The 53,892-nt window shown below is 71.5% G+C and carries 58 protein-coding genes and 3 pseudogenes (2 of these 61 cut by a window edge); 25 read left to right on the top strand and 36 right to left on the bottom strand.

Annotated features, from left to right (window positions below; all coding sequences use genetic code 11):
* From PV796_RS38365 to PV796_RS38345, 5 genes are all read right to left on the bottom strand, one after another.
* Positions 1-154 carry the start of an LPXTG cell wall anchor domain-containing protein gene (locus PV796_RS38365; RefSeq protein ID WP_274918419.1) on the bottom strand. Its footprint begins 287 nt before the window's first position, so only the first 154 of its 441 coding nucleotides appear in the window; the start codon lies at positions 152-154; its stop codon lies off the left edge, out of view.
* Positions 151-507, bottom strand: a complete 357-nt coding sequence (locus PV796_RS38360) for a hypothetical protein (RefSeq protein ID WP_274918417.1) — start codon at positions 505-507, stop codon at positions 151-153. The genes PV796_RS38365 and PV796_RS38360 overlap by 4 nt, the downstream gene beginning before the upstream one ends.
* An 848-nt stretch (positions 508-1,355) precedes the next feature.
* Positions 1,356-1,805: a hypothetical protein gene (locus PV796_RS38355; RefSeq protein ID WP_274918415.1), complete on the bottom strand. Its 450-nt coding sequence runs from the start codon at positions 1,803-1,805 to the stop codon at positions 1,356-1,358.
* A gap of 285 nt (positions 1,806-2,090) precedes the next feature.
* Positions 2,091-2,909, bottom strand: coding sequence for a hypothetical protein (locus PV796_RS38350; RefSeq protein ID WP_274918414.1), 819 nt, complete (start codon positions 2,907-2,909; stop codon positions 2,091-2,093).
* A 381-nt stretch (positions 2,910-3,290) separates the two neighbouring features.
* Positions 3,291-5,348 (bottom strand): DUF2264 domain-containing protein, encoded by a 2,058-nt coding sequence (locus tag PV796_RS38345; protein ID WP_274918413.1) that lies wholly within the window; start codon positions 5,346-5,348, stop codon positions 3,291-3,293.
* Between the two features lie 154 nt (positions 5,349-5,502).
* Here PV796_RS38345 and PV796_RS38340 point away from each other — a divergent pair, with 154 nt between their 5' ends.
* The 3 genes from PV796_RS38340 to PV796_RS38330 all read left to right on the top strand — a co-directional run bounded on the left by PV796_RS38340 (position 5,503) and on the right by PV796_RS38330 (position 8,681).
* Complete coding sequence (locus PV796_RS38340) at positions 5,503-6,717, top strand: Gfo/Idh/MocA family protein (RefSeq protein ID WP_274918412.1); 1,215 nt, start codon at positions 5,503-5,505, stop codon at positions 6,715-6,717.
* A 284-nt stretch (positions 6,718-7,001) separates the two neighbouring features.
* Positions 7,002-7,598 (top strand): HAD family acid phosphatase, encoded by a 597-nt coding sequence (locus tag PV796_RS38335; protein WP_274918410.1) that lies wholly within the window; start codon positions 7,002-7,004, stop codon positions 7,596-7,598.
* A gap of 99 nt (positions 7,599-7,697) precedes the next feature.
* On the top strand, positions 7,698-8,681 hold the full coding sequence (locus tag PV796_RS38330) for a helix-turn-helix domain-containing protein (protein WP_274918409.1): 984 nt from the start codon (positions 7,698-7,700) through the stop codon (positions 8,679-8,681).
* A gap of 152 nt (positions 8,682-8,833) precedes the next feature.
* Here the strand turns inward: PV796_RS38330 and PV796_RS38325 are convergent, their stop codons facing one another.
* Both PV796_RS38325 and PV796_RS38320 read right to left on the bottom strand, forming a co-directional pair.
* Positions 8,834-9,037 (bottom strand): ferredoxin, encoded by a 204-nt coding sequence (locus tag PV796_RS38325; RefSeq protein WP_274919382.1) that lies wholly within the window; start codon positions 9,035-9,037, stop codon positions 8,834-8,836.
* Positions 9,038-9,106: 69 nt separating this feature from the next.
* Positions 9,107-10,327, bottom strand: a complete 1,221-nt coding sequence (locus tag PV796_RS38320; RefSeq protein WP_274918407.1) for a cytochrome P450 — start codon at positions 10,325-10,327, stop codon at positions 9,107-9,109.
* 211 nt (positions 10,328-10,538) lie between these two features.
* On the opposite strand from PV796_RS38320, the gene PV796_RS38315 reads away from it, so the two are divergent.
* The 3 genes from PV796_RS38315 (at position 10,539) to PV796_RS38305 (ending at position 13,177) form a co-directional block, all read left to right on the top strand.
* Positions 10,539-11,075, top strand: a complete 537-nt coding sequence (locus PV796_RS38315; protein WP_274918406.1) for a TetR/AcrR family transcriptional regulator — start codon at positions 10,539-10,541, stop codon at positions 11,073-11,075.
* A 321-nt stretch (positions 11,076-11,396) separates the two neighbouring features.
* A complete protein-coding gene (locus PV796_RS38310) occupies positions 11,397-12,197 on the top strand; it encodes an SDR family oxidoreductase (protein WP_274918404.1) in 801 nt (266 codons plus the stop codon).
* A 155-nt stretch (positions 12,198-12,352) separates the two neighbouring features.
* The gene (locus tag PV796_RS38305) at positions 12,353-13,177 is read left to right on the top strand and encodes a lipase family protein (RefSeq protein ID WP_274918403.1); all 825 of its coding nucleotides are present in this window, start codon (positions 12,353-12,355) and stop codon (positions 13,175-13,177) included.
* A gap of 80 nt (positions 13,178-13,257) precedes the next feature.
* Here PV796_RS38305 and PV796_RS38300 read toward each other — a convergent pair whose 3' ends face one another.
* From PV796_RS38300 to PV796_RS38280, 5 genes are all read right to left on the bottom strand, one after another.
* On the bottom strand, positions 13,258-13,989 hold the full coding sequence (locus PV796_RS38300) for a hypothetical protein (RefSeq protein WP_274918401.1): 732 nt from the start codon (positions 13,987-13,989) through the stop codon (positions 13,258-13,260).
* Positions 13,986-15,128, bottom strand: coding sequence for an NAD(P)/FAD-dependent oxidoreductase (locus PV796_RS38295; protein ID WP_274918400.1), 1,143 nt, complete (start codon positions 15,126-15,128; stop codon positions 13,986-13,988). The genes PV796_RS38300 and PV796_RS38295 overlap by 4 nt, the downstream gene beginning before the upstream one ends.
* Positions 15,125-17,143, bottom strand: coding sequence for a LodA/GoxA family CTQ-dependent oxidase (locus PV796_RS38290; protein ID WP_274918399.1), 2,019 nt, complete (start codon positions 17,141-17,143; stop codon positions 15,125-15,127). Before PV796_RS38290 ends, PV796_RS38295 begins: the two co-directional genes overlap by 4 nt.
* Before the next feature lie 257 nt (positions 17,144-17,400).
* On the bottom strand, positions 17,401-18,039 hold the full coding sequence (locus tag PV796_RS38285) for a TetR/AcrR family transcriptional regulator (protein WP_274918398.1): 639 nt from the start codon (positions 18,037-18,039) through the stop codon (positions 17,401-17,403).
* A gap of 2 nt (positions 18,040-18,041) precedes the next feature.
* A complete protein-coding gene (locus PV796_RS38280; RefSeq protein ID WP_274918397.1) occupies positions 18,042-19,256 on the bottom strand; it encodes a cytochrome P450 in 1,215 nt (404 codons plus the stop codon).
* Between the two features lie 211 nt (positions 19,257-19,467).
* Between PV796_RS38280 and PV796_RS38275 the strand changes: the two genes are divergently transcribed.
* Together PV796_RS38275 and PV796_RS38270 are read left to right on the top strand one after the other, a co-directional pair.
* Positions 19,468-19,731: a hypothetical protein gene (locus PV796_RS38275; RefSeq protein ID WP_274918396.1), complete on the top strand. Its 264-nt coding sequence runs from the start codon at positions 19,468-19,470 to the stop codon at positions 19,729-19,731.
* Positions 19,718-20,068 carry a hypothetical protein gene (locus PV796_RS38270; protein ID WP_274918395.1) on the top strand — a complete coding sequence of 117 codons (351 nt, stop codon included), beginning with the start codon at positions 19,718-19,720 and terminating at the stop codon, positions 20,066-20,068. The genes PV796_RS38275 and PV796_RS38270 overlap by 14 nt, the downstream gene beginning before the upstream one ends.
* Positions 20,069-20,092: 24 nt before the next feature.
* Here the strand turns inward: PV796_RS38270 and PV796_RS38265 are convergent, their stop codons facing one another.
* Complete coding sequence (locus tag PV796_RS38265) at positions 20,093-21,511, bottom strand: alpha/beta hydrolase family protein (RefSeq protein ID WP_446750655.1); 1,419 nt, start codon at positions 21,509-21,511, stop codon at positions 20,093-20,095.
* Between the two features lie 82 nt (positions 21,512-21,593).
* On the bottom strand, positions 21,594-22,019 hold the full coding sequence (locus PV796_RS38260; RefSeq protein WP_274919380.1) for a MarR family winged helix-turn-helix transcriptional regulator: 426 nt from the start codon (positions 22,017-22,019) through the stop codon (positions 21,594-21,596).
* A 266-nt stretch (positions 22,020-22,285) separates the two neighbouring features.
* Here PV796_RS38260 and PV796_RS38255 point away from each other — a divergent pair, with 266 nt between their 5' ends.
* From PV796_RS38255 to PV796_RS38240, 4 genes are read left to right on the top strand one after another with little or no spacing between them, the layout of a single operon-like run.
* Positions 22,286-23,215, top strand: a complete 930-nt coding sequence (locus PV796_RS38255; protein WP_274918394.1) for an SDR family NAD(P)-dependent oxidoreductase — start codon at positions 22,286-22,288, stop codon at positions 23,213-23,215.
* A complete protein-coding gene (locus tag PV796_RS38250) occupies positions 23,212-24,099 on the top strand; it encodes an amidohydrolase family protein (protein ID WP_446750654.1) in 888 nt (295 codons plus the stop codon). The genes PV796_RS38255 and PV796_RS38250 overlap by 4 nt, the downstream gene beginning before the upstream one ends.
* A gap of 11 nt (positions 24,100-24,110) precedes the next feature.
* Positions 24,111-25,631 (top strand): o-succinylbenzoate--CoA ligase, encoded by a 1,521-nt coding sequence (menE, locus tag PV796_RS38245; RefSeq protein WP_274918392.1) that lies wholly within the window; start codon positions 24,111-24,113, stop codon positions 25,629-25,631.
* Between the two features lie 26 nt (positions 25,632-25,657).
* Positions 25,658-26,131 (top strand): MaoC family dehydratase, encoded by a 474-nt coding sequence (locus PV796_RS38240; protein WP_274918391.1) that lies wholly within the window; start codon positions 25,658-25,660, stop codon positions 26,129-26,131.
* 40 nt (positions 26,132-26,171) lie between these two features.
* Here PV796_RS38240 and PV796_RS38235 read toward each other — a convergent pair whose 3' ends face one another.
* Positions 26,172-26,813 carry a LysE family translocator gene (locus tag PV796_RS38235; RefSeq protein ID WP_274918390.1) on the bottom strand — a complete coding sequence of 214 codons (642 nt, stop codon included), beginning with the start codon at positions 26,811-26,813 and terminating at the stop codon, positions 26,172-26,174.
* 96 nt (positions 26,814-26,909) lie between these two features.
* Here PV796_RS38235 and PV796_RS38230 point away from each other — a divergent pair, with 96 nt between their 5' ends.
* Positions 26,910-27,461: a DUF3995 domain-containing protein gene (locus PV796_RS38230; RefSeq protein ID WP_342456944.1), complete on the top strand. Its 552-nt coding sequence runs from the start codon at positions 26,910-26,912 to the stop codon at positions 27,459-27,461.
* Here the strand turns inward: PV796_RS38230 and pcaB are convergent.
* The 5 genes from pcaB to PV796_RS38205 all read right to left on the bottom strand — a co-directional run bounded on the left by pcaB (position 27,433) and on the right by PV796_RS38205 (position 31,693).
* Entirely contained in the window at positions 27,433-28,806 is a 1,374-nt protein-coding gene (pcaB, locus tag PV796_RS38225; protein ID WP_274918389.1) for a 3-carboxy-cis,cis-muconate cycloisomerase, read from the bottom strand. The genes PV796_RS38230 and pcaB overlap by 29 nt on opposite strands.
* Positions 28,803-29,393: a protocatechuate 3,4-dioxygenase subunit alpha gene (pcaG, locus tag PV796_RS38220; protein ID WP_274918387.1), complete on the bottom strand. Its 591-nt coding sequence runs from the start codon at positions 29,391-29,393 to the stop codon at positions 28,803-28,805. The genes pcaB and pcaG overlap by 4 nt, the downstream gene beginning before the upstream one ends.
* Position 29,394: 1 nt before the next feature.
* Positions 29,395-30,168 carry a protocatechuate 3,4-dioxygenase subunit beta gene (pcaH, locus tag PV796_RS38215; RefSeq protein ID WP_274918385.1) on the bottom strand — a complete coding sequence of 258 codons (774 nt, stop codon included), beginning with the start codon at positions 30,166-30,168 and terminating at the stop codon, positions 29,395-29,397.
* Positions 30,169-30,236: 68 nt separating this feature from the next.
* On the bottom strand, positions 30,237-30,911 hold the full coding sequence (locus tag PV796_RS38210; protein WP_274918383.1) for a CoA transferase subunit B: 675 nt from the start codon (positions 30,909-30,911) through the stop codon (positions 30,237-30,239).
* Positions 30,911-31,693 (bottom strand): CoA transferase subunit A, encoded by a 783-nt coding sequence (locus PV796_RS38205; protein WP_274918381.1) that lies wholly within the window; start codon positions 31,691-31,693, stop codon positions 30,911-30,913. The genes PV796_RS38210 and PV796_RS38205 overlap by 1 nt, the downstream gene beginning before the upstream one ends.
* Before the next feature lie 159 nt (positions 31,694-31,852).
* Here PV796_RS38205 and PV796_RS38200 point away from each other — a divergent pair, with 159 nt between their 5' ends.
* Positions 31,853-32,323: a MarR family winged helix-turn-helix transcriptional regulator gene (locus PV796_RS38200; protein ID WP_274918379.1), complete on the top strand. Its 471-nt coding sequence runs from the start codon at positions 31,853-31,855 to the stop codon at positions 32,321-32,323.
* A gap of 108 nt (positions 32,324-32,431) precedes the next feature.
* Here the strand turns inward: PV796_RS38200 and PV796_RS38195 are convergent, their stop codons facing one another.
* Together PV796_RS38195 and PV796_RS38190 are read right to left on the bottom strand one after the other, a co-directional pair.
* The gene (locus tag PV796_RS38195) at positions 32,432-32,842 is read right to left on the bottom strand and encodes a chaplin (RefSeq protein WP_376564018.1); all 411 of its coding nucleotides are present in this window, start codon (positions 32,840-32,842) and stop codon (positions 32,432-32,434) included.
* 37 nt (positions 32,843-32,879) lie between these two features.
* Positions 32,880-33,110: a hypothetical protein gene (locus tag PV796_RS38190; protein ID WP_274918377.1), complete on the bottom strand. Its 231-nt coding sequence runs from the start codon at positions 33,108-33,110 to the stop codon at positions 32,880-32,882.
* 201 nt (positions 33,111-33,311) lie between these two features.
* Between PV796_RS38190 and PV796_RS38185 the strand changes: the two genes are divergently transcribed.
* Positions 33,312-34,118, top strand: a complete 807-nt coding sequence (locus PV796_RS38185; protein ID WP_274918376.1) for a HipA family kinase — start codon at positions 33,312-33,314, stop codon at positions 34,116-34,118.
* 41 nt (positions 34,119-34,159) lie between these two features.
* Here the strand turns inward: PV796_RS38185 and PV796_RS38180 are convergent, their stop codons facing one another.
* The 8 genes from PV796_RS38180 to PV796_RS38145 all read right to left on the bottom strand — a co-directional run bounded on the left by PV796_RS38180 (position 34,160) and on the right by PV796_RS38145 (position 42,419).
* The gene (locus PV796_RS38180; protein ID WP_274918375.1) at positions 34,160-36,034 is read right to left on the bottom strand and encodes a glycoside hydrolase family 15 protein; all 1,875 of its coding nucleotides are present in this window, start codon (positions 36,032-36,034) and stop codon (positions 34,160-34,162) included.
* Positions 36,035-36,039: 5 nt separating this feature from the next.
* Complete coding sequence (locus PV796_RS38175) at positions 36,040-36,303, bottom strand: hypothetical protein (RefSeq protein ID WP_274918374.1); 264 nt, start codon at positions 36,301-36,303, stop codon at positions 36,040-36,042.
* Positions 36,304-36,351: 48 nt separating this feature from the next.
* The gene (locus tag PV796_RS38170) at positions 36,352-37,278 is read right to left on the bottom strand and encodes a LysR family transcriptional regulator (RefSeq protein WP_274918373.1); all 927 of its coding nucleotides are present in this window, start codon (positions 37,276-37,278) and stop codon (positions 36,352-36,354) included.
* A gap of 90 nt (positions 37,279-37,368) precedes the next feature.
* The gene (locus PV796_RS38165) at positions 37,369-38,724 is read right to left on the bottom strand and encodes an MFS transporter (protein ID WP_274918371.1); all 1,356 of its coding nucleotides are present in this window, start codon (positions 38,722-38,724) and stop codon (positions 37,369-37,371) included.
* Positions 38,725-38,826: 102 nt separating this feature from the next.
* Positions 38,827-39,975: a M20 family metallopeptidase gene (locus PV796_RS38160; RefSeq protein WP_274918370.1), complete on the bottom strand. Its 1,149-nt coding sequence runs from the start codon at positions 39,973-39,975 to the stop codon at positions 38,827-38,829.
* Positions 39,972-40,646 (bottom strand): DUF1028 domain-containing protein, encoded by a 675-nt coding sequence (locus tag PV796_RS38155; RefSeq protein ID WP_274918368.1) that lies wholly within the window; start codon positions 40,644-40,646, stop codon positions 39,972-39,974. Before PV796_RS38155 ends, PV796_RS38160 begins: the two co-directional genes overlap by 4 nt.
* Positions 40,643-41,122 (bottom strand): RidA family protein, encoded by a 480-nt coding sequence (locus PV796_RS38150; protein ID WP_274918366.1) that lies wholly within the window; start codon positions 41,120-41,122, stop codon positions 40,643-40,645. Before PV796_RS38150 ends, PV796_RS38155 begins: the two co-directional genes overlap by 4 nt.
* A 10-nt stretch (positions 41,123-41,132) precedes the next feature.
* A complete protein-coding gene (locus PV796_RS38145) occupies positions 41,133-42,419 on the bottom strand; it encodes a flavin-containing monooxygenase (protein WP_274918365.1) in 1,287 nt (428 codons plus the stop codon).
* A gap of 336 nt (positions 42,420-42,755) precedes the next feature.
* On the opposite strand from PV796_RS38145, the gene PV796_RS38140 reads away from it, so the two are divergent.
* A complete protein-coding gene (locus PV796_RS38140) occupies positions 42,756-43,421 on the top strand; it encodes a TetR/AcrR family transcriptional regulator (protein WP_274918363.1) in 666 nt (221 codons plus the stop codon).
* A 69-nt stretch (positions 43,422-43,490) separates the two neighbouring features.
* On the opposite strand, the gene PV796_RS38135 is transcribed toward PV796_RS38140, so the two are convergent.
* The gene (locus tag PV796_RS38135) at positions 43,491-44,048 is read right to left on the bottom strand and encodes a GlcG/HbpS family heme-binding protein (protein ID WP_274918362.1); all 558 of its coding nucleotides are present in this window, start codon (positions 44,046-44,048) and stop codon (positions 43,491-43,493) included.
* A gap of 191 nt (positions 44,049-44,239) precedes the next feature.
* Here PV796_RS38135 and PV796_RS38130 point away from each other — a divergent pair, with 191 nt between their 5' ends.
* The 4 genes and pseudogenes from PV796_RS38130 to PV796_RS38115 form a co-directional block, all read left to right on the top strand.
* Entirely contained in the window at positions 44,240-45,526 is a 1,287-nt protein-coding gene (locus PV796_RS38130; RefSeq protein WP_274918360.1) for a sensor histidine kinase, read from the top strand.
* Positions 45,527-45,530: 4 nt separating this feature from the next.
* Positions 45,531-46,196 (top strand): response regulator, encoded by a 666-nt coding sequence (locus PV796_RS38125; RefSeq protein WP_274918359.1) that lies wholly within the window; start codon positions 45,531-45,533, stop codon positions 46,194-46,196.
* Between the two features lie 126 nt (positions 46,197-46,322).
* Positions 46,323-46,709: pseudogene (locus PV796_RS38120) on the top strand (tautomerase family protein); the annotation flags it as partial.
* A 97-nt stretch (positions 46,710-46,806) separates the two neighbouring features.
* Positions 46,807-46,962: pseudogene (locus PV796_RS38115) on the top strand (short-chain dehydrogenase/reductase); the annotation flags it as partial.
* A gap of 147 nt (positions 46,963-47,109) precedes the next feature.
* Here the strand turns inward: PV796_RS38115 and PV796_RS38110 are convergent.
* The 3 genes from PV796_RS38110 to PV796_RS38100 all read right to left on the bottom strand — a co-directional run bounded on the left by PV796_RS38110 (position 47,110) and on the right by PV796_RS38100 (position 48,777).
* Positions 47,110-47,595, bottom strand: coding sequence for a nucleoside deaminase (locus tag PV796_RS38110; protein ID WP_274918358.1), 486 nt, complete (start codon positions 47,593-47,595; stop codon positions 47,110-47,112).
* Positions 47,596-47,640: 45 nt separating this feature from the next.
* Entirely contained in the window at positions 47,641-48,123 is a 483-nt protein-coding gene (gene cynS, locus PV796_RS38105; RefSeq protein ID WP_274918357.1) for a cyanase, read from the bottom strand.
* Positions 48,124-48,195: 72 nt separating this feature from the next.
* Complete coding sequence (locus tag PV796_RS38100) at positions 48,196-48,777, bottom strand: carbonic anhydrase (protein WP_274918356.1); 582 nt, start codon at positions 48,775-48,777, stop codon at positions 48,196-48,198.
* 142 nt (positions 48,778-48,919) lie between these two features.
* Here PV796_RS38100 and cynR point away from each other — a divergent pair, with 142 nt between their 5' ends.
* The 3 genes and pseudogenes from cynR (at position 48,920) to PV796_RS38085 (ending at position 50,642) form a co-directional block, all read left to right on the top strand.
* The gene (cynR, locus tag PV796_RS38095) at positions 48,920-49,825 is read left to right on the top strand and encodes a transcriptional regulator CynR (RefSeq protein WP_274918354.1); all 906 of its coding nucleotides are present in this window, start codon (positions 48,920-48,922) and stop codon (positions 49,823-49,825) included.
* A 143-nt stretch (positions 49,826-49,968) separates the two neighbouring features.
* Positions 49,969-50,115: pseudogene (locus tag PV796_RS38090) on the top strand (GNAT family N-acetyltransferase); the annotation flags it as partial.
* A gap of 83 nt (positions 50,116-50,198) precedes the next feature.
* The gene (locus tag PV796_RS38085; RefSeq protein WP_274918352.1) at positions 50,199-50,642 is read left to right on the top strand and encodes an SRPBCC family protein; all 444 of its coding nucleotides are present in this window, start codon (positions 50,199-50,201) and stop codon (positions 50,640-50,642) included.
* Between the two features lie 22 nt (positions 50,643-50,664).
* Here the strand turns inward: PV796_RS38085 and PV796_RS38080 are convergent, their stop codons facing one another.
* On the bottom strand, positions 50,665-51,510 hold the full coding sequence (locus PV796_RS38080) for an alpha/beta fold hydrolase (protein WP_274918351.1): 846 nt from the start codon (positions 51,508-51,510) through the stop codon (positions 50,665-50,667).
* Between the two features lie 236 nt (positions 51,511-51,746).
* On the opposite strand from PV796_RS38080, the gene PV796_RS38075 reads away from it, so the two are divergent.
* Positions 51,747-52,499: a GNAT family N-acetyltransferase gene (locus PV796_RS38075; RefSeq protein ID WP_274919376.1), complete on the top strand. Its 753-nt coding sequence runs from the start codon at positions 51,747-51,749 to the stop codon at positions 52,497-52,499.
* Here PV796_RS38075 and PV796_RS38070 read toward each other — a convergent pair.
* Positions 52,488-53,504, bottom strand: coding sequence for a GlxA family transcriptional regulator (locus PV796_RS38070; protein ID WP_274918349.1), 1,017 nt, complete (start codon positions 53,502-53,504; stop codon positions 52,488-52,490). The two genes, PV796_RS38075 and PV796_RS38070, sit on opposite strands and share 12 nt — an antisense overlap.
* Before the next feature lie 190 nt (positions 53,505-53,694).
* Here PV796_RS38070 and PV796_RS38065 point away from each other — a divergent pair, with 190 nt between their 5' ends.
* A protein-coding gene (locus PV796_RS38065; RefSeq protein ID WP_274918348.1) for a DJ-1/PfpI family protein crosses the window boundary here: on the top strand, positions 53,695-53,892 show its start. It continues 480 nt past the right edge of the window; only the first 198 of its 678 coding nucleotides appear in the window; it begins with the start codon at positions 53,695-53,697; the stop codon falls past the right edge of the window.

The following is a 53,892-nucleotide window of genomic DNA, read 5'->3' as shown; positions in this document are numbered from 1 at the left end:
GCACCTCGAAGTCGTAGCGCTTCATCGGCCCGAGCACACAGGGGTTGTACTGATCGGAGGCATCACCCGCGAGAAGGGCCAGAGCTTTCTTCGCCGGGGCCTGCGCCTCGATCGCCATCCGCAACTTCACATCGGTACGGGCACCGGGCTTCATCGACTTGATGGGCGCGATGTGGTCCGTGCCGTGGCCGCGTCCAGCGTGGCCTGGGCCTCCGTGACGGCCTGGTCCGCGGCCGTCTTGGCGGCGTCGGCCGCCTTGGCCACCTTCCGCGCGGCGAGCCGGGCCGCCTTGAGCGGGTGGGTGTCCTGGTTCAGCGCGGCCATAGTGGCCTTCAGCTTCTCCAGCCCGGCCGCCTTGGCGGCCACCGCCTCGTCGTACGCCTGCCGCGCCGCTTCGGCAGACTTCGTCAACTCCGCGTGGGTCGGCCTGTGTTGCTCCTGCGGGGACGGTGACTTGGCGTCGGCGAGGGCGGTGCCCGTGGCAAGCAGAACGCTGGGCGCGGTCACCGCGGCAACGACAACGGCGGACGCGGCGGTACGGCGAAGAAACACTGGAGCCTTTCCTGGTCAGAGAGAAGGACGCCCGCAGCCTGGCACAACGCCGGGGCGTACGGGGCGCCTTGATCGTAAGACCGAAATAAGCCCCAATGAGAGGAAGTTTTGACTTGGGTGAGCGCCCCTTCCCTCAGTCCGGAATGGCAAAGCATGACAATCTCGAACAGTTGCCCCCGTTGTTGCGGTTTCCTCTGTGATCTACCCGACGGGTCGATGGGCCTGTCCGGACTGCGGCGCCGCCTGGTGCAGGCATCAAGGACCGCTCGACGCCTGCACCGTCCGACTAGCGGCGGCGAACACGAGGTGCGACCCGTCAGGAGTCTGGTGCGGGATGGCCTTCGGCGACGCGGCTCTCAGCGGGATCGGTTCGGCGCCGCCTTCTGACGGCGCCGACGAGGGCCCGCAACGCCCGCAGGGCGCCCAGCAATCGGCGCTTGCGCGTTCGCCGGGGGCGGGGGCGCCATACGGCCTGGACTGGGGCGGGAACCGGAGAGGTCGGCACGGGTGCCGACGGGGCGTGCTGGTTGGCAGGCACGGGAGTGGCCTCGGGGTGCGGTGGCGCGGATCTGCCATCGCCTGGTGGCGTAGCGGGGGTTGGGGTTGAGGTACGGGGCTCGGGTCGGGCTGCGGTGCGGGCGGCCTCGGCGCGCACGAGGGCGCCGAGGGCCGCGAAGATGTCGGCGGGCATGCCGGAACTCCTGCGGTGCTGATGTCTTGGAGGCTGAAGTGGCAGGCCGCGACGCCCCGTTGGCCCCTGCCGTGGGCAGGGCGGGATGGAGGTCGTACGCGGCCGGGTCCGCTCAGCAGCGCAGAACGGTCACGCCGGAGGGCGCTCCGGTGACGGCCGGGAGAACGGCCCAGGAAGCAGCGTGTTCGGGCGCGGTCAGGGAACCCAACACCCGGGATTCCCGAACCGCCTTGTCGTTCGGCCCGGTCGGGACGTGGGGGCGCAGATGGCCGGCCGTCGCGTGGGACAGTCGCCGGAAGCCGTTGCCGTGATGGTGCGCCTCGCCTCGCGAGCGAGTCAGCACGTCCGTCGAGGGGTCGCAGGTCCGGTCCGCGGGACCGTTGACGACGCCGGCGGCGGCCTCGGCGGGAGCGGCGCACTTCCCGGCGCCGGGCCACAGCGCGTCGGAGTAGGGGGCGGCCAACGCCGTGAAGAGCAGGGCCAACAGGGCCACGAACACCAGCATGCGGCCGCGGTCGCACCCGGTCGCCGCGGAGCGGCCGGTGCCGGCGGTGTGACGCATGCGGATCTCCCAACGCTCTTCCGCGGAAGGCATGCCCTGAGAGAGAACTGGACATTCGGGAGTCAGATGAACAAGTCGGTTATTCCACTCGTTCCGGCTATGGGTCGTATGCGTGATCCAGCGCGCCCTGGGCGCAGTTCGGGAGGTGGGGGCGCGGGAACCGGGTGGCGGGAAGCCCGTTTCCGCGACCCGCACCCCTGGTGGGCGCGGGCGCTACCGCAGGCGCAGTACCCACCGGGGACACAACGATCCCCGCCAGTCGGCCGGGAGGGATGCAACGCCCCCTCAGTCCTCCGCGCGGGCGCGACCGTAGTGATGCGCGAAGCGCTCCAGCGGCTCACCCTCCGCGTTCCACGGCCAGGGCGTCGCCACGCCGCCGGTGGCGCGCAACGTGTTCGCGGCCTCACCCGGCCGCGCGGCCTTGATCAGCGCGTAGGCCAGCAGGTTCAGGTCGGCGAGCGCCCGCGCGTGGTGGAGGAAGCCGGGGCTCAACCAGTAGTGCGCAGCGTGGTCGAGCACGGTGACGGCGTCATGGCGCCGCCAGAACTCCCCCGCGCCGAGGGCGGTCACTCCGCCGGGAGCCATGGCCCGCTGGTGACTGCGGACGAGCGCGGTGAGTTCCAGGCCGGCCGCGGGGGCGTTCGGCGGCATGGCGCGGACGCTGTCGAGCAGGTCCAGTACCTGACCGCTGGAGCCGCACTCGTCCGGCGAGAGGTACCCCAGGGCCTGGAGGTGGGCCTCCCGGTTCCACGGGTCACGGGCCTTGATCTCCCGCCAGACCGCGGACAGTTCGGTGGACGGCCACCGTTCCAGGCGGAGCGTCGCCAGGTACACCGCCCAGGGCGTGGGGTCGGCGGGCACCAGCTCGGCCGCGAGCCGACAGCTCTCCCGGGTCGCGTTGAGATCGATGTTGGAGCCCTCTTGGCCCGCCTGAAGCAGCTCCGACCAGGCATGCAGCAGCACGGCGGACTGTTTGCGAGGGTTGTGCTCCCGCCATATGCCCGGCAGCGCCCGCCCCGCGGATCCGGCCAGGACGCGGAGGCGGTGTGCCTTGCGGTCCCAGTCCTCGCCGGCGTCGTCCAGGATGTCCGACATCAGGGCCATGACAGCCGTATCGAGCGAACCGCGGTCCCAACAGGTCTCGACGCGTCGCCGGACTCGCCCGAGGGCGACGTCGTCGAGTTCGGGGAGCAAGCGGGGACGGCTGCCTTTGCGGCGTCTGAAGACGGGCATTCCGCGATGGCCTTCCGGAGGAGATGTGAACGGATCGGATTTCCGGGCATCGTACGGGCGAAGGGGCGCCACGCGATCCGCATCCCGCACTCCGAGACGCACCCGATATTCAGGCGCGTAGGTGGTGTCATGTAATGGCATGGGATGGGCGGTTTGCGAGGGGTGTCGCTCCTTCTCCCCGATTGACCTTTGGTTGAGGGTGGGGGCGGGGGTGAGGTTGGGCCGCACGCGGTCGACGCACTCGGGGAAGCCCTACACCGCCCCCGGAACGACCACCGGCCGCTCCCCCGGGGACAGTCGGGCGTACCGCACCGGTCCGGCCAGCCGTTCGCCTCCCACCAACGGCGACCGGGCGGCCTCCTCGCCGAGGGCGAGGAAGACCCAAGTTCCGTCGGGGAAGCGGGCGTTGATCGTCGTCCCGTTGACGTTGCAGCGCACGGCAGGAGGGGCCGGGTCCGCACCGCGGCCGGTGAGGCCGACGAGGGCGACGTGCACGGAGCGGGCCGCGGTGCGGCGGCCGGTGGCGTGCGGAACGGCGGTGTGCCGGCCGAAGGCACTGGTACCTTCGGCGGTCGCCACCGCGAGGTCGGTGTGGCCGGCGAGGGAGACGAACGAGCTGGTGAGGCCGTCGTCCGTGACGGCGGTGGCCCGGCCGTCGGCGGACCGGACGCGAGGGGGCCGCTCCCCCGCGATCTGCCAGCCGCTGTCGTACAGCGGCAGGTGCGGGGGCGCGTCGACCAGGTGGGCGCGCAACTCCCACGCGCCCCAGACCACGCTCGCGGTCTCGATGCGGGCCTCGGCATCCGCACGGCCGCCCCAGGTCGGGCGGTGCCAGGACGCGGCGTAGCGGTCCTGGACGTGCCGGCGGTGGATGCGTGCGCGGCCGGACAGGCCGAGTTCCGGGTGGATGAGCGCCACGTGGTTGTCCGGCTGGGGCCTGTGGTGGGTGACTTGGGTGTGAGCGTTGGCGTGGTACGGGCCGGTGGTCGTGGAGTAGGCGAACCGCGAGTAGTGCGGATCCCCGGCCGTGCCCCCCTGACTGGCGCCGCCATAGCGGTAGCTGCCGTGGTTGTCGCTGCCGTGGTTGATCAGGCGGACGATGCCGTCGGCCCGGGTCGCCGAGAGGAGGAAGCCGGGCGCCGGTAGTGCCTGGACGCGGTCCTCGCGTTCGATGGGCAGCGGTTCCTCGGGGGCGGTCCAGCACGGGTGGTCCGCCGGCAGCAGCAGGCCGAGGAAGGCTTTGGAGAGCCAGTAGGGCGAGCCCGGACCCGAATAGCGCTGCACCATGGGCGGATACGGCCCGTACCAGCCGAGGGTGGCGATCCCCTTCCGGTCGCGGAACCCGTGGTCGGTGAAGTGTCGCAACGCACCGCTGGCCAGGCGCCTGGTCTGGCCCGGGCTGAGCGGCGTCGCGTCGACGAGCGCGCCCAACCAGGGGGCGGTGGCCGCCGCGAAGCGGTAGATGAGCGAGCGGCCCTGGTGCACGGGGGCTCCGTCCGCGCCGAAGAACAGCGCGAAGTCCGCGAGGAACCGTCGCAGGCGCGCCGTGAACAGCGGCAGGCGCTCTGCCCGGTCCGTCGTGTGCGGGTCGGCCATCAGGGCCCACAGGAGCGGGTAGGTGTGCAGGGCCCAGCCGTTGTAGTGGTCGAAGTTGTCCGCGGTGTGGGGATGACCGCCGTCGCGGTACCAGCCGTCGCCGACGTAGAACTCTTCGATCCGCGCGAGGTCGGCGGCCATCTCGACGCGGTCGTGGGGGCCGCCGACGCTCGCCAGGAACTCGCCGACGATCACCCGGAACATATGCCAGTTGTTGTCGGGTATCGCCAGCCCCCACACGCCCTGGAACCATTCAACAGTCCGTTCCTGCACGGAACTTGACAGCTGGTCCCACAGCCACGGTCGCGTCAGATGGAGCCCGAGCGCGAGCGAGCACGCCTCGACGAGCGTCTGGCGGCATGCCCGGTCGAGTGACGGCCACGCTTCGGGGTGTCCCGGATCGGCGCCGGCGCCGATACCCTCGCCGTACGACTGGAGCAGCCCGGCCGGCGCCTCCCCACCGCAGCCGGCGGTGCGGAAGGCCAACAGCAGGAACGTGCGGGCGAAGCCTTCGAGTTGGTCGGAGTCCGTGCCCGACACCGAGGGCCGGCCGGGCAGCACGATGCGCGCGCCGGAGGGAGAGGCGAACCGATGTACGTCCGTGAGGAGTTGGTCGGCGAGGGCCAACCAGTGGGCACGGCCGTATCCCGTGAAGGGCGACAGCGTGCGGTCTTCGGGCGGCAGTTGTGAACCGGCCCGCTGCATGCGCGGCATTCGACTCCTTGGGACGGCGGACCCCCTCTCGTCAGCATGGCCGCCGCGCCGCGAGGGTGACAACCACGCGTGCCTGCCGAGGCGGACCGTCGGGACCCGGCATCACGGCGCACGCCCCGCTTCGTACCGACATCCCCCCGCACAGGAAAGGCAGTTGACGTTGTCGAGCCCCCTGGAAGACCCCCCACCACACACCCACGGTGACCTCCGACTGGCCGTAGTCGGTCTCGGCCTGCGCGGCAGGCTCGGCAGGCATGTCGCGGAGCGGGGCCTGCCGGCGCGGGTGGTGGCGGTGTGTGACCCGCTCGCGGCCCGTCGGGAGCGCAGTCGGGAGCTGTATCCGGAGGCGGCACACCATGCCGACCACCGTCCCCTGCTCGACCGGGCCGCGAACGGGGACTTGGACGGCGTCCTGCTGACCACGCCGGACGACACCCACGAGGAGCTGGCCGTCTCCTTCCTGGAGGCCGGCGTGGCGGTGTTCGTCGACAAGCCCCTGGCCATCACGACGGCGGGTTGCGACCGGGTGTTGGACGCGGCCCGGCGCACCGGCACCAGGCTCTACGTCGGGCACAACATGCGGCACATGCCGGTCGTCCGAACCCTGCGGGAGCTGATCGCCAAGGGCGCCATCGGCGAGGTCAAGGCGATCTGGTGCCGCCATTTCGTCGGCCACGGCGGCGACTTCTACTTCAAGGACTGGCATGCGGACCGGCGGCGGACCACCGGTCTCCTGCTCCAGAAGGGCGCGCACGACCTCGACGTGATCCACTGGTTGGCCGGCGGCTACACCGTGCGGACCCAGGCGATGGGCGGGCTGACCGTCTACGGCGACATCGCGGCGCGGGGCGGTCAGGGCGAGCGGACCATGACCGAGTGGTACGACCCGGGCGCCAACTGGCCGCCCACCTCGCTGACCGGCCTCCATGACGTGGTGGACGTCGAGGACCTCTCGATGATGAACATGCGACTGGACAACGGCGTGTTCGCCGCGTACCAGCAGTGTCACTTCACCCCCGACTACTGGCGCAACTACACCGTCATCGGTACCCACGGCCGGATGGAGAACTTCGGCGACACCGAAGGTGCGGTGGTGAAGGTCTGGAACAGCCGGCGCAGCGGCTACCGCGTGGACGCCGATCTCGTCGTCGAGGTGCCCTCCGAAGACGGCGGTCACGGTGGTGCCGACCCGCAACTGGTGGCCGAATTCGTGGACTTCGTCCGCGCCGGAATTCCCACGCTCACCTCACCGATCGCGGCACGGCAGGCGGTGGCCGCCGGCTGCGCCGCCACGGAATCACTACGCGCCGACGGCATTCCCGTCGATATCCCCCCATTGGCACCGGAGTTGCTCGCCCATTTCGCTTGACGGCCGGACGGAAAGGGGCGGAACGCGACGGAACGCGAGAGGCGGGGCCGAAGGCTCGGAGAACCGAGAATCGTGCGCGAATGGCGGAGAAACCCCAGAAGAACGACAGTGGACCGGCGAAGGAAACGGGGCGCAGAGCGTGTGCCCATCGCGGCCAATGGCGTGATCTGGACACTATGCGACGGCCGATTCAGGTACCACTGTCCTGGACGATCACGCACAGGAGACAAGAGCTACCTGAGCGTTCACGGAAGAGACCGCAGGCAAAAGGAGTGATGGACGAAATGGTCAAGGACATCGTCAGGGGCAAGAGGCGCGCCCTTGTGCTGTTGGGCCCGGCGGTGGGCATGATGATGGCCCTCCCCGCCACGGCGCAGGCGGCGCCCCACCCCGCCGAGTTGCCGAGCGAGAGTCAATGGCTGCGCGATATCGCACCGATCGCCGCATCTTTGCAGGACTACCTGAAAGGCCGCCTTTCCGGTGGAAAGAGCGGCGAAAAGCCCGCCGTCGTCCTGGACATCGACAACACCTCGCTGGCGACGCACTACGACCGGGGAAAGCCGATCGAGGCGATTCTCAAGGCGACCGAATACGCGCACGAGCACGGTGCCGCCGTGCTGTTCGCCTCGTACCGCAGCCCGAGCAAGCGGGACGCCACGACCCGTGAACTCACCTCGGCCGGCTACACCGTGGACGGCCTCTGCCTCAAGCCCGACGGTGACAGCCCGGGCAAGGCCAAGGTCAAGCTCGGCTGCCGGAAGAAGTACGAGTCCGAGGGATACACCCTCATCGCCAACGTCGGAAACCGCAGCACCGACTTCGAGGGCGGACACTACGAGAAGGGCTTCAAACTGCCTGACTACGACGGCCAATTGAGCTGAGACGGCCCGTTGAGCTGACTCAGCCTCCCGGCGCCCCTCCCCCTCTCCCTCTCCCCCACACTCGCGCACTGTCGGAGCTCCCCCACCCATGAGCCACCCATGAGCGATGACGACCGGTCGGCCCCTCTCCTGCGGCTCGGCCTGTCCGAGGCCGAAGCCGCCGCCTATCTGGCCATGTTGGACGCCGGCCCCACCACGGCGAAGGCACTGGCCCGGCGGCTCGGCCAGGCACTCGCCGTCACGGAACGCACCCTCACCCGGCTCATCCATCTGGGCCTGGCGTCCAGTCACGGTCCCGACGGTTCCGGGGTCGCCCCGATCGAGCCGTCACTCGGCCTGGGCCACCTCGCCAACGCCCGCGCCGCGGAGCTACAACAGGCCCACCTGGCGGCGATGGACGCCTACCGCACCTACCGCCGCCAGGTACACCCGCAGGCCACCGACCACCTCGTCGAAGTGGTCACCGGGCAGCAGATCGTCGAACGCATCATGCAGGTGGAGGACGCGGCCTCCACCGAGGTGTTGCGTTTCGACACGCCCCCATGGCACACCGGCGGCACTCCCAACCCGATCGAGATCCGGAACCTGGAACGCGGCGTCGCCTACCGCGTCGTCTACTCCAAGTCCGCGGTGGAGAACGGCGATTACTACGCCTGCAACATCAGGCCCTGCATCGCGGCCGGCGAACAGGCGCGGGTCCTGCAGTCCCTGCCGGTCAAGCTGGCCGTCTTCGACCAACGCCTCGCCATCGTCTCGCTGGCGTTCGGCGACGCCGAGGTGAACGACTCGATGCTGCTGGTCCGTCCCTCCAGCCTGCTGCGCGCGCTGACCGGCCTGTTCGAGACCTCATGGCGCTCCGCCTACCCGCTCCACTTCGGCGAACGGGTACCGACCGCGCTGCGCCCGGTCCAACGCCGGATCCTGGAACTGCTCGGCAGCGGCATCACCGACGAATCCCTCGCCGAACTCCTCGGCATCAGCCGCCGCACCCTGTCCCGACAACTGGAACAGCTCAACCGCGCCGCCGGCGCCACCACCCGCTTCCAACTCGCCTTGTACGCGGCACGGAAGGGGTGGATCTGACCCCTCGGTCTGCGGCCCGCCGACCGACCTGAATCTCGCGTGCCTGCCCCGGAACCCCCAAACCACCTCCGCGCACGGGGACCGGGGCAGGCACCCAACCACCACAACCCACAAGAGCCGGCTCCACACGCCTCACCGCGGAAGCCAAGTCCTTACTCGGCCTCCTCCTCAACGACACGCACGGCGCCCGAAGGGCAGAGCAACCCGGCCTCGCGCGCCGCGGGCCGATCGCCCTCGGCGGGCTCGGCCGTCAATACCGTGACGATCCCGTCGTCATCCTGGTCGAAGACCCCGGGGGCGGTCAGCGCGCACAATCCGGCACCGACGCAGACCCCCCTCTCCGCACTCACCTTCATGGCCATGGCCATTCCTTCCCTTCGCTCCCCCACCAGACTCCCGGTTCGCCCTCCGCTGTCTCGTCGTCTTCACCACGTGACCGGGAGCTCGTTGACCCCTTGGATCGTGGTCCCCGGACGTAGCGTCAACTCCGTTGTGGGGACGGCCAGTTTGAGCGTCGGTACGCGGTCCAGCAGCGCGGTGAGGATGACCTCCAGCTCCAGCCGGGCGAGGTTCTGGCCCAGGCACTGGTGCACGCCGAAGCCGAACGAGAGGTGGTGGCGGGCGGATCGGTGCACGTCGAGGGTGTCCGGGTCCTCGTAGACCGAGGCGTCGCGGTTGGCGATGGAGTTGGTGACGATCACGCCCTCGCCGGCCTTGATGACCTGGCCCTCGATCTCGATGTCGGCCAGGGCGACGCGGCCGCCCGCGGTGTCGGCGATGGCGAGATAGCGGAGCAACTCCTCGACGGCGCCGGGGATGAGACTGTGGTCGTCCCGCAACGCGGCGTACTGGTCGGGGTGTTCCAACAGGGTGATCACGCTGAGGGAGGTCATCGAGGCCGTGGTCTCGTGACCGGCGATCAGCAGCAGCATCGCGGTGGAGGCCAACTCCTCGCGGTCGATCTCACCCTTGGCCAACTGCTCGGCCACCAGGCTGCCGATGAGCCCCGGGCCGGGCTCTGCCTGGAACTTGGTGATCAGCCCGTCGAAGTAGCCCGCGAGGTCGTCGCGCGCGGCGGCCGCGACCTGCGCGTTCTCGCCCTGCACCAGGCGCCTGCTGGCGTCCTGGAAGAAGTTGTGGTCGGCGTAGGGCACGCCGAGCAGCCGGCAGATGACCATGGACGGGACCGGCAGCGCGAACTGGCTGACCAGGTCGGCGGGCGCGCCCGAGGCCAGCATCTCGTCGAGGAAGCCGTGCACGATCTCCTCGACCTCGGGCCGCATGGCCTTGATCCGCTTGACGGTGAACTCGCTGATCGTCATCCGGCGCTTGGGGCCGTGCTCGGGCGGGTCCATGCCGATGAATGCCTGGCGGTTCTCCCGGATCGCCTCGATGCGGGGCGAGGTGGCGGGGAAGCTGGCGTGGGTGCGGTTGGAGGACAAGCGCGGGTCGGCGAGCAGCTGGCGCGCGGCCTCGTGCTTGGTCACCACCCATGCCTGGCGGCCGTTGTAGAGGGTCACCCGGTGCAGCGGACCGGGGGTGTCCCGCAGCTTGGCGTAGCCATCCGGTAGCCGGTAGGGACAGGTCCGGTCGTTCGGGAAGGCGGGGGCGTCTGCTGCCTGGGGCGTTGCGGTGGTCTCGGTCATCGGTCCACTCCGAATCGAAATCTCTCACCGTTAAAGAACGCCTAGTTCTCTAATTCGGAGCATAGACTGCCCCCATAGGGAACGCAATGGCCTCTACCGGAGATCTTCAGGAGTCACGCTGTCACCCAACGCCGACCCCACCACCGCACCCGCCGCCGACCACCGCAAGGGCCCCCGCCGCCGCGGCGCGGAGCTGGAGAACGCCATCCTCATGGCGACGCTGGAAGAGCTCAGCGAGACCGGCTACGCCGCACTGACCATGGAGCGGGTGGCCACCCGCGCCCGCACCGGCAAGGCCGCCCTCTACCGACGCTGGTCCAATCGGGCCGAACTCGTCGTGGACGCCTGCGCGTTGGCCGGCTTCTCGCAGATCGAGATGCCCAACACCGGCGCCCTGCGGGAGGATGTGATCGCCCTGATGCGGCAGATCGCCGCCAAGATGACCAGCCCGCTCGGCGGCATCCTGCGCGGCCTGCTGGCCGAGATGACCCGCGACCCCGAGTTCGCCGCCCTCATCCGCAAACGGCTCCACACCGCCGGCCCGGCGTCCCTCCGCAACATCCTGGAACGCGCGGTCGAACGCGGCGAGATCGAAGCCTGGATCCTGGACTCGCGCCGCGCCACGGTCGCCACCGACCTCCTGCGCAACGAGTTCCTCATCTTCGGCACCCCCGTCACCGACGACGCCATCACCGACATCGTCGACAACGTCTACCTGCCCCTGGTCCGCCGCCCGGCACCGAGGTGAGCGGCGAGGACCGCAGCGACAACAAGCACTGCCAGGGCCACCCGGGCAGCGCTTGTTGGGCAATCAGGCCGCCGCAGGGAGCAGTCGATCGCGCGACCCGATTTCGTCAACGCGCAGCAAACCAGCGGGCGTTGGGCTACCGCCTCGCACCTGCGAGGCGCGTTCTCGGTGCGGAGCCACACTCAGGCTGACCGCCCCGGCTTGACCCTCACACCCATGTGAGCCCGTACCTTCCTGGCCATCGGAGCGCCCCGGCGGATGCCGGGCCTGCGCCCCGCGGCAATGCCCAGGAAGACGACGAAGCCGAGGATGTCAACTGCCATGACGGACAACGGAAATAGCGCGAACAGCAAGCCGCTCGCTGGCAAGGTTGCGCTGGTTACCGGCGGCAGCCGGGGTATCGGGCGCGCCATCGCCGAGCGCCTCGGTCGCGACGGGGCCGTGGTCGCGCTGTCCTACGCCCGCGATGCGGCGGCCGCGGACGAGGTGGTCGCCCACCTCCGCAAGGACGGTGGTCAGGCCGTCGCGCTGCACGCCCCGTTGGGCCACCGCGGCGATGCCGCCGCCCTGTGGTCGGCCTTCGACGAACGGATCGGGGAGCACGCGCCCGGGACGGGCACGGCCGTCGACATCATCGTCAACAACGCCGGTATCGGGATGCTCGCGAGCCTCCCCGAGCTCAGTGCGGACCAGTTCGACGAGGTCTTCGCGGTGAACGTCCGGGCCCCGTTCTTCGTCGTGCAGGAGGGGCTCAAGCGGCTGCGCGACGGTGGCCGGATCATCAACGTCTCCAGCGCCGCCAGCCGGCTCGCCATGCCCCAGGCCATCGCCTACGGCGCCACCAAGGGCGCCCTCGACAACTTCACCCTCAATCTGGCCCAGGACCTCGGCGCCCGGGGCATCACCGCCAACGCGGTCGCACCCGGGGTCATCGACACCGACGTCAACGCCGAGTGGCTGCGCGGCAATCCGCAGGCCGAGGCGGACGCCGCGGCGCGGGCCGCCATGAACCGGGTCGGCCAGCCGGACGACGTCGCCGACATCGTCGCCTTCCTCGCCTCGCACGACGCGCGGTGGGTCACCGGGCGGGTCATCGACGCCACGGGCGGCGTCAGGCTGTGAACGGGCGGTGAGCGCGGTCTCCCGGCCCGTCGTTCGGGGGAACACCGGGCGCGGCGACGGCGGCGGGCCAGGCACCCGCCGCTACGAAGGGACCGGTCCCGTACCGGAGCGCGCTGCCCCGGTACGAGCGTGACCGCCCAGCGAAAGGAGCCCGCATGTCCGCACCGACCGCGATCGACCACCACGCGTCCGCCGGGTACAGCCTCCCCCTGGCGTACTGGCTGGCCCAGGCGTCCGATCTGGCCTACAAGGACGAGGCCACGATCGAATCCCGGGCCCGCGACTGGGGTTTCGACGAGGTGCGCCACCACCAGACACGGTTCACCCCGCCGTTCCCGCTTGAGGACACCCAGGCGTACACCGCGGCCAGCGACCACATGATCATCACCGCCTTCCGCGGCACGGAGCCGGCGGAGATCCGTGACTGGTTGTCGGACGCCAGTACGCCGCCGTGGCCGGGGCCGGCCAAGACGGGCTACGTCCACTACGGCTTCGCCGAGGCCCTCCAGTCGATCTTCCCGAGCCTCAAGGACGCCCTGACCGAACTGCGCACCAACAACCAGACGGTGTGGTTCACCGGCCACAGTCTCGGTGGCGCGCTCGCCATGCTCGCCGGTGCGCGGATGTACCTGGAGGACCCGCGGCTCCAGGCGGACGGGGTCTACACCTACGGTCAGCCCCGCACCTGTGACCGCATCCTGGCGGAGGCGTACAACAAGGGCTTCAGCAACCGCATGTACCGCTTCGTCAACAACGAGGACATCGTGCCGCAGTTGCCGCCCGAGCCCGTCTTCACCCATGTCGACGCGCTCCGGTACATCGACTCCGGGGGCAAACTGCACGAGTCCATGGGCCTGTTGGGCGGTCTGACGGACCGGGCCAAGGGGTTGACCGCGGATGCCTTCGCACCCGCCACGGCCGGGATCCGGGACCACTCGATCAAGCGCTACCTCTCCGCGATCGAGAAGAACCTGCCCTGAGGGTCGGTCAGATAGCCACCGGCTCGGGCCGCGAGGGGTCCGCAGGCCCGAGCCGGGGCGACCGGGGGTGGCGGCGTCCGTCAGGCGGTGTTGAGGCTGGTGTGGTTCCACCAACCCTGGCGACCGACGATGAAGTCCACCGTCAGGTTGCTACCGCCGATCTTGCCCTGGTACTGCTGGCCCTTCTTCAGCAGGCTCTCCTCGATCACGCCCTTGGGGTCGTTGATCGACTCGATGACGACGGGCGGGACCTTCTTCAGGGTCTCGTCATTGATGGTCTGCTTGGTCGTCACGGTGATGACCTCGTCCCAGTTCGGGCGCTCGGCGAGTTGGTGGGCGAAGTGGACCTCCTGGCCCGCGCCGAACGCCAGGTAGGTGAGGTGCTGGGGGTAGGGCAGGGGCCGGTCCGAGAGGTCCCGGAAGGACAGGACGTCCTCCGGCCGGCACTTGACCGTCGTCTCGGTGGTGGTCATCTGCTGGAAGTCGCGGCTACCGTCCTCCTTGACCACCACCCGCTCCAAGTGGACCTTGAAGTCCTTGCCGTCCTGGAGCTCCGGGAGCTCGAAGTGGTGCGGGCAGCGCAGGGAGTAGTAGACCCGCTTGTCCTCGTTCTTCTTCAGGTCCTCCAGGTACATCTTCTTCAGGGCGCCGTCGTCCTGGATCTGGAAGGCGAAGACCGCCTGGTAGTGGTGGCCGAGGTCCGGGTTGTAGAGGGCCAGGTGGTAGAAGAACAGCTTGTCCTTGCCCAGGATCAGGAAGCGGTGGATGTGCTCGTGACGGTCGTGCTGGGGCGATGCGGATGAGGCGTTCATGTGCGGTAACTGCCTTTCGTTTTCGTGGGGTTGGGGTTGCGGTGCCGCCGGGCCCAGAAGGGGCGGTCGGCCCATCGGGTCTCCTGGGCGTGTACGGCGCGGTGGCCGTACTCGTAGGCGGCACGGGCGGTGGCGACCTTCTCCGCGTAGCCGGCCAGCGCCGTGGGGTCGCCGGACAGCCGGGCGTCGACCGCCTCGCCCGCGCTCAGTCCGGTGTAGAGGGCGGTGAGGATGCCCTGGGAGCTGAGCGGGTCGAAGGCGGCGGCCGCGTCACCGGCGGCCGTCCAGCCGTCTCCGTGCACCCGGTCCAGGTGGGCGGTGTGCGCGGGGGCGCGGCGGGGTGGGTGGGGCGGGCGAGCGTGCGGGCGCGTCCGGCGGGAGATGTGGCGGGTGGCCAGCAGCCGGTCGTGGAACCCCTCGGCGCCGCCGGCGGCGGCGAGGGGCAGGTCGGGGTCGGTGAAGTAGGCGACCAGGCGCTGCCGGGAGGGCAGCGGGGCGGTGTACCACCAGCCGTCCTGGTCGGACTCGACCAGCAAGCGGCCGTCGGTGGTGGCGTCCGGGGCCGGGTCGAGGAGGAGGTGGAGGGCGGTCAGCCGGTCGGCGGTCAGCCGGCGGGCGCCGGCGTGGACGGCGAGCGCGGCGCCCCGCCCGGTGGCGTCGATCAACCACCGGCAGTGGACGGTGCGTTCGGCGCCCCGGCCGGCGCGGTCGCACAAGGGGACCCGCCAGGTGCCGTCCGGTTGCCGGGCCGGGCGTCGGACGGCGGTGCGTTCGACGACCTCGGCGCCCGCGGTGCGGGCGGCCTTACGCAGCCTCCGGTCGAAGAGCGCGCGGTCCAGGTGCCAGCCGTGGCCGTAGGGGTCGCGGAGCGCGTCCACCGCGTGGAGTTGGGACGAGCCCCAGGCGGAGAGGTTTCCGTGGCAGGGCAGGTGTCCGGTGTCCAGGACGGTGCGGTCCACGCCGAGGTCGGTCAGCAGCAGTCGCGCGACGGAGACCAGCGCCTCGCCGACCTTGGGCGGTCCGGTGCCGGCGTCGGCCAACAGCACCCGGCGGCCCGCCCGTGCCAGCGTGAGCGCGGCGGCGCAACCGGCCGGTCCGCCGCCGGCGATCAGCACGTCGTAGACGGGTGCCGGTGTCACGGGGCGTCGTGGAAGGGGTCGAGCTTCTCCAGGTAGCCGGCGGCGATTTCCTCGTCGCCGTAGCCGGTGAGTTCCTTGGCCTCCTCGACCGCCTGCTGGACGAGCGACCTCTCGACCTCCTCCGCGGAGGTGGCACCGCGCCAGGTGCCGGCCGCCGCGGCGCGCTGGGGAATACCCGCCTCGGGAACCTGGATGTTGATGAGGTTGGCGTGGTCGGGAACCGACCCGTAGCCGGGTTGGGACTCGACTTGCAGATACTTCGGGAACTTGCCGTCGCCGACGGTGTATTCGCGCGGCTCGACGATGCCGAACTGCCACCAGATCTCGATCATCTTCTCGCGCTGCTTGTTCATCTCCACGCCAGGAAGCCCGCGCAGCCACACCGCCCGGTTCTCGAACGCCTTCTCGCGGGCGCTGTCGTCGCCGGTCGGCTTGGTGTTGACGGTCTTGAAGTCCTTCTCCGTCAGCACGTGGTTGGGCATCTGGGCGGGCCAGAAGGTCGGCACGAAGGGGCTGTAGCGGGCGCCGAGTCCGGATCGCTCCGCGTATCCCATGCGGCAGCTCGCGGTGTCGCACTGCCAGGGGGCGGCCATCCAGCGCGTGAGGTCACCGGGGCCCTGGGCGTAGAGCGGCCCGTCCTTGCTGTACAGGTCCACGTCCTTGAGTACGTCGCCGTAGTCGCGTTCGGGCTGGTCCGGGCTGCGGTGCAGGATGCGGAACGGCTCGGAGTACATGGTCTTGTGGCGGATCGGCCAGGTGATCTCGCTGCCCGGGTGGAAGGCGTCGGCGGCGCAGTTGTCCAGCGCGGCCTGGTCCAGCAGACCGGGCTGTCGGGCGGCGGGGGCCTGGTCCACGTCGGGGTATGTGGTCCGGCGCGGGCCGGGGGCGAAGCGGCCTTCGGACCATTGGGCCAGCATCCAGTCCTGTGTGGGGGACAGGGTCAGGTGTTCCCGGACCGAGGTGGCCTTGCCGCCCGTCATGGCGTCGCCGTACAGCCACGGCCAGGGAACGGGCGACATCCCGTCCCGGTCGTAGTCGCGCATCTGCTGGTAGATCTGGCGACGCAGGTCGCGGCTGGTCTCCCCGGGGTCGTTGAGCCGCCTGCGCATCTCCGGGTCGTCGAAGTGGTGCGGGCCCTTCCAGCCGAACTGGGTGGCGAAGCCGTGGTTGACCCATTGCAGTTCGCAGAACCGGACCAGCAGCGGCTCGATGTCCTCGGGATAGGAGACCTGCACCACCCTGTCCAGCGTCTTCTCGGTCGCGAAGACGTCGTACAGCAGGTCGTAGACGGTGCGGATGGTCTTGACGCCGGGCGCGTAGTGCGGCGGACCGACCACGACCCAGGCCGGCGTCGCGCTGATGGTGACGCCGCCGAGGGTGACTTGGGCGGTGATCGGGCCGTCGGAGGTGTTGTCGTACCAGGTGTCGTTGTTGGCGACACCGGTGATCTCGCCGGGCGGGTCGGTGTAGGAGCCCGATGCGCCGTCCCCGCCGGCGACGACGAGGCGGCCGTCGCCATCGACGTGCGCTGCGCCCAGGCGGACCCTCTTGGTCATGATCTCGCCGTCGAAGACGACGAGATCCTTCTCGCCGGCCACGAGGGCCTTGACGCCCGAGTCGATGACCAGTTTCTTGCGGTCGGCGCCCTTGACGGAGGCGTTCCGCCGGCTCCGCTGGGCGTCCGACAGTTTGGCGGCCTCGGGGATGTCGAGCGGGCAGTGGAACTGGTACCAGGCGGCTTTCTTGTTGGCTAGATGAGCCGTCCACTTGATGTCGGTGACGCCTTCTTCGCCCAGCTTCAGTTCCCGGACGACGTCACCGGCCGCGTTGTAGCCGTAGAGCCGGAAGCGGGCCGCCTGCTTGATGATCTTGCCGTTGCCGTCCTTGTACGAGCCCAGCTCCAGCGGCGGCTGGTCCGGCGACTCCGGGCCGATGAAGGGCGTTGCGTCGCTGTTGCCGACCCGGGCTATGCCGATGGCAGGGTGAATCCTCACCTGAACGATCTGCTGATCCATTACGGTGCCTCTGCTTGATGTGTGGTCTTCAGTGCCCCTAGTTACGTAATGGTCGTTATCTGTGAATTCCGTGGCGATTCCACCGCGTCCTAATGGGTATGGCGCGACTCCCTCGGACCGCGGTCGACATTAAAGTCGCAGGTCAGGGCATGCCTGGCGACGGTCGCCGCAGGCAATCACGTGTGTGGTGATCGTTGGCCGGCGCGCAGCCGGACGCCCGCCCGGGCCGCGCCGCTCCCCGGTCGGCTCGACGGCCGTCACGGGGCGATCGTCACCGGCGCCAGCCACAGGCCGCTCAGGGCGTCGACAAGTCCGTCCGCGTAGGTGCCCCAGTCGGCGTGGCCGACGGTGGCTCCGTCAGCCAGGGCTCGTTCGCGTTCGGCGAGGGCGTGCACCATCAAGTGGCGTGCCATGTCGCCGCGTTGGAGGCGTACCGGCGGCGGGAGGTCGGGCAGGCAGCGGTTGAGGCCGTCGAGGGTGTGGGCGAGGGACGGGCCGAACGCCTCGTCGATCATCAGCTCGCGGAGCACCGGGTCGGTCATCAGTTGGGCGGCGAACCGCGCGTACCAGGTGGGGCCGCCCAGCTCCGCCAGGTGTTGGGCACCCGGTCGCACCAGGCAGGCCACCCAGTCACGCACTTCGCGGGACGCGCCGGTGCGGGCGAGCATGCGTTGGCGCAGGGCGTCGATCGGCTCGGCGTGGCGGCGGACGACGGCCCGGATCAGCTCGGTCTTGGCGCCGAAGTGGTAGCCGACGGCGGCGTTGTTGCCCTGGCCGGCGGCCTCGCTGATCTGGCGGTTGGAGACGGCGGACACGCCGTGCTCGGCGAACAGGCGCTCCGCCGCGGTGAGGATGGCCTCCCGGGTCCCCGCGGAGCGGGCGGCTTTGAGGGACATCGTCACCACCGGACCGGAACTTCCCGCAGGCCGCCGACGACCAGTCCCTCGATGCGTCGCAACTCCCCGGCGGGAACGGCGAGTTCGAGGGTGGGGAGGCGGTGCAGCAGCACGTCGAGGACGACCTGGAGTTCGGTGCGGGCCAGTGACTGGCCCAGGCAGGAGTGCGGGCCGGAGCCGAAGGCGAGGTGGGGGTTGGGGCTGCGGTCCAGGCTCATCGCGTCGGCGCCGGCGAACGTCTCCTCGTCGCGGTTGGCGGCGGCCATGCTGCACACCAGGGTCGTGCCGCGGGCCAGGACGGTGCCGGCGACCTCGATGTCGTCGGTGACGTAACGGGGCATGCCGAAGCCGGCGTTGGCGTCGAACCGCAGGACCTCCTCCACGGCGGTGCGCACCAGCGAGCGGTCGGCGACCAGTTGCTCCCAGCGGCGCCGGTCGGCGAGCAGCAGCGCCATCATCTTGCCGATCATGTTGGCGGTGGTCTCGTGGCCGGCGATCAGCAGTGCCTGGCCGGTGGCGGCGAGTTGGTCGTCGGTCAGTCGGCCGCCGTCGGCGTCGGTCGCGGTGAGCAGGGAGCTGAGCAGGTCCTCGCCCGGATCGCGACGCCGGGTCTCCAGGTGCGCGGTCATGTAGGCGTGGAAGTTCCGCTGGGCGGTGGCTATTTCGCGCTGGTCGTAGCGGGTGAGGTTCAGCAGCATGTCGGACCAGCGGGAGAACCGGTCGCGGTCGGCTGCGGGGACGCCGAGCAGGTCGCAGATGACCCAGACCGGCAGCGGGAAGCCGACGGCGGCCTTGAGGTCCGCCGGGTGGCCGTGCGCGATCATCTCGTCGACGAGCCGCTCGGCCATGGCCTCGATCGTCGGGCGCAGCGCGGCCATCCGCTTGGCGGTGAACCACTTGGTCAGCATCCGCCGCCACCGTTGCTGGCCCGCGCCGTTGAGGGACGCGGCCATCTCGCTGTTGAAGACGCCGCCGGTGTCGTCGGCGGAGATGCGGGCGGCGCCCTCGGCGTCCAACTGGCGGGTGCAACGCGGGTCGGCGAGCACCTGCTTGACGTCGGCGTAGCGGGTCAGCAGCGCGGCGCGGTCGCCGCTGGGGAGGGTCACGGGGGCCACCGGGCACGAGGCGCGCAGCTCACCCCACTCCTCGGGCGCCGCCAACGCGTTCGGTGCCGTGAGCGGATAGCCCAGTGCGGGGCCGCCGTTGTCGTGGCTCACCACCGTCTCCCTTCGTCCCGAAGTCGCTTGAAGTCGGCGGTCAGTCAACGCCGACCGAAAACGTAAGTCAAGCAACTGACTTAACATTGACGGGGATCGGGGCCCGCGACGCGCTCGGGCTCCCGCTGCGGTGCTGGTCATCTCAACTGATCGAGTGCACTCCCGGGGAAGGTCATCGTCTCGCGCGCGCCGGCCAAGTAACCTCCGCGCCATGGGGACCTTCGCCGACGAAGCACGCTCGCGGATGGCGAATCTGTTGCGCATGGCCGGGAACAGCGAGCGGGACCGGGCGTTGATCATCGCGTATGTGGAGTCCACCCCCGAGCCGCCGCCGCTCGGGCCGCGCGGCATCCACACCAGCGGCTGCCCGCGGTGCCGGAACACCATGTGGGGCCAACGGGATCGGGACGGCCGCTCGATCTCCGTCTGCGCGCGGTGCGGATTCGTCAAGGAGGCCGACGGTGGACTGTCCTGACTGCGGCTTGTCGATGCTGGAGCCGGGCGCCCAGAGTAACCGGCACTGGTGCTATCGCTGCGGTCGCGTCGCGGCGACGGGTGAGACCGCGGACGACATCACCATCCGCGAGCGGGGCCGGCAAGAGGCGTTCGTCCTGCTCGATTACGCACTGGCGCTGCGCGGCGGGTGCCGTGCGCGCCCCCCGATGGAGGATCTGCGCATGGGTCAGCTCATTGAGACCAGAGGCTGCGGCAAGTGCGGCGGCACCATGTACCGGACGGTCGAGACGGACGGGGACGGGAGGCCGACGCAGGAGAGCCAGTTCGTCTGCTCGGTCTGCGGACACGTGGAGTAAGGGCATTCATGGCATGACGTGTCGTCAATTGTCGTTCACACGGCGGGTGTTGGTGCGGTGGTGGTGGGCGAGGTCGAAGGGGCGAGGGTAGGGGCCCGGGCGGAAGGCGATGTAGCGGGCCGCGGTGGTGGGGTCGAGGCGGTGGGCCGCGGTGTTGAGCGCGGCGGGGCCGGTGCCGCCCCAGTGGCCGGTGGTGATCCGGCGGTCGACGGCGTGCAGGGCGGCGGCCCGTTCGGCGGGGGTGAAGGTGCAGTGGCCGGCGTTGTCCACGTACGCCTGGCGGAGCAGGCGCGTGGTGCCGGCGGCGGACACCGCGCGCCGGTAGGCACTTTCGGACTGTACGGGGATGAGGGGGTCGCCCGCGGTGTGGATGTCCAGTTGGGGCTTGCGGAGGCGGCCGGTGAAGGCGATGTTCCGGGTGAGGTAGGCGACGGCGGAGGGGTCGGCGTGGAGCCTGGGGGCCTTGTTGAGTGTGGCGAGGTCGTGGGCGAGGGACCGTCCGGCGGCCTTGTAGAGGGCCTTGACCTCTGGGTAGTCGGCGGAGCGGCGGAGCAGGGCGGCGTAGTTCACCCCGGTGTTCCAGGAGGGGGAGCCACCGGCGCGGTGTTCGGCTTCCCGGCGCCAGGAGAACGCGGGCATCGCCAGTAGGCCGGTCATCGCCTGGTACTGGTTGGCCTGTTGGGCGGTGTAGTCGGTGGGGGCCGGGCGGGTCTGGGCGGGGTCGTTCCAGCCGGGGATGTTGTGCAGGGCGGCGGCGAGCGCGATGCGGGCCCGGCCGGTGGCGCTGCGCTGTGCCCGGGTGACGGCGCCGGTGAGCGCGCGGGCGGCGGCGCGGGCGTTGGCCTGGCTGCCGAGGCGGGTCAGGGGGATGCGCGAGCCGGGGGCGAGGAGGGTCTTGAGGGCGAAGACCGGGTCGAGGGTGGAGTTCCAGTTGGCGACGCCGCCCTGGACGAGGCCGCAGGTCGACAGTGAGCCGTCGAGGCGGTCGGGGTGGCGTTCGGCGAGGGCGGTGGTCACCAGTCCGCCGTAGGACTGGCCCCAGGCGATGGTGCGTTGGGCCCGGCCGATGCGCGCGGTGAAGGCGTCGAAGGTGGCGAGTTGGTCGGGGACGGCCTGCGCCACGGCCCATCCGGTGGTGGCGTACGAGGATCCGGCGAGCGCGTATCCCTCGGCGAGGAGCAGTCGTGCGGTGCGGGCGTCGGAGGCGTCCTCGGCGGGGTTCGAGGAGCCCGCCGCGCGGTAGCCGTGGCTGAAGAGCAGGAGGGTGCCGTTCCAGTGGGCCGGTGCGTCGAGCACGTAGGTGGCGCCGGAGGCCAGCGTGCCGTGGAGGTGGACGGTCCGACCGGTGGCGTGCGCGGGGGTGGTGGCGCCGAGGGTGCCGGCGGCGAGCAGGGCGGCGGCCAGGGCACCGGTGGCGCGTGGGGTGGGGATGCGGGGTTTCACGGGCGGGTTCCTCCTCGATCGATGGGTGGGAGGGACGTGCGGCCGGGCGGGCCGCACGCCGGGTACCGCGGGTGCTGCCCGGTCAGGAAGGGTCGGGCTCCGAGGCGCGCAGCAACAACCCGTGCAGCGCGGTGCGTTCGGCTTCGGAGAGCGGTGCGAGCAGTTGCTCGGTGACGTGGCGGCTCATCCGGTCGGTGTCGCGCAGGAAGGCGCGGCCGTCTTCGGTGAGGACGATGAGGCGGCTGCGCCGGTCGGTGGGTGCCGGGCGTCGCTCGACGAAGCCGAGCCCTTCGAGGTCGTCGACGAGGCCGACGATGGCGCTGGGGTCGTAGCCGAGGCGGGTGCTCAACTCCCGTTGCAGGGCGCCCTCGGCGGTGGCGAGGTAGCGCAGCAGCGCGTAGTGGCGCAGCCGCACCCCGGATTCCTGGAGGGCGGCGTTGAACATCTGTCCGGAGCGCAGGCCGAGTCGGTAGAGGAGGTAGCCGGTGTCGGAGTGCAGGCCGCGCATCCAGGGTTGGTCGGGGGCGACGGATTCCGCTCCGCGGGTGGGCGGTTGCTTGCTGGCGATGGCGTGCTCCCTGGTCGGGGCCCGGGTGGGGCCGGTGCGCGGGGTGTGCTGCGCCCAGCATGGCGCAGCACTGGTGTCGCCGACAACCATTGACGTCAACAATTATTGGTCTTAACTTCGCTATGGATCGTCCGGCGCGGATCGAGCACAGCTCTCCGACGCCCCTCCCGCCCTGCGCAACTCCCCGCTCCACGAAGGGACTTCCCATGGCACACCCCTCCCCCATCGATCTCACCGGCAAGGTCGCCGTGGTCACCGGCTCCGGCCGCGGGCTCGGCCTGGCCTACGCCACCGCCCTGGCCGCCGCGGGCGCCGCGGTCGTCGTCAACGACGTCGACGAGGCGGCCGCCGAACGGGCCGTGGCCGCCGTCACCGCGGCCGGCGGAACGGCGGTCGCCGAGACCGTCCCGGTCGGCACCGCCGAGGCCGCCGACCGGCTCGTCGCCCGCGCCGTGCACGCCTTCGGCCGCCTGGACGTACTGGTCACCAACGCCGGGATCCTGCGCGACCGGATGCTGTGGAAGATGACCGACGACGACTTCGACGCCGTCGTCACCACGCATCTGCGGGGCACCTTCACCTGCGCCCGGGCCGCCGCGGTCCACCTGCGGGCCCAGGGGCGGGGCGGCAGCCTGGTGCTGGTCGGCTCGCCCGCGGGCCAGCGCGGCAACCTCGGCCAGACCAACTACGCGGCGGCCAAGGCCGGTATCGCGGCCATGGCCCGCACCTGGTCCATGGAGTTGGCCAGGGCCGGCATCACGGTCAATGCGATCGTGCCGGTCGCCGCGACCGCCATGACCCGGACCCTTCCCGCCTTCGCCCCCCACGTCGAGGCGATGGAGCACGGCGCTCCGCTGCCGGGCGCGCTGCGCAAGGGCGAGGGGTTCGGCACCCCCGAGGACTGCGCCGCGCTGGTGCCCTTCCTCGCCTCCGACGCGGCCCGCGGGATCACCGGCCAGTGCATCGGCATCGGCGGCGACAAGCTCACCCTGTGGTCGCACCCCCAGGAGGTCGCCACCGCCTACGCCGACGGCGGCTGGACCCCGCAGGCGCTCGCCACCGCCTGGCACACCTCGGTCGGCCGCGCCGCACAGACCGTCGGCATCCCCGCCCCCGACCTCACGGAGGCCCGATGACCGGCATCGACGTGGCCGCCCTGACGGCCATCGACGTCCACACCCACTGCGAGGTCTCGGCGGACGGACGGGCCTCGCTGCCCGCGGAGTTGCACGCCGCCTCCGGCGCGTACTTCAAGGTCACCGGGGACCGGAAACCGACGCTGGCGGAGACCGCCGCCTACTACCGCGAGCGGCGGATGGCCGCGGTGGTCTTCACGGTGGACGCCGAACACGCCACCGGGACCGCGCCGGTGCCCAACGAGGAGGTGGCCGAGGCCGCCGCCGCCCATCCCGACGTGCTGATCCCGTTCGCCTCCGTCGATCCGTTCCGGGGCCGCGCCGGCATCCGGCGGGCCCGCCGCCTGGTCGAGGAACACGGCGTCCGCGGCTTCAAGTTCCACCCCAGCATCCAGGGCTTCTACCCCAACGACCGGCTGGCGTACGGGCTGTACGAGGTGATCGAGGAGACCGGCTGCATCGCGCTGTTCCACACCGGCCAGACCGGCATCGGCGCCGGCCTCCCGGGCGGCGGCGGAATCCGGCTGAAGTACTCCAACCCGCTGCACGTGGACGACGTCGCCGCCGACTTCCCGCACCTGAAGATCATCCTGGCCCATCCGTCGTTCCCGTGGCAGGACGAGGCGCTGGCCGTGGCCACCCACAAGCCGGGCGTGCACATCGACCTCTCCGGCTGGTCCCCGAAGTACTTCCCGCCCCAACTCGTGCGCTACGCCAACTCCCTCCTCCAGGACAAGGTCCTCTTCGGCTCCGACTACCCCGTGCTGACCCCCGACCGCTGGCTCGCCGACTTCGCCGACCTCCCGATCAAGGACGAGGTCCGCCCCAAGATCCTCAAGACCAACGCCGCCCGGCTGCTGGGACTGACCGGCGCCGGCTCCTGAAGGGGAACGTGATGCGCAACGACGGACTGGGGTCCTGGCCCGCCCGCCGGGCCCGCAAGACCCCGCACCGCACCGCCCTGATGCACCGGTCCACCACCCTCAGCTACGCCGAACTCCACGAGCGCACCACCCGACTCGCGCACGCCCTGCGGACCGCCGGCCTCCGCCGCGGCGACCGCATCGCCTATCTCGGCCCCAACCACCCCTCCTTCCTGGAGGCCCTGTTCGCCGCCGGCCTCCTCGGCGCGGTCTTCGTCCCGCTCAACACCCGCCTGGCCGCGCCCGAACTCGCCTACCAGATAAGGGACTCCGGCGCCGCCGCCCTGCTGCACTCCCCCGCCTGCGCGCCCCTGGCCGACGCGGTGCGCGCCGACGCCGGCCCACGGACCGTCCTCCCGGCCGGCGGCCCCGCCTACGAGGCGCTGCTCGCCGCCGCCCCCACCGCGCCCGTCGACGAGCCGGTCACCCACGACGACATCGCGCTCCTCATGTACACCTCCGGCACGACCGGCCGCCCCAAGGGCGCGATGCTCACCCACGGCAACCTCACCTGGAACGCCCTCAACGTCCTGGTGGACCTCGATCTGCTCGCCGACGAGACCGCGTTGGTCTCCGCACCGCTCTTCCACACCGCCGGCCTCAACATGCTCACCCTGCCCGTCCTCCTCAAGGGCGGCCGCTGCCTGCTCGTCGACTCCTTCGACCCCGGCGACACCCTCGACCAGATCGAACGCCACCGCATCACCTACATGTTCGGCGTGCCGACCATGTTCGACCGCATTGCCCGACACCGCCGTTGGGCGGCCGCCGACCTGTCCAGCCTCCGCCTGCTCAACTGCGGCGGCTCCCCCGTACCCACCCCGCTCATCGACGCCTACCAGGAACGCGGCCTGACCTTCCTCCAGGGGTACGGCATGACCGAGGCGGCGCCCGGCACGCTCTTCCTGGACGCCGAACACGCCGTGGCCAAGGCGGGATCGGCGGGGGTGCCGCACTTCTTCACCGAGGTGCGCGTCGTCCGGAGCGACGGCCTGAGCTCCGTCGACGTAGGGGAGACCGGCGAGGTGGTGGTCCGCGGCCCGCACGTCATGCGCGGCTACTGGGGGCTGCCGGAGGAGACCACGGCAGCCTTCGCCGACGGCTGGTTCCGCAGCGGCGACGCCGCCCGGATCGACGCCGACGGCTACCTCACCATCGTCGACCGCATCAAGGACGTGATCATCTCCGGCGGCGAGAACATCTACCCGGCCGAGGTGGAGAACGCCCTGCTCGCCCGGCCCGACATCGCCGAGTGCGCCGTCATCGGCGTCCCCGACGACGACTGGGGCGAGGTCCCGCTGGCGGTCGTCGTCCCCCGCCCCGGCACCGCGCCCCGGGCCGACGGCCTCCTGGCGTCCCTGCGCGGCCGCCTCGCCCCGTACAAGATCCCCAAGTCCGTCGTACTGGTGGACGCGCTCCCCCGCACCGGCTCCGGAAAGGTCCGCAAGGACCAACTCCGCGCGGAACACGGCCGCCAGCACGGCACCGCCTGACCACCCCGCACCGTCAAGGAGAACAGATGCCCCACCGCGTCAAGAACGGCCGCACCGTCAACGGCCTCGACGAACTACGGAAGTTGGCCGACAGCGACCTCGGCACCAGCGACTGGATCACCGTCACCCAGGACCGGATCGACGGCTTCGCCGACGCCACCGACGACCACCAGTGGATCCATGTCGACCCCGAGCGGGCCGAGGACGGCCCCTTCGGCGCGCCGATCGCCCACGGTCATCTCACCCTCGCGCTCTTCATCCCGCTGTTCACCCAGCTCCTGGACGTCCGCGGCGTGACCACCAAGGTCAACTACGGGCTGAACAAGGTCCGTTTCCCGGCACCGGTGACGGTGGGCGCGCGACTGCGGCTGGCCGCACGCCTGGCCACCGTCGACGAGGTGCCCGGCGGCGTGCAACTCACCGTCGACGGCACGATGGAGATCGAGGGCGGCACGAAACCGGCCTGCGTCCTCCAGAGCCTGTCCCGCTTCCTCCTTTGACGCCCGCCGCCGACGCCCGCCTTCGCCCCGCGCGCCGCGTTCAGTCCGCGCGACCGGACGCGGCCACCGTCACCCCGAGGCCGATCATCGCCAACCCACCGGCACCACCGACCGCCGACAGCCGCCGGGGCGAGCGCGCGAACCAGGCCCGTGCGGCCCCCGCGGCCAGCCCCCAGACGCTGTCGCAGGCCATCGCGATCAGGTTGAACACCAGCCCGAGCAGCAGCATTTGCCCCGCCGCGCCGCCCCGCTCACGGTCGACGAACTGCGGGAGCACGGCGGCGAAGAACACCATGGTCTTGGGGTTGGCCACCCCGACCGCGAAGCCCTCCCAGAGCGTGCGCAGGCCGCCCTTGGCGGTCCCCCGCTCGGCGGCGAACTCGGCCTGGAGTGCGCCGCGTTGTCGCCACGCCTTCACCCCGAGATGGACGAGATAGGCCGCGCCCGCCAGCTTCAGCGCGGTGAAGAGGAGGAGGGAGCGTTCCACCAGTGATCCGAGCCCGAACGCCACGGCCAGGATGAGCACATAGCAGCCCAGGGTGTTCCCCACCACGGTGGTCAAGGCGGCGCGGCGGCCGTGCGCCAGCGCCCGCCCGATGACGAACAGCACGCTGGGTCCCGGGATCACGATCAACAACAACGACATGCCCGCGAAGGCCAACAACCGGTCGGCTGACACCATGCCGCCCATCCAAGCACGCACCCACGAAGGACTCCACCGGGTTGCGGCAAGACACCGGTGGCGCCGGCGCACCTCGGGGCACACCGGGACAGTGGCATGCTCCTCTCCATGCATGAAGATCCGCAAAACAGGGCGACGTCGGGGATACCGGGGTTATGGGGGCGTAGCGCGTGTGCCTGGTCGGTCGCGTTCGCCGCGCTCCACTTCTACTGGGCGCTGGGCGGTAGTTGGGGCCTGAGCGTCGCGGCGGGGCCGCTGGCCGGTGAGCGTCCCGGGTGGTTCGTGGCAGTGGGCTTGTGGGGTGTGGGAGCGCTCTGCCTTGTCGGTGGCGGGCTGGGATGGCGGCTCTCCAGGCCGCTGCCTGGTGGCCCGGCAGAGTCGGCGATCCGGGCTTTGGGGTGGTGCGCCTGCGCCGTGCTGCTGGTGCGTGGTATCGCCATCGAGGTGATGCTGCTGATCGGCACGGCGGGCCCGGAGAGGGACATCAGCCCGGCTCAACGGCTGTGGACGCTGGCGTTGTGGAACCCGTGGTTCCTGGTCGGCGGTCTCGTCTTCGGCCTGGCCGCCCGGGAGTTCGGACGGGCGCGGGGCCCGCGTGGCGATGCCACCCGACAGTCGCTCACGACCTCCCGAGGGCCCGATCAGTGAGGGCCGCCGCCGCTCCGGTGTAGTGGGCGGGGTCGGCCAGTGCCCCCAACTCCACGCCCTCCAGGGCAGGTTCGGCGGCGAGCGCCTCGGCCAGGGTGCCTCCCTGGGTCCGGACCGTGATCGCCGCCTCGGTCACCAGGCGGCGCGCTTCGGCCCGGCCCAGTCGGCCGGCGAGGACGGCGGACAACCGCTCCGACACGATCATGCCGTCGGTCAGCTCCAGGTTGGCGCGCATCCGCGCCGGGTGCACCTGGAGGCCGTTGACGAGCTCCGCGGCGTCCCGGGCCGCGCCCCCGGTCAGGCGGAGCAGGTCCCGCAACGTCTCCCACTCCGCGTGCCAGGCACCGGCGGGCCGTTCGTCCTCCGCGGCCAGGCACCCGTAGAGGACCGCGGCCAACGCGGGCGCCCGGCGCGCCGCGGCGGCGAGGAGCGCGGCCCGCACCGGGTTGGCCTTGTGCGGCATGGCCGACGAACCGCCGCCGGCTCCCTCGCTCACCTCACCGACCTCGGTACGGGCGAGGACCAGCACATCGGCGGCCATCTTGCCGAGCGCCCCCGCGGCGAAGGCGAGGCCGCCGGCGAGCTCGGCGAGCGGAGTGCGCAGGGTGTGCCAGGGCAACTCGGGCTCGCGCAGCCCTACTTCGCGGGCGTACGCCCGGAGCAGCCTCAGCACGGCATCCGTGGGGTCCGACACCCCCTCGCCCTCCGCATACGCCTGACTGGCCGCCAATGTCCCCGCGGCGCCACCCAGTTGAGCCGGCAGCGCGGATCGCACCGCGGTGAGCCGGTCACGGGCGTCGAGTACCAGGCTGCGCCACCCCGCGGCCTTGAGACCGAAGGTCGTCGGGACGGCGTGCTGGGTGAGGGTCCGGCCGGGCATGGGCGTCGCGCGGTGCTCGGCGGCGAGGCGGGCCAGGGCGCCGGCCGTGCGCTCCAGGTCGTCCAGGACTGGCCCCAACGTCCGGTGGGCGACCAGCATCGACGCGGTGTCGAGGATGTCCTGGCTGGTGGCGCCGCGATGGACGTACGGCGCATGGCGCTCGTCCACCGCGGCGGTCAGCGCGGCGACCAGCGGAATGACCGGATTGCCGCCGGAGCGCCCGCGCAGCGCGAGGTCGCGGGCGTCGAAGCGGTCCGCGTGGGCGGCCGCGTCGACGGCCCGTGCCGCCTCGGCGGGGGCCAGCCCGACGGTCGCCTGGGCCCTGGTCAGGGCGGACTCGGCGTCCAACATCGCCTGGAGATAGCCGATGTCCGCGGTGGCGGCCTCGGCCGGCGTCCCGACCGGTCCCGGCGCGAGCAAACCGAAGTCGCCCTGCCTGCCCTGCTCATGACGCTCCACACTCATCCGAACTCCAAGAACACGGTCTCCGCGTCGCCCTGCAAGCGGATGTCGAACCGATGGGTGCCCCGCGGCTCGGCGGTGGCCAGCAGCGTCGCGCGCCGTTCGGGTGGCAGGCCGTCCAGCAGTGGGTCCGCGGGCATCGGTCGTCCGTCCGACTCCGGCAGGTAGACCCGGGTGAACAGGTGGCGGGTGAGGCCACGGGCGAAGAGGCAGACCGCGAGGTAGGGGGCGCCCTCGCCGCGGGCGGCGGGCCGTAGTGTGCGGATCGTCCAGTGGCCGTCGGCGTCGGTCGGTACGCGGGCGAAGCCGGTGAAGCCGACGCCGTCCCGGCCGAGGAAGCCGCCGGTGGCCGGGTCGCGGCGCAACGACCCGGCGGCGCGCGGCAGTTCGCCGTCCGGTCCGGGTCCCCAGAATTCCAGCAGCGCGTCGGGGACCGGGGCGCCGGCGCCGTCCAGGACGTGGCCGTGCAGGGTCAGCGCGTCGGGGTGTCCGTGCGGGGCCGCGTCACCGCCGTCGGGGAACGGTAGGGCGTATCCGTAGAACGGGCCGATGGTGTGGGCGGGCGTCGGCAGCGCGGGGGGCGGCGTCATCTCAGCGTCCCTCCTCGATCCAGGTGGCGGTGGGCCCGTCGAGCACGATGTCCCAGTGGTAGCCGAGGGACCACTCCGGCCGCGACAGGTCGTGGTCATAGCGGGCCACCAGCCGTTGCCGCGCTGCCTCGTCGGTGACGGACTGGAGGATCGGGTCGCGCGCGAAGAGCGGGTCGCCGGGGAAGTACATCTGGGTGATCAGCCGCTGGGTGAACGCGGCCCCGAAGAGCGAGAAGTGGATGTGGGCGGGGCGCCAGGCACCGGTGTGGTTGCGCCAGGGGTACGCGCCGGGCCTGATCGTGGTGAAGGCGTAGCCGCCGTCGTCGTCGGTCAACGTCCGGCCGACGCCGGTGAAGTGGGGGTCGAGCGGGGCGGAGTGCTGGTCGCGTTGGTGGGCGTAGCGGCCGGCGGCGTTGGCCTGCCAGATCTCGATCAGTTGGCCGCGTACGGGGTGGCCGGCGCGGTCCAACAGGCGGCCGCTGACGGTGATCCGTTCGCCCAGTGGCTCGCCCGGGTGCTGGCGGGTGAGGTCGTTGTCCAGTTCGGTGACGTCGGTCTCGCCGAAGACGGGTGAGGCCAGTTCGACGGCCTCCGGGTCCCGCTCCAGTGCCACGAGGATCGGCGGCCGCTTGGGGTGGCGCAGTGCGCTGGAGCGGTAGGGCGGGTAGTTCCGGGCCGGGTGGTGGGTGCGCGGGACTCCTCCGGCGACGGCCTCCTCGTACGCCGCCCGCCCCCGCGCGATCTCCCGGTCGATGTCGCCTTGCGTCGCTGTCATGGGTGGTGAACTCCCTTGGTTCGATGGCCGCGTGGGCTCCCGCGCTCAGTGCCTCGCCTGGACGCCGCTCACCGGCGCTCTTCCGGATCTCGACCGTCCGCCGCGGTCCGGTCCGGTATCCGGACCGGTGCGGCGGTCCTCTCGACGATCTCCTCGACCGTGACGCCCGGCGCCCGTTCGACGAGTACGAAGCCGCCTCCGGTGACGTCGAGCACGCCGAGGTCGGTGATGACCCGGTCGACACAGGCCCGGCCGGTCAGCGGGAGCGTGCAGTCGCCGACCAGTTTGGCCGAGCCGTCCTTGGCGCTGTGCGTCATGACGACGAGGACGGTGCGGGCGCCGTGTACCAGGTCCATGGCGCCGCCGATTCCGGTGATCAACTTGCCGGGGACGGCCCAGTTGGCGAGGTCGCCGTGGTGCGAGACCTGCATCGCGCCGAGCACCGCGACGTCGATGTGGCCGCCGCGGATCATGCCGAAGGAGAGGGCGGAGTCGAAGTAGGCGGCGCCGGGCAGGACGGTGACGGTCTCCTTGCCGGCATTGATGAGGTCGGGGTCGAGTTGGTCCTCGGTGGGGTACGGTCCGGTCCCCAGGATTCCGTTCTCGGATTCCAGGATCACCTCGACGCCGTCGGGCAGGTAGTTGGGGATCAGCGTCGGCAGTCCGATGCCGAGGTTGACGTACTGACCATCCGTCAGCTCCAGGGCGGCGCGGGCGGCCATCTCCTCGCGGCTCCACGGCATCAGCGCGCCCCCTTTCCCGATGTCTCCGGCACGGCGACGGTGCGCCGTTCGATCTGCTTGTCGGCGGCCTGCTCCGCGGTGAGCGCCACGACCCGTTGGACGAAGATGCCCGGCAGGTGGACGTGGTCCGGGTCGATCTCACCGGGCTCGACCAGTTGCTCCACCTCGGCAATGGTGACTTGTCCGGCCATCGCGGCAAGGGGGTTGAAGTTCCGCGCGGACTTGGCGAAGACCAGATTGCCGTGCCGGTCGCCCCGGGCGGCCCGGACGAGCCCGAAGTCGGTGCGGATTCCGTGCTCCAACACGTAGCGGCGCCCGTCGAATTCCCGCACCTCCTTGGGCGGCGAGGCCACCGCGATCCCGCCCGAGCCGTCGTAGCGCCAGGGCAGTCCCCCGTCGGCGACCTGAGTGCCGACCCCGGCGGGGGTGTAGAAGGCGGGAATGCCGGCGCCCCCGGCGCGCAGCCGCTCGGCGAGCGTCCCTTGCGGGATCATCTCGACCTCCAACTCGCCGGCCAGGTACCGGCGTGCGAACTCCTTGTTGGCGCCGATGTACGAGCCGGTGACGCGGGCGATCCGGCCCGCGGCGAGCAGCACGGCCAACCCCCGGTCCATCGCGCCGCAGTTGTTCGACACGATGCCCAGTCCCTCGACGCCCTTGTCGTACACGGCGTGGACGAGCACGTCGGGCACCCCGCTGAGCCCGAAGCCGCCGACGGCCAGCGTCGCCCCGTCCCGCACGTCGGCCACCGCCTCCGCGGCCGAGGCCACCACCTTGTCCATCCGCCCCTCCTCTCGACGTCAAATACTCAGCACACTGACTATCTCTCGTCAGTTCGGCAGCGTGGCATGATGAGATGACAAGGGCAAGACCCTCAGTGCAATGAGGATTGCGCGGCGAGTGTCGCGCAGCGCACACCGCCCGGGAGGAGCAGGATCGCCGTGCCCCCGCTCGATCTCAGCACCCACCCCGGCCACTTGGCCCGTCGGCTGCAACAGGCGCACACGCTGCTGTGGACCACGATGGTTTCGCAGGACGTCACGTCTCCGCAGTTCGCGGTGCTCAACACCCTGGTCGGCGCGGACGGTCTGGACCAGCGCACCGTCGGCGAGCGGGTCGGCCTGGATCGCTCCACCATCGCGGAAGTGGTCCGCCGGTTGGTCACCCGCGGCCTGGTCGACAAGGTCCGGGACACCAGGGACGCCCGACGTTCCGCGCTCCGCCTCACCACGGAGGGCACCCGCCTCCACCGCAGGCTCTCCGCACGAACGGCCCGGATGAACGAGATCTTCCTGGCCCCGCTGGACCCCCAGGAGCGGTCCACTTTCCTGGAGTTGCTGCAACGGGTCTCCGACGCGGCCGAGGACCTGCGTACCCCCACCACCCGCCCACCGGAGCGACCGGCGCCGTGAACCCCGCGGCTCGCCCCCGCCCGCACAACGGACCCGCCCCGTCCCTGACCGAGGAGATCGGAACAGGGACGGGGCGGGTCCGTCGCGTCGAAGCCGTGGCTCAGCCGCTCAGTGGCGACCGCCACCGTGGCCGTGGCGGCCCTTGTGGTGCTTGAAGTGGCCGTTGAGGCAGTGGTTGCCGAAGGCCGGGTTCAACACCCCGATGACATCAACGGTGTTGCCGCACAGGTTGATGGGAACGTGCAACGGGATCTGGATGACGTTGCCCGAAATCACGCCGGGCGAACGGACGGCGCTGCCTTTTGCGCCGCTGTCGGCGAAGGCAGCCGAACTCCCGCCCAGAGCAGTGGTGGCCGCGAGAGCAGCCATGGCGGTAATTCGAGTGATCCGTGACATTCCGAACCTTTCGATCATTCCAAGCGGCCCATTGCCGCTCTCTGCTCTTCCCTTCGGCATACGGAACGTCGCCATTAGGACAGTGGCCAACAGTTCGCTCTTTCGCGCTGTTTCCTCCGGCATGGGCGTGTCATTCCCGGCATCGACCTTGCGCTGCGCCTCAGGCGTCGCCGCCGGCCCGCCCGGTCGCCTCGGCGTGCCGGTCGCGGGCCCGCCGCAGGGCGGCGTCGAAGTCGCGCTGGGTGTCGTCGCACCAGTGCAGCAGGTCGGCGAGGACGCACTGCAAGGTCTCGCCGGGGCTGCGGCGCCAGCCCTCGGCGGACAACGTGTACGCCTGCAACGCCTCGTTGACGCGCCGCACCGCCGCATCGCGACTCTCCATGCCGGTCATGCCGCCCCTTTCCCTCACGTCAACTCCCGCTCGCTCGCGGGCACATCGGCCATCGGGCGGCGAGTATCGGCGCCGCCCGCACCCAGAAAAGAGTAACGCATTCCATGTTTACAGTAGGATCCAATGAAGTCGATGCGGTGCGGGTGACCCGGGAGGTGGTCGTCGGGCGCCCACGGCGGATCTTGGGAGGAGGACGGGGCTATGACCTCGGCATCAGGGGGGCTGCGGGCGGTGACGGCCGTCCGGTATGTGACGCCGCTGCGCAGTGGTGGGTCGGTGCCCGGCGTCGTCGAGGCGGACGACCTGGGGACCTACGTCGTCAAGTTCACCGGCTCGGCGCAGGGGCGGAAGGCACTCGTCGCCGAGGTCATCGTGGGCGAGTTGGCGCGGCGACTCGGGCTGCGGGTACCGGAGTTGGTCCTGGTCCACTTCGATCCGGAGGTCGCCAGGGAGGAGCCGCATCAGGAGGTGCAGGACCTGCTGCGGGCCAGCGCGGGGCTCAACCTCGGCATGGACTTCCTGCCCGGGGCGGCCGACTTCACGGCCGATGCGGTGGACGTCGAGCCCGCGGAGGCGGCCCGGATCGTCTGGTTGGACGCGTTCACCGCCAACGTCGATCGCACCACGCACAGTCCCAACCTCATGGCCTGGCCGAACTCCGGGCACCAGCGGCCCCGGCTGTGGCTCATCGACCACGGTGCCGCCCTGGTCTTCCACCACCGTTGGGACACCGCGGCGGACGCGGCGGGGCGGGCGTATGACTTCCGGCACCATGCGCTCGTCCACCATCGGCCCGATGTGGCCGCCGCGGACGCGGAGTTGGCGCCGCGGGTGACCGCCGGGCTGCTGCGCGAGGTCGTTGCCGCGGTGCCCGATGCCTGGCTCGTGGGCGAGCCGGGGTTCGCGGCGCCGGAGGAGGTCCGCGACGCCTATGTCGCTCATCTCGCGGCGCGCGCCCGGGAGTCGGGGCGTTGGCTTCCGGCGGGGTTCGCGGCGCGGGACGCCTGACGGCGCAGACGCTTGGCGCCGGAGGCGCGGCTTGCCCGCCGTCAGTGGCGCCAGGTGCCGAGTCGTCCTGGTGGGGCGTCCCACCTCGGTGCTCCGTCCCGCTGCCGGTCCAGGGCGTCGTCCAGCGTGGTGGCGGCCATGATGAGGGACAGGTGGGTGAATGCCTGCGGAAAGTTGCCCAACTGCTCGCCGCTGGGGCCGATTTCCTCGGCGAAGAGGCCGACGTGGTTGGCGTAGGTCTGCATCTTCTCGAACGCGTAGCGTGCCTGGCGGAGGCGGCCGGCGCGGGCGAGGGCGTCGACGTAGAGGAAGGTGCACAGGCTGAAGGTGCCTTCGGAGCCGCGGAGACCGTCGGGCGAGGCGAGCGGGTCGTAGCGGTAGACGAGGCTGTCCGACACCAGGGTGCGTTCGATGGCGTCCAGCGTCGACAGCCAGCTCTCGGTCTTGGGTGCGAGGAAGCCCAGGCGCGGGAGGAGCAGGAGCGAGGCATCGAGCACCGTGCCGCCGTAGTGCTGGACGAGGGCTCGTTGTTCCGCGTCCCAGCCGCGCTGCATCACCTGTTCCAGGATCGCGTCGCGGGCGGCGGTCCAACGGGCGGTGTCCGCGGGCCGGCTGTACTCGGCGGCCAGGCGCAGGCCCCGGTCGAAGGCCACCCAGGACATCATCCGGCTGAAGGTGAAGTCCTTGCGGCCGCCGCGGGTTTCCCAGATGCCCTCGTCGGGGCGGTCCCAGGAGCCGGCGAGCCAGTCCAGCGTCCGGGCGAGGTTCTGCCAGCCGTGGTAGCCGGCCCGCATGGCGATCTCCCGGCCCTCCGACAGGGCGTAGAGCGCCTCGCCGTAGATGTCCAGTTGCAGTTGGCCGGTGGCGGCGTTGCCGACGCGCACGGGGGACGAGTCGCGGTAGCCGGCGAGGTGCGGCAGGAGTTCCTCGGGGAGGTCGGGGTCCCCGTCGACGCGGTACATGATCTGGAGCGGTTCGTCCCGGCCGCCCTCCGGGGGCTGGAGGCGGTCTCCCAGCCAGTGGGTGAACTGCGCCGCCTCCTCGGCGAATCCCAGGTCGAGGAGGGCCCGTACGGAGAGTGAGGCGTCGCGGACCCAGGTGTAGCGGTAGTCCCAGTTGCGTTCGCCGCCGATCTGCTCGGGCAGGCCCATGGTGGCCGCGGCGACCGGTGCCCCGGTGGGGGCGTAGGTGAGCAGTTTGAGGGTGATCGCCGAGCGGTGCACGACTCCCGGCCAGCGGCCGCGGTACCGGGAGGTGAGGATCCAGCGTTGCCAGAACTCCACGACCTGCCAGAAGCGTTCCTCGACGGCGTCCGGGGTCAGGGGTGGCGGGGTCGGTGCGTGCGGCGCGGCGTCGACGGTGAGGACGGCCGCGGCCAGCTCTCCGGCGCGCAGGGTGACCGTGCCGCACACGTCGGTGCCGTCGGGGCGCAGCGGGAAGGTGCTCTGGAGGTGTGCGGTCAGGCCCGGTGCCCGGAAGGTGGCGGTGTCGTCGCGCAGGTCGCAGGTGTGGTCGGCCCGTGCGTAGTCGAAGCGCGGGCGGCATTCCAGGTCGAAGCGGACCGTGCCGCGGACGGCTCGGGCGCCGCGGATCAGCACGTGCCGGTCGGACGGGGTGCCCGTGCGGTCGGGCGGCATGAAGTCGAGGACCTCGCCGACGCCGTCGGGGGACATGAACCGGGTCACGAGGACCGCGGTGTCCGGGTAGTAGAGCTGTTTGCAGGTGCGGCTGCCCCGGTCTTCGGGGGCGAAGCGGAAGTGGCCGCCGCGGTCGTGGTCGAGCAGGGCGGCGAAGACGCTGGGCGAGTCGAACCGGGGCGCCGGGAACCAGTCGACGACCCCTTGGGAGGAGATCAGCGCGGCGGTCTGTAGGTCCCCGACGACTCCGTGGTCCGCGATGGCTGGGTACCGTTCCATGATCATCACGCTTCCGGGGTGCGCATACCTCCACTGTCCGCTCCCGCCGTCCGGCGCGCGAAAGCGGAGGCAAGCACCGCGGCCGCTCTTGCGGCGCCGGCCCGGCTCCACCGGCCGCCCGCGTCGCCTCCCGCGGGCCGCATGGCCGCGCTCATGAACGCGGTGGCCACCGCCACGGAGAGCGGGGTGGTACGCACGGGCGCCCCGAGGGTGCGGGCGAAGGGGCCGCCGCCGGCGATCATCACCTGCACGCGATCGCTGACGATCATTGCGCGACGGTCACCGCCCGGGTCCTCGCGCGCCGAACGGCCGCCCGCTCAGACCTCGGTGGGCCGGAGGGCGATCTCCCGCAGTACGTCCATGACGGCGCGAGCGCGGGCGGTCTGGGTCATGCCCCCCAGGGAGGCGATCCTGACTTCGAGCGGCGGCCCGCCGTCCCGGAGGGGGAGTTCCGCGATCTCGCCGCCGCCGTAGGTCTGGCTGGTCGCCGGCCGCTGGTTGAGCACGGAGTAGCCCAGTCCGCGTGCCACCAGGGAGCGCACGGTCTCGTAGCTCCGGGTGCGGTAGCGGACATCGGGCGCGGTGCCGGTGGCGGCCACCAGCGAGCGGAAGTAGTCGCGGCTGTGCGGGAGGTCGAGGAGGACGAGCGGTTCCCCGGAGAGTTCGGCCAGCTCCAGGCTGTCCCTACCGGCCAGCGGGTGGTCGGCCGCCACGAGCACGTACGCCGGGGCGTGGGCGATGGTCTCGTCGCGCAGGTCCGGCTCGGCCGACAGACCGAGGTCGTAGGTGAGGGCGAAGTCGATGCGTCCCGCCGCCAGGGCCTGGACGAGCTGGTCCGTCTCCCCCTCCACGACGTCGATCTCGATGCCCGGGTGGCGTCGGGTGCACTCGCTGAACAGGGGTGGCAGGTAGTAGGGGGCCAGGGTCACGAAGCAGCCGACGGCCACGGGTCCGGAGAGGGACTCGCCGTCTCCCCGGGCCTCTCGTTCGACCTCGCGGGCGCGGCCGAGCAGTTCCCGCGCCTGTTGCCGGAGCCGCTCCCCGGCGGGTGTCAGCGTCAGGCCCCGGCCCCGTCGGCGGATGAAAAGCTGCACCCGCAGGTCCCGTTCCAGGTTGTGGACGGCCGTGGAGACGGCGGACTGGGCGATGCGCAGCTCCGTCGACGCCTCCGTCATCGAGCCGCGTTCGGCGGCGACCAGGAAATAGCGGAGCTGAACGAGCGTGAAACCCACTGGTGATGTCATGCGTGGCCCTTGTGCCTGGTGATCCGGTTGGTGCCGACCCTAATGCGGCCCCGGCCGTGGCCCATCGGGCAGGCCCGGATGTGGCGCCGGTCAACGGGCCTGAAGGGACTCCGCTTCGGACACGTCCTCGGGGTGCAGCAGGGAGGAGCCGACCGTCTCCCGCAGGGACAGGGCGGCGACGAGACCGCCGGCGGCGAACACCATCAGGTACGGGCCGGGTACCAGGGTGCTGCCGGTCGCGGAGATGAGCACGGTCATCAGGTACGGCACGGTCCCGGCGAACAGGGCGGCGGTGAGGTTGTAGGCGACGGACAGGCCGCTCTGGCGCGTGCGGGTGGGGAAGACCTCCGCCGACCACACCGCGTACGTGCCGAGGATCGCCGCCAGGATCACACCGAGCAGCAGACCGGCGCTCCACGTCCCGACGGGACCGGTCCGCATCAGCAGAAAGGCCGGGGTGGCGACGACCAGCAGGGTGGCCGTGGCCCCGACGAACACCGGCTTGCGCCCCACCCGGTCGGACAGCAGCCCGAACAGCGGCACGAGCACGAGGCCGAGCAGCGAGATCGCCGTGGACAGCAGGGCGGCGTTGCCGGCCGAGCGCCCCAGGTGGTCGGTCTCGTAGGTGACGAGGTAGGTCAGCACCGCGTAGAAGGGCACGTGCATGGCCGCCATCAGACCCGCCGCCTGGAGCAACTGCCGCCTGTGACGGCGCAGAAGCTCCCGCGCGGGGCTGCGCGGAACGGAGCCGTTGACTTCGAGCGTGCGGTACTCCGGGGTGTCCTCGATCTTGTTGCGGATGACGAAGCCGACGACGCCCAGCGGCGCGGAGACGAGGAAGGGGATGCGCCAGCCCCAGGAGGTCAACTGGTGGGCGTCGAGCTCCGTCGACAGCAGCAGGAAGACGAACGAGCCGGCGAGGAAGCCCAGGAGGGAGCCGACCTCCAGCCAACTGACGCCGAATCCGCGGCGGCGCCGGGGTGCGCTCTCGGCGAGGAAGCTCGCCGCGCTGCCGAACTCGCCGCCCGCGGCGAAGCCTTGGACGAGGCGCAGGACCACCAGGAGTGCGGGGGCTGCGATGCCGATCGAGGTGTAGCCGGGCAGCAGACCGATCCCCAGGGTGGCGCCGGACATCAGGAAGATGACCAGCGACAGGGTGCGCTTGCGGCCGATCCGGTCGCCGAGCGGCCCGAACACCAGGGCGCCGATGGGTCGGATGCCGAAGGACACGGCGAACACCCCGAACACGGCGAGCAGTCCGCTCGTGCTGTCCTCGGCCGGGAAGAACACGGTCGCGACGGTGCCGGCGAGATAGGCGTAGGCGGCCCAGTCAAACCAGTGGACGAACACGCCGACGGCTCCCGCGATGACGCTCCTGCGCAGGTCGACCACGTCGGTCGGCACGGCGACTTCGGTCCCTGCGGTGCCGCTGTTATGGGTGCGCATGCGCGCCTCCTTGTGAGGACGGGGGAAGGGGCCTGAGCCGTGCGGGTGCCGGCGGCGGTTCTCAGCGCGAGGGCGGGCCGGTGCGGGCGGCGGCCGCCCCCGTCACCCCGCCGCTCCCCCGGCCGATGCGGTGCGGTCCACACCGGTCCAGGCCAGCGCGATCGCCCCGTCGAGCAGGGCGCGTTGCGCCGTCCCGCCCACGCAGTACGCGGCGAACTCGTGCTGGTGGTTGGTGGCGGGCAGGGACCCGATGCCGATGTAGGGGTGGATGGCCGGCACCACCTGCGAGACGTTGCCCATGTCGGTGGAGGCGCGGTTCATCCGCGCGGCCTGGCCGGGCGGCGCGAACTCCCTACCCAGGGCGAGGGTGTTCGCGCGGTAGTGGCCGAGGGCGGTTGGGTCCGTGCGGAACTCCGCGTACGGCTTGCTCTCCGGTTCGATCTCCAGCTCGCAGCCCGTCGCGAGCGCACCGGCCTCGAAGGCCCGCGTGATGCGCGGCTCCAGCTCGGCCAGTTCGGCGAGCGTCTCCGCCCGCACGTACCATCGTCCGCTGGACCGCTCGGGGATGGCGTTCGGGGCGTCCCCGGCCTGGGTGACCACACCGTGCACCCGCGCCGAGGCCGGCAGTTGCTGGCGGAGCAGGCCGATCGCGACCTGGGCCACGGTGAAGGCGTCGGCGGCGTTGACCCCGGCCTCGGGATAGGCCGCGGCGTGCGCGGACTTCCCGGTGTAGGAGATCCGGGAGTGGCTGACCGCGAACGGCCGGGCCTCGGCGACGTCGACCGGCGCCGGGTGCACCATCATCGCGAGGTCCACCCCGGCGAAGGCGCCGCGGTCGAGCATCTCGATCTTCCCGCCGCCGCCTTCCTCCGCCGGGGTGCCGTAGACCTCGACGGTGAGGCCGACGTCATCGGCGACGGCGGCCAGGCCGAGCGCCGCCCCCACCGAGGTCGCCGCGATGAGGTTGTGCCCGCACGCGTGGCCGAGGCCGGGCAGTGCGTCGTACTCGGCGCACAGCGCGATCCGGACCGGCCCGCTGCCGATCCGGGCGTGGAACGCCGTCTCCAGGCCCAAGTAGGCGGAGGCGACGTCGAATCCGGCGCGGTCGAGCAGTTCCGGGACGGCGGCCGCGGCCCGGTGTTCCTCCCACGCGGTCTCCGGATCGGCGTGCAACCGCTCGGAGAGACCGATCAACTCCTCCGCCCGGCGGTCGACCGCCCGCCGGGCCGCCTCCTTCAGCGCGCCCTTCACCGGTCGCCCGGGACGCCGTACGAAGGGGAGGTGGCGGGGTCGAGGCCGCGCCGTACGTAGTCGTCCCGCTGCGGCAGCCAGACGTCGAGGAGTTCGCCGAGCCGGTCCACGGGATCGTCGGCCCAGTCGACCCGCAGGTCGGTCACCCGCCAGTCCACGTCCGCGACGACCGCCAGGCCCGCGGAGTACACCGGCCCCTCCTCACCGCCGGCCGCGACGGCGGCCTTCAGCGCAGCGAGCAGACGCTCTTCGAGCTCCCCCGTGGCCTCGGCGTAGGCATCGAGGAGGACACCGGGGATGTGCTCGCCGGACAGCATGTTGCCGGCCGCCACCGCGCCGTCCGCGGTGGCCGAGCCGTACGTGCCGAGCGTCCGTGCGCCGCTGTGGGCGAACCCGGCGCCGGAGCGGCCGAGGACGGTCAACTGCCGGTAGTCGATGGTCTTCGCGTTCCGGGGCGCGCCCGTGACGCCGGCCAGGGCGCGGGCCGCGTCGCCGTGGTCGGCCAGCCCCGCCAGGAGGCTCGTGCCGAGCGTGGGGTCGGTGATGTTCTGCGAGGCCGCCGCGCCGACCCTGGGCCGCAGGTGGGCGACCCGGGCGAACACGGCCGGACTCGACGAGCTGGCCACGACGCCGAAGCGCGCACCGTCGCGCGCAACAAGGGAGAAGGTCATGCCAGTTGCTCCTCGGGGATCACGGCGATGGCGTCGATCTCGCACAGCCACTCCGGGCGGGCCAGGGCGGAGACGACCAGCCCGGTCGAGATGGGGTGTACGCCCTTGGTCCAGCGGCCCACGGTGCGGTACACCGCCTCGCGGTAGCGCGGGTCGATCAGGTAGATGGTCACCTTCACCAGGTGCTCCATCCGACTGCCGGCTTCTTCGAGCAGCATCTTGATGTTGGCCATGGCCCGCTCGGCCTGGGCCTCGGCGTCGCCGATGCCCACCGACTCGCTGGTGTCGAGGTCCTGGCCGATCTGGCCCCGCACGTACACCGTGTTGCCGGCGACGACGGCCTGGCAGAGGTCGTTGTCGAGGTTCTGCTCGGGGTAGGTGTCGCGGGTGTTGAACGGGCGGATCCGGGTGTGCCCACCGGCGACGATCGGGGCGTTGGCCCGGCGGCCCCCGCCGGTTGGGGTCGTGGAGGTCATCGTCTGCTCCTCAGTGCTTTGGGGGCACGGTCGCGGCGTCGGGCCGGTCGGTGGGGTCGTAGGCGAGGTATCCCCGTTGGGTCGCGATGTGGTCGGCGACGTACCTGGCGTCGTGCCATACGCCCCAGATGAAGCTGGACCCGCGGCGGGACAGCCAGGGCAGGCCCAGGAAGTAGACGCCGGGTTCGGAGGAGACTCCTCGTCGCTGGTTCGGCCGGCCGTCCTCGTCGAACGCGTCGACGTCGAGCCAGCCGTAGTCGGTGGCGAAGCCCGTTGCCCAGACGATGGAGGTGACGCCGGCCCCGGCCAGGTCGAGCTCCAGGAGGGGGCTGGTCACGCAGTCCGGGTCGGGCCCCAGGACGTGGGCCGCCGGCTCCTCGGGGAAGTCGAGCCCGTTGCGCTCGACGTACGCGTCGGCGGTCCGGAGGAATTCCAGGTACTTGGCGTCGCCGAGCGCGAGGTTCGCGGCGAGGTCCGGGGCGAAGCGGAGCACGCCGTCGTCGAAGGACGCGGTGAGGCCGACGAGTTCGACGCCGGCGTCGGCCAGGGCGCGGAAGTCGACGGTGTGGCCGCCCCGGGCCCCGCTGACCGCGATGGTGACGTGCTCCGCTCCCTGGGGAGGCGTCTGCGCGTCCCAGATCCCGAGCACGCCCATCCACCAGCAGAAGTCCCGTCCGCGGTACGTGCGGGGCGGCCGGTCGTGCGGACCGACGGAGAGCACGACGCGGCGGCCGGACCGGCGCAGCTCCTCGGCGATCTGGACCCCCGAGGAGCCGGCCCCCACCACGAGGACCGTGCCCTCGGGCAGTTGCTCCGGATTGCGGTACCCGCTGGAGTGGATCTGCACGGGGACGGCGCCGTCAGGAACGATCGGCGGGATCACGGGCCGCTGGAACGGTCCGGTCGCGGCCACGACGAAACGCGCGTCAAGGGAGCCCTCCGACGTCTGGACCCGGAAGCCGGGCCGATCGGCGCGCTTGTGCACCGAGGTCACCTCAACACCGCACCGGATCGGGGCACTTAGCTTCTCGGCGTAGGCGACGAAGTACTCCGCGACCTGCTCCTTCGACGCGAAGGCGTCGGGGGCGAGGTCGGAGAACGTGAGGCCCGGGAACCGGTCGTGCCACGCGGGTCCGTTCGCGACCAGGGAGTCCCACCGCTCGGAGCGCCACCGCTCGGCGATCCGGTGCCGCTCCAGGACGAGGTGCGGGATGCCGTGGGCGCCCAGGTGCTCGCTCATCGCCACGCCCGCCTGCCCCGCCCCGACGACGACAACTTCGGTCTCTTCACTCGGCATGTGCGCCTCCACTCAGGCGGTAGTCCACCCCGGTGTCGCAGTGACCGTGCTACCGCAGGAGACATCCTTGAGCGCGTCGGTGAAACTGTCCAACAGATGTTTTCGTTACGTGCAATCTGTTCTCTAGATGTTTGGGCTGCCCTGTTGCGTGGGTGGCTCCACCCCGTGCCGGTCGCTCGCGGTTGCTCATCTCCCGTACTGTGACCAGGAGTTGGCGCATCGCCCGTCCGACGGCGTCCGCCGCACGCCATGCCCGACGGTGCTCGGGGCGGCCGGCGAAAGCGCAATGGGGTGCAAAGATGCAGTGCGGTTCGGTGTCGGGGTTAGGGTTGGGGCATGACTGAAGGGCTGCGGGAGCGCAAGAAGCGGCAGACACGGCAACGCATCGCGGAGGTGGCCATCGGCCTCTTCGTGGAGCGGGGCTTCGACCGCGTGACCATCGCGGAGGTCGCCGCGGCCGCGGAGGTCTCGGTCAACACCCTCTACAACTACTACGAGTCCAAGGAGGACTTGGTCCTGCCGCCGGACCAGGCGTCCCCGCAGCGGCTCGCCGACATCGTCCGCGCCCGCCGGGCCGGCGAGTCCGCCGCCCGGGCCGTCCTCGCCCACCTCCGCGACGAACTGCGGCGCCGCGACCGCGCGGTGGGCCTGACCGCGGGCTTCGGGCGGGTCTTCGAGATGATGCGGGCCGCGCCCACCCTCACCGCCCGCCTGGAGGACCTCGGCCGGCAGATGACCGACGCGCTCGGCGTCGTCCTCACCGAGGAGACCGGCGCCGCCGCGGACGACCAGACGCCCCGCGTGGTCGCCAGTCAGATCGGCTGGTTCCACTCCCTGGTCTACGCCGAGGTCGGCCGGCGCATCGTGGCCGGCGAGGGTCCGGACGCGATCGCCGAGGCGGTCCTGGAACTCCTCGACCTCGTGGAGGGGACGTTGAGCGAGACCGCCCTCGACTACGCCACCCGCCCGTCTGACGGGTCGTCCGGTCCGGCAACTGCCTGATGGCGACGCTCCGTTGACGTCAGGTGCCTGGCCCGAGCGGGCCAGGCACCTGACGCCCGGTCGGGACGGTCAGCCGTTGAGTGCGGCGATGCCCGCCTGGGCGAACTGCTCGTCCTGGTCGCCGCTGGGGGCGCCCGCGACGCCGACGCCCGCTATCGGGGCGCCCTTGGCCTGCACGGGGGCGCCGCCGGCGAGGAACAGGGTGCCGGGAATGTCCTTCAGGGTGGGCGCCGTCTCCAGGCGCTTGGCCAGCGCCGAGGTGGGCGCGTTCCAGGACACCGCGGTGAACGCCTTGGCCTCCGACGCCTTGTACGACTGGGGGCCGGCGCCGTCGCCGCGCAGCGTGACGAGGGCGTTGCCGTTGCGGTCCACCACCGACACCGACACGTGCTGGTCGGCCTTCTCGGCGGCGGCGAGCGCGGCCTGCGCCGCCTTGGTCGCCGCGGCGATGGTCAGGTGGTCGGTGGCGACGACGCTCTGGGCCGGCGCCTCCCCCGCGGTCGCGGCGGCGGGCCTGCCGCTCTTCTCCGGGGCCGCGACGGCGACGGCGCCGACGGCGGTCAGCCCGACGGCGGCCAGCGCGGCCGCGCCGGTGACGATCCGGACGCGCTTGGACGGCATCTGCATGGGAGTGCTCCTCTTCGTCGACCCGGGACCGGGCGGCCCGCGGCCCGCAGTCGTTGCGGTGTTTCCATCCTTGGCGGCCCCGGCACGGGAGCGGTCGGCGGAGCGGATGGGGTCGCGGAGCATGATGGATGACGTCGGTGTCAACCGATCGGATGACGGGTGCGGGCCGGAATCCGGGCTACGAATCAGGGATGAACGTGAAGCACGTGAGCCGGGAAGGTGCCGGAGCCGCGGACGACGGAGCGCCGGCGGGGGCCGCCGCCGGCTCGACCGGCCGCTGGATGGAAGCGGTGATCTCGGCCTCGTTCGTCCTGCTGCTGATCGCCGCCATGGCGCGCTTCCTCACCCACCACCCCGGCGCCTCCAACACCTGGTGGGTGATCGGACTGACCTCGCTGCTCGCGGTGGCCTACGTGGCCCGGCCGGCGGTGGACGGGGAGATCCCGGTGCCGTGGCGGCGTGCCTGGCTCGGCGCGTTCGTGTTGGGGTGGGTGGTCCTGGTGCTCCAGGCACCCAGCTTCGCCTGGAGCGCGGTGGCGATCGTCTACACCGCGCTCCAACTGCTGCCGACCCGGGCCGCGCTCGCGTTGATCACCGTGCTGACCGTGCTGGTGGTGGTCGCGCAGTTGCGCATCAACGGCCCCGATCCGCTGCTGATCGTGGTGCCGCCGGTGGTCGCCGGGTTGGCCGCGACGGTGTTCGTGCACATGCAGCGGCAGTCGGCCCGGCAGCGTTCGCTCATCGAGGACCTGGTCCAGACCCGTCGCGTGTTGGCGTCCAGTCAGCGGCAGGCCGGCGTGCTGGCGGAACGGGAGCGGCTGTCGAGGGAGATCCACGACACCCTCGCCCAGGCGCTGTCGAGCCAGTTGATGCTGCTCCAGGCCGCCGAACGACTCTGGGACGCGGATGCGGAGGCGGCCCACCGCCATATGTCCACCGCGTCGGACATCGCCGAGCGCAACCTCGTCGAGGCGCGCCGGTTCGTCCATGACCTGGCGCCCGTGGACCTCGCGAGCGGCGGGCTGCCCGAGGCGCTGCAGGCCCTGGCCCGGCGGGAGTCGGCCGCCGGGTCCGCGGCGGGATCGCCGGCCGGCGGGCCGGTCGTGCGCTTCCGGATCGACGGCGAGCCCGTCCCGTTGCCGCCGGCCGTCGAGGCGGGGCTGCTGCGGGTGGCCCAGGGCGCCGTCGCCAACGTGCGGGAGCACGCGCACGCCAGCGACGCCGTGTTGACCCTCAGCTACCTGGACGAGGACGTGGTCCTCGACATCGCCGACAACGGCCGCGGCTTCCCGCCCGACCAGGACGCGCGGCGGTCGGCGCCGCACCGGGGCCACGGACTGCGCGCCATGGAGGCCCGGTTGCGGCAACTCGACGGCACGTTGACCGTCGAGTCCCGCCCCGGAGAGGGCACGGTCGTCTCCGCCGCCGTCCCCCTCCGTGCCGCCGGCCCAGTCCCCGCCCCGGAAGACCAGGAGTGACCGCATGCCACCCACCACCCCGAACTCCCGCGCGGGCGCGCCGGAACGACGCGTTCGCCTGCTGCTCTGCGACGACCACGCCGTGGTCCGCGCCGGCCTGCGCGCCCTGCTCTCCGCCGAGCCGGGCATCGAGGTCGTCGGCGAGGCGGCCACCGGCGAGGAGGCGCTGGCCGTCGCCGCCCAGCAGCGGCCCGACGTGGTGCTGATGGACCTCAGCCTGGGCACCGGCATCGACGGGATCGAGGCCACCCGCCGCCTCGTCACCGAGGTACCCGGCACCCGCGTCCTCGTGCTCACCACCTACGACACCGACGCCGACGTCACCCGGGCCATCCAGGTCGGCGCGACCGGCTATCTCCTCAAGGCCGAGCGCCCCGAGCAGCTCTTCGCCGCGATCAGCGCCGCCGCGGAGGGCCGGGCGGTGCTGTCCGCGCCCGCGGCCGACCGCGTGCTGGAGCGCGTCCGCAAGCCCCGTGCCGCGCTCACCGAGCGGCAGTTGGACATCCTCGGCCAGCTCGCCCGTGGCCTGGGCAACCGGGAGATCGCCCGGGCCCTGTTCATCAGCGAGGCGACCGTCAAGACCCATCTGGTCCGCATCTACGCGAAGTTGGGCGTCGAGACGCGGGCGGGCGCGGTGGCGGCGGCCAAGGAGCAGCGCCTGATTCCGTGAGCGGCGGATGCCGGCCGGGCCCGGAGCCCGCAGCAACCCAATCCTGTACCTACTAGTATGTACAGAGCTTGCACCCCGCCGGTGACGGACACCGGGCGGACACCGCAGGAGACACGGGAGACCACCATGCCCTTCGTCCGCATTGACGCGCTGCGGGCCGACCCCGAGCGGCTCAACGCGCTCGGTCGCGCCGTGCACGAGGCCCTGATCGAGGCGATCGGCATCCCGACCGACGACCACTTCCAGATCCTGGTCGGCCATGACGGGGTCAACAGCACGCTGCGTCACGGCACTTACCTGGGCGTGCAGCGCGACGACGGCATCGTGTATGTCGCGATCACGATGCGCGCGGGACGCACGTCCGAGCAGAAGCAGGCCCTCTACCGCCGGATCGCCGAGCTGGCCGAGGCATACGCGGGGACCGAGCCGCGCAATGTGTTCGTCACCGTGACGGAGAACGCGTCGGCGGACTGGTCGCTCGGCAACGGCGAGGCGCAGTACCTCGCCACGCCATCACCATCGGCTCTCACCGCAACTCTTGGAACGGTGCGGCGACTTGTCGGCAAGCTATGGCCGGCAAGCACCGAGGCGAGCAAGGGAGCGCAGCGAGATGCGCAAGGTGCGGCTGGCCACGGGGGCGAGCAGTGGCTTCGGCCGGGCGATCGTCGAGGCCGCGGTCGCCGCCGGTGACATCGTCGTGGCGGCGGCGCGCCGCGCGACGGCGTTGAGCGATGCCGCCGATGCGATCTCCGCGCAACTGGACGACTCCCGGCCGGAGTTCGAGGCTTGGCAGGAGCTCACCCGCTCCACCGATTTCGACGCGTAGCGATGCGACGCGCAGCGGAGGCGCGGCCAGGCCCCATGGGCCGGCAGCGGAACGCCGACCCACGGGGCCCTGACGTCGATCGGGCGATCAGTGGTGCTGGTGCCGGTCGCCGCCGTTGTTCTGCTGCCAGAAGCGGTAGACGTCCACCGCCGCGTCGCGCGGTTCGTAGCGCATCGGGAGGCGGCGCTGCTCCCAGTCCTTGGCGAACTCGTCGTAGAAGGTGGCGAGTTCGAAGTACCTGCGGTCGTCGACGTAGTGCGGCTCGTAGGCGTCGCGGGTGGTGAGGAAGACGACCTCAGCCGGCGAGCAGTAGTAGAGCGCGCCCAGACACATCGGGCAGGGGTGGGCGAGGACGTAGAGGGTGGCGCCGGTCAGGTGCTCGGTGCCCAGCTTGGTGCACGCCTCGCGGATGGCGAGGATCTCCGCGTGCGCGGTGGGGTCGCCTGTCTGGGCGACCTTGTTGGGACTCTCGGCAAGGACCTCGCCGTCCTTGACGATGACGGTCGCGAACGGTCGGCCGCCCTCGGCGACGTTCTGACGGGCGAGGTCGATGGTGCGTTGGACGAAGTCCATGGGAGTCCCTTCGGCGTGAGGGCGGTGGGGTGCCTGGGGCCGGGATCAGAAGGGCTTGGTCGGCAGGTACTTGCCGTCCAGGGTGATCACCGCGCGCTCGCCGCCCTCGGGGTCGGCGACCTTCTTCACGTCGAGCGTGAAGTTGATCGCGGAGATGATGCCGTCGCCGAACTGCTCGTGGACCAGGGCCTTGAGGGTGGTGCCGTAGACCTGGAGCATCTCGTAGAAGCGGTAGATGGTCGGGTCGGTGGGGATGCCGCCGGGAATCGAGCCGCGGGTGGGGATGGTCTGCAGCAGCATCGCCGCGTCCTCGTCGAGGCCCAGCAGGTCGGCGACGGCACGCGCGGACCGCTCCGGCAGGGCGTGCTGGCCGAGCACGGCGGCGGTGACGAAGGCGACCGACAGCTCGGCGGCGTCGGCGATCTGCTGCCAGGTCAGGTCCTTGCGGGTCTTGGTCTCGACCGCGGTGATGGCGAGCGCCTGGCGCGCGTCGGGGTGGAGCTGGGCGTGCGGGGTGGGGTTCGTCATGGGACGGGTTCCCTTTCGGGGTGCGGTGGTTGGGGTGGGGGCGGACAGTGCGGGGGGGCGCTGGCCGGCCGGTCAGGGGGTGGTGACGGGGTCGACGGTGCCCGCGGCGATGTCGTAGACCCAACCGTGGAGGCGGACCGTGTTCTCTGTGAGCGCGTGGGCGACCGAGGGGTGGGTGGCGAGGTTGGCGAGTTGTGCCCGCACGTTCTGCCGGACCATGGAGGCCACGTCCACGGGTGCGCCGGCGGCCTCGGCGCGGGCCCGGGAGGCGTCCGCGTGGTGCAGCCAGTGGGCGAGGGCCGGCGCGTCGGAGAGGTCGTGACCCTCCGCCAGGGCGGTCATCGCGCCGCACGCCGAGTGTCCGCAGACCACGATGTCGCTGACGCCGAGCGCGGCGACGGCGTACTCGATGCTCGCCGTCACGCCGTCGCCGGAGCGGCGGCGGTAGGCGGGGACGAGGTTGCCCGCGGTGCGGATGACGAACAGTTCGCCCGGTTCGCAGGACGTGATCAGCTCCGGGACGACGCGGGCGTCGGAGCAGCCGATGAACAGGGTGTGGGGTTGGTGGTGGTTGGCCAACTGGCGGAACAGGTCTGCCTTGGCGGGGTAGACGTCCCGCTGGAATCGCGTGAGGCGCTCGGCGAGGTCGGGCATCGGGCGGTCCCTTTCGACGTGTGCCGACCCGTCCGTTCTGGCCGGCGAGATCCACCCTGCACGGCCTGTCCATATAGAGTCCAAGAGTAATCAGCCATGCCTGCTATAGGTCGCATCTATAGTTGCTTCTATAGTGGCGGGCATGGCCCTGGAACTGCGTCATCTGCGCTATCTGCTCGCCGTGGCGGAACACGGCAACTTCACCCGCGCCGCCGAGGACCTGCACATCTCCCAACCGACCCTCTCCCAACAGATCAAGCAGTTGGAACGGACCGTGGGGGTGCAGTTGCTGGACCGCACCGGCCGTACCGTGCGCCTGACCGATGCCGGCGAGGCGTACGTGCAGCACGCCCGACACGCGCTGCGCGACCTGGCTGCTGCTCAACGGGCGGTCAACGACGTGCAGGACCTGTCCCGCGGCCATCTGCGCCTGGGGCTCACCCCGACGTTCACCGCCTATCTCGTCGGACCACTCACCGCCGAACTGCACGCCCGGCACCCCGGCGTCACGCTGGCCGTCCGGGAGATGCCCCAGGACCGCATCGAGGCGGCCCTGTCGGACGACGACCTCGATCTCGGCATCGCGTTCACGGGTCCGCACCTGCCCGGGATCGAGGCGACGGATCTGTTCACCGAGACCCTCAGCCTGGTCACCGCGGCGCCCGAAGCCGACACCGACCGCCCGCAGCCACTCCCGGTGACCGACCTGGCGGACCACCAACTCGCCCTGCTCAGCGGTGACTTCGCCACCCGCATCCACATCGACCGCTACTTCGACGAGCACCACGTCACCCCCCGCATCGCGGTGGAGGCCAACTCCATCCAGGCACTCACCGAGATCGTCCGGCGCACCTCACTGGCCACCGTCCTGCCCGACGCCATCACCCACGACCATCCGCACCTGGCACCCCTCCCCCTCGCCCCCGCGCTCCCCACCCGCACGGTCGCCCTGCTCCGCCGCTCCGACGCCTATCGCAGCGCCGCCGTGCGCGCCTTCACGCTCCTCGTCCGCGAACTGGTCCACACGCGGGGATACACGCCGGCCTGAACCACGACTCCGGCCCGCACGGAACGTACGGAACGTAGGGAACGTAGGGAACGTAGGGAACGTAGGGAGGCAGCGACAACTCCAGTCCACGGCAACCACAATGGGGCGCGCAGGCACCATACGCACCGAAGGAGCGCACCGCAGTGAAGATCGCCGTGGACGACCTCTCCGGCCCCGAGATCGCCGCCTTCCTCGGCGAGCACGTCCAGCAGATGCGCGCGATCTCGCCGCCCGAGAGCAAGCACGCGCTCGACCTCGACGGCCTCCGCAGGCCCGAAGTCACCTTCTGGGGAGGTGTGACGCCGGGGCTGCCCCGACCGGCGGGCGCGCGCCGGACCGAGGCGGGGCGGATCCTGCTGCATAGCATGGCGCGGTGGCAGGATTTCGGATCGCTCGCAGCGCACCGCTCTCCCCCGAGGTCGCCTGGCGGCGGCTGACGCGCTGGGAAGCCCACGCGGCGCGCGTGCCGTTGACCACGATCACCGTGACGACGCCGCCTCCCGTCGGGTTGGGCACTATCTTCGTCGCCCGCACCGGCCTCGGCCCCCTGGCCTTCGACGACGTGATGCGCGTCGTGGTGTGGGAACCGCCGGGCCGTTCCGGCGGCGGGGCGGCGGGCCGGTGCCGGGTGGAGAAGCGGGGACGGCTCGTCTCCGGCCGGTCCACGATCGAGGTGGCCCCCCGGGACGAGGGCTGCCGCGTTGCCTGGAGCGGCGAGATCCGCCTGCGCGCGCTGCCCGGTGTCTCGTTTCCGGTGCCGGCCTGGTTGGCGCGGTGGCTCTACGGGCGGATCGTGCAGGGGTTGTTGGAACGCTAGGGGCAGGAACCTCCCTGGCAGCTCACCGTGCGGTGCCTGACGGTGCCGTGCCCGTCCGCGCGGTGAGGAACTCCCGTACTGCCGAGGCGAATTCGGAGGGGGCGTCGTCGTGTACCCAGTGGCCGCAGTGGGGGAACTCCCGCAGGATGGTGTTCGGTCGGCGTTCGGCCATGTCCCGCGCCATCGACGTCGGCAGGATGCCACTGTCCAGGCCGTGCACCAGCAGTGCCGGACAGGTGGAGCCGAGCCAGTCGGGCCACCAGTCACCGATGAGCAACTCCTGCGACCGGACCATGTCCTCGTAGTCGAAGAGGAACCCCCAGCCGTCGGGCAGTTCGACGGCGCTCTCCAGGAAGTAGCCGGCGTCCGGGATGCCGCGCGCCTCCACCCGGCGGCGCAGTTCGCCCAGCGTCGGCGCCCGGCGCGGCCAGTCGCGCACGTCGAGGACCGGATGCGCCACCTCGGGGCGGCGATTGAGCGCGCCGCCCTCCTCGACGATCAGCGACCGGACGAGTTCCGGGTGGCGCGCGGCCATCCGGAAGCCCACGACGCCGCCCATCGAGTGGCCGAGCACCGGCAGCGGGCCCCGTCCCAACTCCCGGACGAACGCGGCGGCGTCGGCGGTGTAGGCGTCCGGGGTCAGGTCGTCGTCACGGTCGCTCTGGCCGTGGGCGCGCTGCTCCAGTGCGATCACCCGGAACTCCGGTGCCAGCGACGCGGCCAGCCCCGCGAACTGTCGGGCCCGACCGAAGTGCCCGTGCAGCGCCAGCACCGGCTCACCCGGCCCGCCCGCATCCGCGTAGGCGAGGCGCAGGCCCCGTACGGTCATCGTCTGCATGGTCATGGGGATCTGCGTGGCAGCAGTCATGGTGTGCCTTCCTGTCGTGGTGGTATACCGTCGGCCGGATTCCGCGGCCATCGGCCGCCACTGCGGCCGAACTGCGCCAGCGCAAAGGGCCGTTGGCCCCGGGCCCGCATCGCCCCCGAAAATCGGTTGCCACCGTTCGTATCGTCTCTTGTGTGGCAGACATCGACCCAGACATCGACTCTAGTGCGGCAGACAGGGCGGACATCGCCGGATTGCTGCTGGCCTACGACGAACAAATGCGTGGCGAGCCGCCCAACCCTCCGGCCGGGGTCGTCCACGAGCAGGACGGTCCGCTGTTGCGGGCCGTCGGCCAGTTCCGCGGCTTCGTCAGCGCTCCGCGCGATGTCGGCGTGCGCGGCGCCGAGTTGGACCGGTTGATCGCCCGTCAGCGGGACTTCTTCGCCGCGCGCGGGGAGGCGGTGGAGTGGAAGACCCGGGGGCACGACCGTCCCGTCGATCTCACCGAGCGGTTGTGCGCGGCGGGCTTCGTTCCCGAGGAGCGGGAGACGGTGCTCATCGGCCGGGCGGAGCGGATGGCGGCGGCGCCGGTCCTGCCGGACGGGGTCACCCTGCGGCGGGTGACCGCGGATGCCGACTTGCACCGCATCGCCGCCATGGAGTCGGAGGTCTGGGGTCAGGACTGGGGTTGGTTGGGCGAGGACCTGATCGGCCGGGTGGCGGCGGCGCCGGACACGATCGCCGTTCTGGTGGCCGAGGCCGGGGGCGAGGTGGTGTCCGCCGCGTGGCTGGTGGTGCGGGAGGGGACCGAGTTCGCGGGCCTGTGGGGCGGTACGACGCGTCCGGCGTGGCGCGGCCGGGGCATCTACCGGGCGCTGGTCGCCGCCCGCGCCGAGCTCGCGGTGGCCCGTGGCGTCAGATACCTCCAGGTCGATGCGTCGGACGACAGTGCGCCGATCCTGCGCCGGCTGGGTTTTCGGGCGGTGACGACCACGACGCCGTACGTGTGGTCGCCGCCGTCACGGGCGTGATGCGGGCGGCGAGGTAGCGAGCTCGGTTCGTCGGCCGGGCAGCCGGGGCCGGTCCGCGCCGGGGCGGCCGTGGAAGGCGGTGCGGTAGGACTGCGGGGTGGTGCCGACCACGCGACGGAACCGGTCCCGGAAGGCGGTCGGCGAGCCGAAACCGGCCTGGTGGGCGATGCGTTCGACCGGGTGGTCGGTGTTCTCCAGGAGGTACTGGGCCCGGCGTACCCGGGCGCGCAGCAGCCACTGGAGCGGCGTGGTGCCGGTCTGTTCGCGGAAGCGGCGGCTGAAGGTCCGTTCGCTCACGCCGGAGCGGGCGGCCATGGCCTTGAGGGTGATCTCGTGGGCAAGGTGGTCCTCGATCCAGTCGAGGACGGGCTGGAGTGCGGAGCCCTGGGGCACCGGTGGGTGCTCGTGGACGATGAACTGCGCCTGGCCGCCCTCGCGTTCGAGCGGCATGACGGACAGCCGGGCGGCGTCCGCGGCGATCGCCGAGCCGAGGTCGCGGCGGATCATGTGGAGGCAGAGGTCCAGGCTGGCGGCGGCGCCGGCCGAGGTGAGTATCTGGCCGTTGTCGACGTAGAGGACGTCGGGCTGGACCTCGATCTGCGGGTAGCGGCGGGCGAGTTCGGCGGCCGCGATCCAGTGGGTGGTGGCGCGCAGGCCGTCCAGTAGTCCCGCCTCGGCGAGGACGAAGGCGCCGACGCAGACCGAGGCGATGCGGGTCCCGGCGGCCGCCGCTGCGCGCAGTGCCCGCAGGGCCTCCGGGTGCGGTGCGCCGGCCTGTTCCGAGCAGCCGGGCACGATGACGGTGTCGGCCTCCGCCAGTGCGTCCAGTCCCCATTCGACGGTGAGGGTGAAGCCGTCGGTGCGTACCTGGGGCGTGGGGGCGCAGATCCGCGTCCGGTAGGGGCGGCGCCCGTCGGGCAGGCGGGTGCGGCCGAAGATCTCCAGGGGCGCCGCCATGTCGAACGGCACCACATGGTCGAGGACGAGGATGGCCACGGTGTGCATGGCGACACGATAGTTGGATTCTCGCCAGGGGGTCAGTCCTGTGGTGAGCGGCGGTGGAGGCCCCATATTCGCTCTACAGAGCATTGGCGAGAATCCGTGGAAAGTTGTCATTCTGGCCACTGTGTGGCGCGGGTCGGTCTTTCTAGCGTGGGGCGCGCACCGCTGATCGCGACTGGAGAAGAGGCATCCCATGCTCGTCCACTGCGTACTGTTCGACGGCTTCGACCCGTTGGACGTCATCGCACCCTACGAGGTGCTGCACTGCGCCGGCATGCTCACCGAGGGGGCCGTCCGCGTCGAGTTGGTCAGCGCCGAGGGGCCGCGGGAGGTGCCCAGTGGGCTGGCGGCAGTGTCCCTGCGCGCCGCCGCGGCCTTGGATCCCGCGCGC

Source organism: Streptomyces sp. WZ-12, from assembly GCF_028898845.1.
Lineage (GTDB): Bacteria > Actinomycetota > Actinomycetes > Streptomycetales > Streptomycetaceae > Streptomyces.
Note: the sequence above shows the minus strand (reverse complement) of the source record. Positions and strands in the feature narration are given on the sequence as shown.

Coding starts and splice junctions, on each gene's coding strand:
- PV796_RS38355 (WP_274918415.1), bottom strand. CDS start 1,805: ATGCGTCACACCGCCGGCACCGGCCGCTCCGCGGCGACCGGGTGCGAC.
- PV796_RS38350 (WP_274918414.1), bottom strand. CDS start 2,909: ATGGCCCTGATGTCGGACATCCTGGACGACGCCGGCGAGGACTGGGAC.
- PV796_RS38345 (WP_274918413.1), bottom strand. CDS start 5,348: ATGCCGCGCATGCAGCGGGCCGGTTCACAACTGCCGCCCGAAGACCGC.
- PV796_RS38335 (WP_274918410.1), top strand. CDS start 7,002: ATGGTCAAGGACATCGTCAGGGGCAAGAGGCGCGCCCTTGTGCTGTTG.
- PV796_RS38330 (WP_274918409.1), top strand. CDS start 7,698: ATGAGCGATGACGACCGGTCGGCCCCTCTCCTGCGGCTCGGCCTGTCC.
- PV796_RS38325 (WP_274919382.1), bottom strand. CDS start 9,037: ATGAAGGTGAGTGCGGAGAGGGGGGTCTGCGTCGGTGCCGGATTGTGC.
- PV796_RS38320 (WP_274918407.1), bottom strand. CDS start 10,327: ATGACCGAGACCACCGCAACGCCCCAGGCAGCAGACGCCCCCGCCTTC.
- PV796_RS38315 (WP_274918406.1), top strand. CDS start 10,539: ATGGCGACGCTGGAAGAGCTCAGCGAGACCGGCTACGCCGCACTGACC.
- PV796_RS38310 (WP_274918404.1), top strand. CDS start 11,397: ATGACGGACAACGGAAATAGCGCGAACAGCAAGCCGCTCGCTGGCAAG.
- PV796_RS38305 (WP_274918403.1), top strand. CDS start 12,353: ATGTCCGCACCGACCGCGATCGACCACCACGCGTCCGCCGGGTACAGC.
- PV796_RS38300 (WP_274918401.1), bottom strand. CDS start 13,989: ATGAACGCCTCATCCGCATCGCCCCAGCACGACCGTCACGAGCACATC.
- PV796_RS38290 (WP_274918399.1), bottom strand. CDS start 17,143: ATGGATCAGCAGATCGTTCAGGTGAGGATTCACCCTGCCATCGGCATA.
- PV796_RS38285 (WP_274918398.1), bottom strand. CDS start 18,039: ATGTCCCTCAAAGCCGCCCGCTCCGCGGGGACCCGGGAGGCCATCCTC.
- PV796_RS38275 (WP_274918396.1), top strand. CDS start 19,468: ATGGGGACCTTCGCCGACGAAGCACGCTCGCGGATGGCGAATCTGTTG.
- PV796_RS38260 (WP_274919380.1), bottom strand. CDS start 22,019: ATGCGCGGCCTGCACTCCGACACCGGCTACCTCCTCTACCGACTCGGC.
- PV796_RS38255 (WP_274918394.1), top strand. CDS start 22,286: ATGGCACACCCCTCCCCCATCGATCTCACCGGCAAGGTCGCCGTGGTC.
- PV796_RS38250 (WP_446750654.1), top strand. CDS start 23,212: ATGACCGGCATCGACGTGGCCGCCCTGACGGCCATCGACGTCCACACC.
- menE (WP_274918392.1), top strand. CDS start 24,111: ATGCGCAACGACGGACTGGGGTCCTGGCCCGCCCGCCGGGCCCGCAAG.
- PV796_RS38240 (WP_274918391.1), top strand. CDS start 25,658: ATGCCCCACCGCGTCAAGAACGGCCGCACCGTCAACGGCCTCGACGAA.
- PV796_RS38235 (WP_274918390.1), bottom strand. CDS start 26,813: ATGGTGTCAGCCGACCGGTTGTTGGCCTTCGCGGGCATGTCGTTGTTG.
- PV796_RS38230 (WP_342456944.1), top strand. CDS start 26,910: ATGCTCCTCTCCATGCATGAAGATCCGCAAAACAGGGCGACGTCGGGG.
- pcaB (WP_274918389.1), bottom strand. CDS start 28,806: ATGAGTGTGGAGCGTCATGAGCAGGGCAGGCAGGGCGACTTCGGTTTG.
- pcaG (WP_274918387.1), bottom strand. CDS start 29,393: ATGACGCCGCCCCCCGCGCTGCCGACGCCCGCCCACACCATCGGCCCG.
- pcaH (WP_274918385.1), bottom strand. CDS start 30,168: ATGACAGCGACGCAAGGCGACATCGACCGGGAGATCGCGCGGGGGCGG.
- PV796_RS38210 (WP_274918383.1), bottom strand. CDS start 30,911: ATGCCGTGGAGCCGCGAGGAGATGGCCGCCCGCGCCGCCCTGGAGCTG.
- PV796_RS38205 (WP_274918381.1), bottom strand. CDS start 31,693: ATGGACAAGGTGGTGGCCTCGGCCGCGGAGGCGGTGGCCGACGTGCGG.
- PV796_RS38195 (WP_376564018.1), bottom strand. CDS start 32,842: ATGCCGGAGGAAACAGCGCGAAAGAGCGAACTGTTGGCCACTGTCCTA.
- PV796_RS38190 (WP_274918377.1), bottom strand. CDS start 33,110: ATGACCGGCATGGAGAGTCGCGATGCGGCGGTGCGGCGCGTCAACGAG.
- PV796_RS38185 (WP_274918376.1), top strand. CDS start 33,312: ATGACCTCGGCATCAGGGGGGCTGCGGGCGGTGACGGCCGTCCGGTAT.
- PV796_RS38180 (WP_274918375.1), bottom strand. CDS start 36,034: ATGGAACGGTACCCAGCCATCGCGGACCACGGAGTCGTCGGGGACCTA.
- PV796_RS38175 (WP_274918374.1), bottom strand. CDS start 36,303: ATGATCGTCAGCGATCGCGTGCAGGTGATGATCGCCGGCGGCGGCCCC.
- PV796_RS38170 (WP_274918373.1), bottom strand. CDS start 37,278: ATGACATCACCAGTGGGTTTCACGCTCGTTCAGCTCCGCTATTTCCTG.
- PV796_RS38165 (WP_274918371.1), bottom strand. CDS start 38,724: ATGCGCACCCATAACAGCGGCACCGCAGGGACCGAAGTCGCCGTGCCG.
- PV796_RS38155 (WP_274918368.1), bottom strand. CDS start 40,646: ATGACCTTCTCCCTTGTTGCGCGCGACGGTGCGCGCTTCGGCGTCGTG.
- PV796_RS38150 (WP_274918366.1), bottom strand. CDS start 41,122: ATGACCTCCACGACCCCAACCGGCGGGGGCCGCCGGGCCAACGCCCCG.
- PV796_RS38145 (WP_274918365.1), bottom strand. CDS start 42,419: ATGCCGAGTGAAGAGACCGAAGTTGTCGTCGTCGGGGCGGGGCAGGCG.
- PV796_RS38140 (WP_274918363.1), top strand. CDS start 42,756: ATGACTGAAGGGCTGCGGGAGCGCAAGAAGCGGCAGACACGGCAACGC.
- PV796_RS38135 (WP_274918362.1), bottom strand. CDS start 44,048: ATGCAGATGCCGTCCAAGCGCGTCCGGATCGTCACCGGCGCGGCCGCG.
- PV796_RS38130 (WP_274918360.1), top strand. CDS start 44,240: ATGAACGTGAAGCACGTGAGCCGGGAAGGTGCCGGAGCCGCGGACGAC.
- PV796_RS38125 (WP_274918359.1), top strand. CDS start 45,531: ATGCCACCCACCACCCCGAACTCCCGCGCGGGCGCGCCGGAACGACGC.
- PV796_RS38110 (WP_274918358.1), bottom strand. CDS start 47,595: ATGGACTTCGTCCAACGCACCATCGACCTCGCCCGTCAGAACGTCGCC.
- cynS (WP_274918357.1), bottom strand. CDS start 48,123: ATGACGAACCCCACCCCGCACGCCCAGCTCCACCCCGACGCGCGCCAG.
- PV796_RS38100 (WP_274918356.1), bottom strand. CDS start 48,777: ATGCCCGACCTCGCCGAGCGCCTCACGCGATTCCAGCGGGACGTCTAC.
- cynR (WP_274918354.1), top strand. CDS start 48,920: ATGGCCCTGGAACTGCGTCATCTGCGCTATCTGCTCGCCGTGGCGGAA.
- PV796_RS38080 (WP_274918351.1), bottom strand. CDS start 51,510: ATGACTGCTGCCACGCAGATCCCCATGACCATGCAGACGATGACCGTA.
- PV796_RS38075 (WP_274919376.1), top strand. CDS start 51,747: ATGCGTGGCGAGCCGCCCAACCCTCCGGCCGGGGTCGTCCACGAGCAG.
- PV796_RS38070 (WP_274918349.1), bottom strand. CDS start 53,504: ATGCACACCGTGGCCATCCTCGTCCTCGACCATGTGGTGCCGTTCGAC.